The 55,927-nt window shown below is 64.1% G+C and carries 53 protein-coding genes (1 of these 53 cut by a window edge); 21 read left to right on the top strand and 32 right to left on the bottom strand.

From position 1 onward, the window contains the following. Window positions 1-34: 34 nt before the first annotated feature. Window positions 35-1,927: an AsmA family protein gene (locus tag IVA96_RS06765; RefSeq protein WP_247416341.1), complete on the top strand. Its 1,893-nt coding sequence runs from the start codon at window positions 35-37 to the stop codon at window positions 1,925-1,927. 96 nt (window positions 1,928-2,023) lie between these two features. On the opposite strand, the gene IVA96_RS06760 is transcribed toward IVA96_RS06765, so the two are convergent. After that, window positions 2,024-2,344 carry a cation:dicarboxylase symporter family transporter gene (locus IVA96_RS06760; RefSeq protein WP_346347887.1) on the bottom strand — a complete coding sequence of 107 codons (321 nt, stop codon included), beginning with the start codon at window positions 2,342-2,344 and terminating at the stop codon, window positions 2,024-2,026. A 433-nt stretch (window positions 2,345-2,777) separates the two neighbouring features. Between IVA96_RS06760 and IVA96_RS06755 the strand changes: the two genes are divergently transcribed. From IVA96_RS06755 to IVA96_RS06745, 3 genes are all read left to right on the top strand, one after another. Further along, window positions 2,778-4,163: an ABC transporter substrate-binding protein gene (locus IVA96_RS06755; protein ID WP_247416270.1), complete on the top strand. Its 1,386-nt coding sequence runs from the start codon at window positions 2,778-2,780 to the stop codon at window positions 4,161-4,163. Window positions 4,164-4,257: 94 nt separating this feature from the next. Continuing rightward, entirely contained in the window at window positions 4,258-5,130 is an 873-nt protein-coding gene (locus IVA96_RS06750; protein ID WP_247280158.1) for a sugar ABC transporter permease, read from the top strand. Next, entirely contained in the window at window positions 5,127-5,993 is an 867-nt protein-coding gene (locus IVA96_RS06745) for a carbohydrate ABC transporter permease (RefSeq protein ID WP_247416267.1), read from the top strand. Before IVA96_RS06750 ends, IVA96_RS06745 begins: the two co-directional genes overlap by 4 nt. A gap of 51 nt (window positions 5,994-6,044) precedes the next feature. On the opposite strand, the gene IVA96_RS06740 is transcribed toward IVA96_RS06745, so the two are convergent. The 5 genes from IVA96_RS06740 to IVA96_RS06720 are packed head-to-tail and all read right to left on the bottom strand — an operon-like array spanning window position 6,045 to window position 13,199. Then, window positions 6,045-6,857 (bottom strand): ABC transporter permease subunit, encoded by an 813-nt coding sequence (locus IVA96_RS06740; protein WP_247416264.1) that lies wholly within the window; start codon window positions 6,855-6,857, stop codon window positions 6,045-6,047. Between the two features lie 4 nt (window positions 6,858-6,861). Further along, window positions 6,862-7,776, bottom strand: a complete 915-nt coding sequence (locus tag IVA96_RS06735) for an ABC transporter permease (RefSeq protein WP_247280161.1) — start codon at window positions 7,774-7,776, stop codon at window positions 6,862-6,864. Beyond that, on the bottom strand, window positions 7,773-8,945 hold the full coding sequence (locus tag IVA96_RS06730; protein WP_247416262.1) for an ABC transporter ATP-binding protein: 1,173 nt from the start codon (window positions 8,943-8,945) through the stop codon (window positions 7,773-7,775). The genes IVA96_RS06735 and IVA96_RS06730 overlap by 4 nt, the downstream gene beginning before the upstream one ends. Window positions 8,946-8,997: 52 nt before the next feature. Further along, window positions 8,998-10,476 (bottom strand): glycerol-3-phosphate dehydrogenase, encoded by a 1,479-nt coding sequence (locus tag IVA96_RS06725; protein ID WP_247416260.1) that lies wholly within the window; start codon window positions 10,474-10,476, stop codon window positions 8,998-9,000. Window positions 10,477-10,511: 35 nt separating this feature from the next. Further along, the gene (locus IVA96_RS06720; protein WP_247416258.1) at window positions 10,512-13,199 is read right to left on the bottom strand and encodes an EAL domain-containing protein; all 2,688 of its coding nucleotides are present in this window, start codon (window positions 13,197-13,199) and stop codon (window positions 10,512-10,514) included. Between the two features lie 202 nt (window positions 13,200-13,401). Here IVA96_RS06720 and IVA96_RS06715 point away from each other — a divergent pair, with 202 nt between their 5' ends. After that, window positions 13,402-14,505 (top strand): NAD(P)/FAD-dependent oxidoreductase, encoded by a 1,104-nt coding sequence (locus IVA96_RS06715; protein WP_247416256.1) that lies wholly within the window; start codon window positions 13,402-13,404, stop codon window positions 14,503-14,505. Between the two features lie 168 nt (window positions 14,506-14,673). On the opposite strand, the gene IVA96_RS06710 is transcribed toward IVA96_RS06715, so the two are convergent. After that, window positions 14,674-14,853 (bottom strand): DUF465 domain-containing protein, encoded by a 180-nt coding sequence (locus IVA96_RS06710; RefSeq protein WP_025034152.1) that lies wholly within the window; start codon window positions 14,851-14,853, stop codon window positions 14,674-14,676. Window positions 14,854-15,183: 330 nt separating this feature from the next. Between IVA96_RS06710 and IVA96_RS06705 the strand changes: the two genes are divergently transcribed. From IVA96_RS06705 to IVA96_RS06695, 3 genes are all read left to right on the top strand, one after another. Then, window positions 15,184-15,390: a DUF465 domain-containing protein gene (locus IVA96_RS06705; RefSeq protein WP_008546179.1), complete on the top strand. Its 207-nt coding sequence runs from the start codon at window positions 15,184-15,186 to the stop codon at window positions 15,388-15,390. Window positions 15,391-15,504: 114 nt separating this feature from the next. Beyond that, window positions 15,505-15,723 carry a hypothetical protein gene (locus tag IVA96_RS06700; RefSeq protein ID WP_247280165.1) on the top strand — a complete coding sequence of 73 codons (219 nt, stop codon included), beginning with the start codon at window positions 15,505-15,507 and terminating at the stop codon, window positions 15,721-15,723. A 21-nt stretch (window positions 15,724-15,744) separates the two neighbouring features. Continuing rightward, complete coding sequence (locus tag IVA96_RS06695; protein ID WP_247416255.1) at window positions 15,745-15,996, top strand: hypothetical protein; 252 nt, start codon at window positions 15,745-15,747, stop codon at window positions 15,994-15,996. Between the two features lie 2 nt (window positions 15,997-15,998). Here IVA96_RS06695 and IVA96_RS06690 read toward each other — a convergent pair whose 3' ends face one another. Next, window positions 15,999-16,709, bottom strand: a complete 711-nt coding sequence (locus tag IVA96_RS06690; protein ID WP_247280167.1) for a GGDEF domain-containing protein — start codon at window positions 16,707-16,709, stop codon at window positions 15,999-16,001. 141 nt (window positions 16,710-16,850) lie between these two features. Here IVA96_RS06690 and purE point away from each other — a divergent pair, with 141 nt between their 5' ends. Beyond that, a complete protein-coding gene (gene purE / locus IVA96_RS06685; RefSeq protein WP_247280168.1) occupies window positions 16,851-17,339 on the top strand; it encodes a 5-(carboxyamino)imidazole ribonucleotide mutase in 489 nt (162 codons plus the stop codon). Continuing rightward, on the top strand, window positions 17,336-18,442 hold the full coding sequence (locus IVA96_RS06680; protein ID WP_247280169.1) for a 5-(carboxyamino)imidazole ribonucleotide synthase: 1,107 nt from the start codon (window positions 17,336-17,338) through the stop codon (window positions 18,440-18,442). The genes purE and IVA96_RS06680 overlap by 4 nt, the downstream gene beginning before the upstream one ends. Window positions 18,443-18,476: 34 nt before the next feature. On the opposite strand, the gene aqpZ is transcribed toward IVA96_RS06680, so the two are convergent. Further along, window positions 18,477-19,199: an aquaporin Z gene (gene aqpZ, locus IVA96_RS06675; protein WP_247280170.1), complete on the bottom strand. Its 723-nt coding sequence runs from the start codon at window positions 19,197-19,199 to the stop codon at window positions 18,477-18,479. Window positions 19,200-19,461: 262 nt separating this feature from the next. Between aqpZ and rpsU the strand changes: the two genes are divergently transcribed. Next, entirely contained in the window at window positions 19,462-19,755 is a 294-nt protein-coding gene (gene rpsU / locus IVA96_RS06670) for a 30S ribosomal protein S21 (RefSeq protein WP_247280171.1), read from the top strand. 256 nt (window positions 19,756-20,011) lie between these two features. Continuing rightward, window positions 20,012-20,662, top strand: a complete 651-nt coding sequence (locus IVA96_RS06665; RefSeq protein ID WP_247301578.1) for a tetratricopeptide repeat protein — start codon at window positions 20,012-20,014, stop codon at window positions 20,660-20,662. 21 nt (window positions 20,663-20,683) lie between these two features. Here IVA96_RS06665 and IVA96_RS06660 read toward each other — a convergent pair whose 3' ends face one another. The 12 genes from IVA96_RS06660 to IVA96_RS06605 form a co-directional block, all read right to left on the bottom strand. Continuing rightward, on the bottom strand, window positions 20,684-21,631 hold the full coding sequence (locus IVA96_RS06660) for a hypothetical protein (protein ID WP_247416252.1): 948 nt from the start codon (window positions 21,629-21,631) through the stop codon (window positions 20,684-20,686). Window positions 21,632-21,724: 93 nt separating this feature from the next. Beyond that, entirely contained in the window at window positions 21,725-22,009 is a 285-nt protein-coding gene (locus tag IVA96_RS06655; RefSeq protein ID WP_247280174.1) for a cupin domain-containing protein, read from the bottom strand. Window positions 22,010-22,031: 22 nt separating this feature from the next. Beyond that, window positions 22,032-23,129 carry an ionic transporter y4hA gene (locus IVA96_RS06650; RefSeq protein WP_247416249.1) on the bottom strand — a complete coding sequence of 366 codons (1,098 nt, stop codon included), beginning with the start codon at window positions 23,127-23,129 and terminating at the stop codon, window positions 22,032-22,034. Between the two features lie 49 nt (window positions 23,130-23,178). Continuing rightward, on the bottom strand, window positions 23,179-24,657 hold the full coding sequence (locus IVA96_RS06645; RefSeq protein WP_247416247.1) for a sodium:proton antiporter: 1,479 nt from the start codon (window positions 24,655-24,657) through the stop codon (window positions 23,179-23,181). Beyond that, window positions 24,611-25,408, bottom strand: coding sequence for an alpha/beta hydrolase (locus IVA96_RS06640; RefSeq protein WP_247280177.1), 798 nt, complete (start codon window positions 25,406-25,408; stop codon window positions 24,611-24,613). The genes IVA96_RS06645 and IVA96_RS06640 overlap by 47 nt, the downstream gene beginning before the upstream one ends. 210 nt (window positions 25,409-25,618) lie before the next feature. Then, window positions 25,619-27,016 (bottom strand): NAD(P)(+) transhydrogenase (Re/Si-specific) subunit beta, encoded by a 1,398-nt coding sequence (locus IVA96_RS06635; protein WP_247416244.1) that lies wholly within the window; start codon window positions 27,014-27,016, stop codon window positions 25,619-25,621. A 39-nt stretch (window positions 27,017-27,055) separates the two neighbouring features. Beyond that, window positions 27,056-27,373 carry a proton-translocating transhydrogenase family protein gene (locus IVA96_RS06630; protein ID WP_235543528.1) on the bottom strand — a complete coding sequence of 106 codons (318 nt, stop codon included), beginning with the start codon at window positions 27,371-27,373 and terminating at the stop codon, window positions 27,056-27,058. An 11-nt stretch (window positions 27,374-27,384) separates the two neighbouring features. Then, complete coding sequence (locus tag IVA96_RS06625) at window positions 27,385-28,512, bottom strand: Re/Si-specific NAD(P)(+) transhydrogenase subunit alpha (RefSeq protein ID WP_247416241.1); 1,128 nt, start codon at window positions 28,510-28,512, stop codon at window positions 27,385-27,387. 138 nt (window positions 28,513-28,650) lie between these two features. Beyond that, the gene (locus IVA96_RS06620) at window positions 28,651-28,803 is read right to left on the bottom strand and encodes an aa3-type cytochrome c oxidase subunit IV (RefSeq protein WP_008136857.1); all 153 of its coding nucleotides are present in this window, start codon (window positions 28,801-28,803) and stop codon (window positions 28,651-28,653) included. Between the two features lie 95 nt (window positions 28,804-28,898). After that, a complete protein-coding gene (locus IVA96_RS06615) occupies window positions 28,899-29,294 on the bottom strand; it encodes a type II toxin-antitoxin system death-on-curing family toxin (protein WP_247416238.1) in 396 nt (131 codons plus the stop codon). 10 nt (window positions 29,295-29,304) lie between these two features. After that, on the bottom strand, window positions 29,305-29,529 hold the full coding sequence (locus tag IVA96_RS06610; RefSeq protein ID WP_124162834.1) for an AbrB family transcriptional regulator: 225 nt from the start codon (window positions 29,527-29,529) through the stop codon (window positions 29,305-29,307). Between the two features lie 87 nt (window positions 29,530-29,616). Continuing rightward, window positions 29,617-31,551: a M3 family oligoendopeptidase gene (locus IVA96_RS06605; protein WP_247416236.1), complete on the bottom strand. Its 1,935-nt coding sequence runs from the start codon at window positions 31,549-31,551 to the stop codon at window positions 29,617-29,619. Window positions 31,552-31,678: 127 nt separating this feature from the next. Between IVA96_RS06605 and IVA96_RS06600 the strand changes: the two genes are divergently transcribed. From IVA96_RS06600 to IVA96_RS06590, 3 genes are all read left to right on the top strand, one after another. Further along, window positions 31,679-33,175 carry a sigma-54 dependent transcriptional regulator gene (locus IVA96_RS06600; RefSeq protein WP_247416234.1) on the top strand — a complete coding sequence of 499 codons (1,497 nt, stop codon included), beginning with the start codon at window positions 31,679-31,681 and terminating at the stop codon, window positions 33,173-33,175. Window positions 33,176-33,521: 346 nt separating this feature from the next. Continuing rightward, a complete protein-coding gene (locus IVA96_RS06595; RefSeq protein ID WP_247416232.1) occupies window positions 33,522-35,717 on the top strand; it encodes a L,D-transpeptidase family protein in 2,196 nt (731 codons plus the stop codon). A 276-nt stretch (window positions 35,718-35,993) separates the two neighbouring features. Beyond that, window positions 35,994-37,610, top strand: coding sequence for a DUF882 domain-containing protein (locus IVA96_RS06590; protein ID WP_247416230.1), 1,617 nt, complete (start codon window positions 35,994-35,996; stop codon window positions 37,608-37,610). 53 nt (window positions 37,611-37,663) lie between these two features. On the opposite strand, the gene IVA96_RS06585 is transcribed toward IVA96_RS06590, so the two are convergent. From IVA96_RS06585 to IVA96_RS06575, 3 genes are all read right to left on the bottom strand, one after another. Beyond that, window positions 37,664-39,427 (bottom strand): adenylate/guanylate cyclase domain-containing protein, encoded by a 1,764-nt coding sequence (locus tag IVA96_RS06585; RefSeq protein WP_247280185.1) that lies wholly within the window; start codon window positions 39,425-39,427, stop codon window positions 37,664-37,666. Between the two features lie 80 nt (window positions 39,428-39,507). After that, complete coding sequence (locus IVA96_RS06580) at window positions 39,508-39,780, bottom strand: DUF2312 domain-containing protein (RefSeq protein WP_247280186.1); 273 nt, start codon at window positions 39,778-39,780, stop codon at window positions 39,508-39,510. Between the two features lie 188 nt (window positions 39,781-39,968). Then, complete coding sequence (locus IVA96_RS06575) at window positions 39,969-40,274, bottom strand: DUF1244 domain-containing protein (RefSeq protein ID WP_247280187.1); 306 nt, start codon at window positions 40,272-40,274, stop codon at window positions 39,969-39,971. Between the two features lie 190 nt (window positions 40,275-40,464). Here IVA96_RS06575 and IVA96_RS06570 point away from each other — a divergent pair, with 190 nt between their 5' ends. Continuing rightward, window positions 40,465-41,055 (top strand): DUF1036 domain-containing protein, encoded by a 591-nt coding sequence (locus IVA96_RS06570; RefSeq protein WP_247280188.1) that lies wholly within the window; start codon window positions 40,465-40,467, stop codon window positions 41,053-41,055. Further along, a complete protein-coding gene (pyk, locus tag IVA96_RS06565; RefSeq protein WP_247280189.1) occupies window positions 41,052-42,488 on the top strand; it encodes a pyruvate kinase in 1,437 nt (478 codons plus the stop codon). The genes IVA96_RS06570 and pyk overlap by 4 nt, the downstream gene beginning before the upstream one ends. A gap of 145 nt (window positions 42,489-42,633) precedes the next feature. Here pyk and IVA96_RS06560 read toward each other — a convergent pair whose 3' ends face one another. Then, window positions 42,634-43,314 carry a TetR/AcrR family transcriptional regulator gene (locus IVA96_RS06560; RefSeq protein WP_247416228.1) on the bottom strand — a complete coding sequence of 227 codons (681 nt, stop codon included), beginning with the start codon at window positions 43,312-43,314 and terminating at the stop codon, window positions 42,634-42,636. Between the two features lie 120 nt (window positions 43,315-43,434). Between IVA96_RS06560 and IVA96_RS06555 the strand changes: the two genes are divergently transcribed. After that, window positions 43,435-45,087 carry a hypothetical protein gene (locus tag IVA96_RS06555; RefSeq protein ID WP_346347885.1) on the top strand — a complete coding sequence of 551 codons (1,653 nt, stop codon included), beginning with the start codon at window positions 43,435-43,437 and terminating at the stop codon, window positions 45,085-45,087. A gap of 266 nt (window positions 45,088-45,353) precedes the next feature. Here IVA96_RS06555 and IVA96_RS06550 read toward each other — a convergent pair whose 3' ends face one another. Next, entirely contained in the window at window positions 45,354-45,518 is a 165-nt protein-coding gene (locus IVA96_RS06550; RefSeq protein WP_247280192.1) for a Flp family type IVb pilin, read from the bottom strand. A 393-nt stretch (window positions 45,519-45,911) separates the two neighbouring features. On the opposite strand from IVA96_RS06550, the gene IVA96_RS06545 reads away from it, so the two are divergent. Further along, window positions 45,912-47,402 (top strand): hypothetical protein, encoded by a 1,491-nt coding sequence (locus tag IVA96_RS06545; RefSeq protein WP_247416227.1) that lies wholly within the window; start codon window positions 45,912-45,914, stop codon window positions 47,400-47,402. 43 nt (window positions 47,403-47,445) lie between these two features. Here the strand turns inward: IVA96_RS06545 and IVA96_RS06540 are convergent, their stop codons facing one another. Continuing rightward, window positions 47,446-48,357 (bottom strand): arginase family protein, encoded by a 912-nt coding sequence (locus tag IVA96_RS06540; protein WP_247416226.1) that lies wholly within the window; start codon window positions 48,355-48,357, stop codon window positions 47,446-47,448. Window positions 48,358-48,513: 156 nt separating this feature from the next. Here IVA96_RS06540 and IVA96_RS06535 point away from each other — a divergent pair, with 156 nt between their 5' ends. Continuing rightward, on the top strand, window positions 48,514-49,128 hold the full coding sequence (locus IVA96_RS06535) for a TetR/AcrR family transcriptional regulator (RefSeq protein WP_247416225.1): 615 nt from the start codon (window positions 48,514-48,516) through the stop codon (window positions 49,126-49,128). A gap of 72 nt (window positions 49,129-49,200) precedes the next feature. Beyond that, on the top strand, window positions 49,201-50,061 hold the full coding sequence (locus tag IVA96_RS06530) for an EamA family transporter (protein ID WP_247416223.1): 861 nt from the start codon (window positions 49,201-49,203) through the stop codon (window positions 50,059-50,061). Between the two features lie 172 nt (window positions 50,062-50,233). Here the strand turns inward: IVA96_RS06530 and ftsH are convergent, their stop codons facing one another. The 5 genes from ftsH to IVA96_RS06505 all read right to left on the bottom strand — a co-directional run. Beyond that, complete coding sequence (gene ftsH, locus IVA96_RS06525) at window positions 50,234-52,156, bottom strand: ATP-dependent zinc metalloprotease FtsH (RefSeq protein WP_035998585.1); 1,923 nt, start codon at window positions 52,154-52,156, stop codon at window positions 50,234-50,236. Window positions 52,157-52,445: 289 nt separating this feature from the next. Then, window positions 52,446-53,504, bottom strand: coding sequence for a tRNA lysidine(34) synthetase TilS (tilS, locus tag IVA96_RS06520; RefSeq protein WP_247416221.1), 1,059 nt, complete (start codon window positions 53,502-53,504; stop codon window positions 52,446-52,448). An 82-nt stretch (window positions 53,505-53,586) separates the two neighbouring features. Then, on the bottom strand, window positions 53,587-54,654 hold the full coding sequence (ybgF, locus tag IVA96_RS06515) for a tol-pal system protein YbgF (RefSeq protein ID WP_247280197.1): 1,068 nt from the start codon (window positions 54,652-54,654) through the stop codon (window positions 53,587-53,589). A 188-nt stretch (window positions 54,655-54,842) separates the two neighbouring features. After that, on the bottom strand, window positions 54,843-55,331 hold the full coding sequence (pal, locus tag IVA96_RS06510) for a peptidoglycan-associated lipoprotein Pal (RefSeq protein WP_247416220.1): 489 nt from the start codon (window positions 55,329-55,331) through the stop codon (window positions 54,843-54,845). Between the two features lie 268 nt (window positions 55,332-55,599). Further along, window positions 55,600-55,927, bottom strand: the 3' portion of a protein-coding gene (locus IVA96_RS06505; protein ID WP_247280278.1) for a hypothetical protein. The gene runs 407 nt beyond the window's last position; only the last 328 of its 735 coding nucleotides appear in the window; its start codon lies beyond the right edge, outside the window — the gene reads right to left on this strand; its stop codon occupies window positions 55,600-55,602.

Below are 55,927 nucleotides of genomic sequence, written 5' to 3'. Positions count from 1 at the left end.
CAATGACCAACCCGATCAGGACATGCCATTGACCATGGCCCAAGGAATGAAGCGCCTCGGGACGCCGATCGCGGCGCTGCTCAGCCTGGCGCTGATCGCCCTGATCGCGACCTCCTGGCTCATCAACCGTGACGCGCTGCGCCAGGCGGTGGAAGCGCAGATCCGCGACGTGACCGGGCTCGAGCTCAGTGTCGCAGGCAACATCGACATTTCGGTCCTGCCGGCGAGCTATATCTCCTTCCGCGACGTCGGTCTCAAGGGCGGCGGCGCCACCGATCCCGCGCTCCATGTCGACGTCCTTACTGCCAATTTGCGGCTGCTGCCGCTGCTGCTGCAACGGTTCGAAATCGCCGACCTGACGCTGCTGCGGCCGCGCATTCATGTCAGCCTGAAGCCGGACGGCGAGAGCAACTGGACGCCCTTCATCCAGACCATTGCGCGCACCATGAAGCCCGGCGCCGACAATCAAGTGTCGTTCTCCGAGATCAGGATCCAGGACGGCGTGCTCAATTACGAGGACGTTGCCACGCGCGCCACCGAGAAGCTAGAGGACATCGACCTGTCGCTGGCCTGGCCCTCGATCTCGCGCTCCTTCGCCGCGACCGGACAGTTCGACTGGCGCGGCGAGCGCGTCGATGGCTCGATCAGCTTTTCCGATTTCGTCGCCGCCCTCTCCGGCGAGCGCTCAGGATTGAAGGCGCGGATCGCGAGCGCGCCGCTCAAGCTCGCCTTCGACGGCAGCGTCGCCAACCGCACCAGCCCGATGATGGAAGGCACGCTCACCATCGACAGCCCGTCCTTGCGCAATGCGCTGCGCTGGACCGGCCAGCCGCAGCCCGCCAGCGGCGGCTTCGGCCGTTTCGCGCTGAAGGCGCGCGCCAATGTCGTGGGTGCCTCGATCGCGCTCACCAACGTCAATGTCGAACTCGACGGCAATGCCGCTGAGGGCGTGATGACCTACGCCAATAACGGCCGGCAGACGCTGCAGGCGACGCTCGCCGCCGACGCGCTCGACTTCACACCCTATATCTCGACCTTCCGCCTGCTCGCGAGCGGCGCGCGCGACTGGAACAGGCAGCTGTTCGATCTTAACGGGCTCTCGACCACTGACCTCGACATGCGCCTGTCGGCGGCAAAGCTGACGGTCGGCCCGTCGAAGCTCGGCCGCACTGCGATCGGCGCCAATTTGCGGAACGGCACGCTGGCGCTCTCGGTTGGCGAGGCCCAGGTCTATGGCGGCATCGCCAAGGGCTCTTTCGGCATCGCGCGCGCCGACAGCGTCGCCGACATCAAGGCGCAATTCCAGTTCACCGACGTCGATCTCCAGGCTTGCGCCTCCGAACTGTTCGGCCTCAACAAGCTGTCCGGCCGCGGCAACATCAACGTGTCGCTCTTCGCCTCCGGCTCGAGCCCGTTCGGCCTCGTGCAGTCGCTCGACGGCAGCGCCACCGTCACCGGGCATGACGGCGCGATCTCCGGCTTCAATGCCGAGCAGCTGCTCAAGCGGCTGGAGCGGCGGCCGCTGTCGGGCGGCGGCAATTTCCGCAACGGCTCGACCCCCTACGACAAGCTCACCATCGCAGTGAAATTCTCCGACGGGATCGCCACCGCCGAGGACATCCGCATCGAAGGACCCGCGGCGAAGATCACGCTGACCGGCACCGCCTCCGTGCCGACACGCGAATACGACATGAAGGGCGTCGCGAGCCTCAACACGACGTCAGGCTTCCAATTGCCCTTCATGGTGCAGGGGCCCTGGGACGATCCCCTGATTTTCCCCGACCCCGAAAGCCTGATCCGGCAGTCGCCCGCAGCGTCTCCCTTCCTCGATCTCCTGAAGCAGCGCATTACCGGGGGCGGAAAGCGCCCGGCGCAGGACGGATCGCCGACGGCGGAGAACGCGAAGGAGGGCGCCAAGTCCAACTAGAGTGATCAACCTCGCTCTCTTAGGGTTGGCAGTCTGCGCGCGACAGGCTCGATTTGCCAAATCCAATAGTGCGACGGATTTCATGCAAACGCGGCGTCAAGCGGCCGATTGCGTCGTCGAGATCCAGCTCTTGTCCTCGTGCACCCTTGTTGCCCCGTCGATCTTCGTCCCGGCCGCAACCTTGATAGTGCCGCTCTGTCCCAGTTCACGGGCCAGCACCTCGCGGTCACAGGCGTCCTCCCACAGCGAAATGGTGATGGATGCGACACAGTTGCTGATCATGCTGGTCAGCGCCCGCGCCTCCGACATGAAGCGGTCGATGCCAACAAGCAGCGCCACGCCGGGCACCGGCAAATCCGGCATGACCGAAAGGGTCGCGACAAGCGCGACGAAGCCGCTGCCGGTGACGCCTGCTATTTCAACAGGGCTGAAGGGGAAATGCCGACAGTTTGCCCGCTAAAGCGGTGCAAGTCCGTTCCCCGCCGAACCTGAGCTCCTGGATCAATGGCCCGTTTCCTTCAGAGACATTTTGGCTCCCGCAGCCGGAGCGCCGCGTCGCTGCGAGCCGGCTGCGTTGCGTTCAGTCCTCATACCGCTTACAACAGCTGAGTCTTTCGCTGGCGGCGAGCAGGTGTGTGGAGCTGCGCATGGGCAGGCCAAGCCAGAACGCACAAGGCGAATTGATCGCTGCGAATTGATGCGGCGATTGGATCGATACGCGGGTCAAGCATCTCCGCGAGGCTCCATCCCACGACATTGGTCTGACAACATGGCGCTAGATCAGACTTCCGCCATGCGCTAGTGTTTTATACGACCGGCTAAAAACGCCGGCCGTTTGAGGGAGAAGAACGTGAGATCCAAGGTTATTGGCGCAGTATCATTGGCGGTCGCTGCGGTTGGGCTTTTCGCCGCCACTGCACCCGCCTTTGCGCAGCAGAAGACGATTACAGTCTGGTGGGGCAAGGGCTTTTATCGCTCCGAAGACGACGCGCTGATCGAGACGATCAAGAAGTTCGAAGCCAAGACCGGTATCAAGGTCGAATTGTCGCAGTACGCGATCCAGGACATGATTCCGAAAACGGTCGCGGCGCTCGATGCCGGCACCGTGCCCGACGTCGCCTACTCCGACTCCTATGACGTGCAGGCGCAGGGCAAGTGGGCATACGAGGGCAAGCTCGAGGACCTCACGGATGTCATGGAGCCGATCAAGGGCCGGTTCGTGCAGAACACGCTGGACGCGTCGATCCTCTACAACGATGTGACTAAGAAGAAGGCCTATTACGGCTTCCCGCTGAAGCAGCAGAGCATGCACGTCCAGATCTGGAACGACATGCTGGAGAAGGCCGGCTTCAAGCAGAGCGACATTCCGACCGATTGGACGGGCTACTGGTCGTTCTGGTGCGACAAGGTGCAGCCGGCGATCCGCAAGGCGACCGGCCAGCGCATCTATGCTGTGGGCCAGCCGATGGGCGTGGAATCCACCGATGCCTTCCAGTCGTTCTACACCTTCATGGACGCCTACCACGTTAAGCTGGTCGACGAAGACGGAAAGCTGCTGGTCGATGATCCCAAGGTCCGCGAGAACCTGATCAAGGCGATGAAGGACTACACCGACACGTACATCAAGGGCTGCACGCCGCCGTCCTCGACGACGTGGAAGGATCCTGACAACAACGTTGCCTTCCACAACAAGACGATCGTGATGACCCACAACTTCACGATCTCGATCGCGGCGAAGTGGTTCGAGGACTCGCAGAACCAGGCCCTCACGCAGGAACAGCGCGACGCCGGCAAGAAGGCTTATGAACAGGACATCATCACAGCGTCCTTCCCCAAGGCGCCGGATGGCTCGACCATCCGCTACCGCTCCGACGTCAAGACCGGGCTGATTTTCACCGCGGCCAAGAACAAGGCCGAGGCCAAGCAGTTCATCAGCTTCCTGCTCCAGGAAGAGAACGTCCGTCCCTATATCGAGGGCGCGCTCGGCCGCTGGTTCCCGGTGACGAAGGAAAGCCAGGAAAGCCCGTTCTGGCAGGCTGACAAGCACCGCAAGGCAGTCTACACGCAGTTCAAAGGCGGCACCGCCGCGTTCGACTTCACCAAGAACTGGAAATTCACGATTCTTAACAACGAGAACGTGTGGGCGAAGGCGATGAACCGGGTGGTGAGCGAGAAGGTTCCGGTCGACAAGGCCGTCGACGAACTGATTGCCCGCATCAAGCAGGTCGCGAGTTAAGTCGTCCGCCCCTCTCCCCGCGTTGCGGGGAAAGGTATAAGAACAACACCGGCCGCGTTTCGCGGCCGGCTTCTCTTTGAAGAGTTCGAAAAGAATGGCGATCACGCTCTCTGGCGATCAGGCAATTCCCGGCCCGCCTCTGTCGTCGCGGCTGACCCCGGCGCAGGTCTGGGGCATCGTGCTGCTCGCGCCCTACCTGCTCGTTTTCCTGGCCTTCGTCGTTTATCCCGTCTGCTATGGGCTGTGGCTGGCGCGCGCTCCGGCGAACTACGTCGCGCTGTACAACGACCCGATCTTCGCCCGCGCCGCGGTCAACACGCTGATTTTCCTGGTCATCGGCATCAATATCAAGATGCTGATCGCGCTGTTCTTGTCCGGCTTCTTCGCCCAGCAGCGCACCTGGATCAAATGGCTCTCGGTGATCTTCATCCTGCCCTGGGCGGTGCCGTCGATCCCGACCATCCTGTCGGTACGCTTCATGCTCAATCCCGAATGGGGCATGATCAACCACCTCATCTTTTCCTTCACCGGCGATGACGGCCCGAACTGGCTGAACGATCCGACCGTGGCGCTGAGCATGGCGATCGCCGTGCACATCTGGAAGTCGCTGCCGTTCTGGACGCTGATCCTGATCACCGGCCGACTTGCGATCTCGCACGATCTGTTCGAGGCCGCCGAGGTCGACGGCGCGAGCTGGTGGCAGAAATTCCGCTACATCACCTGGCCGTCAATGCAGACGCTGTACGTCACCTGCACGCTGCTCTCGATGATTTGGACGCTCGGCGATTTCAACAGCGTCTATCTGCTCACCGGCGGCGGCCCGGCCGACCTCACGCACGTGCTGTCGACGCTCGGCATCCGCTATCTCCGGCTCGACCAGCTCTCGCTGGCGATGGCGTCGATCGTCTGCGCGATGCCGTTCGTCCTGCCGCTCGTGTACTTCATGATGAAACGGTTGTCGCGATGAAGCTCCCCGGCGTAAGCGAATTTTCTTGGCGTGACGTCGCGACCGAAGCGCGGCTGCTGCTGATCGGCATCCCCGTCTTCCTGTGGACGTTGATCCCAATCTATCACATGTTCCTGTTCGCGATCTCCCCGAAGGAGGACGCGTTCTCGGGCAAGCTGTGGCCGGATCATCCGACGCTGCATAACTTCGAGATCGTGTTCAAGCAGCAGCATTACTTTCTGCGCGACTTCTACGTTCAGTTCTGGAATTCGACGGTGATCGCCGTCTCCGTCGGTGTGCTGACGCTGTTCATCGCAACCGCGGCGGCGTTCTCCATCTCACGGCTGAAGGTGCCGGGCGGACGCACCGTGCTGAACCTGGCGCTCTTCACCTATTTCATCCCCGCCGCGTTCCTCGCCGTGCCGATGTACCGCACCATGGGCAATTACGGCCTGCTCAACAATCACTGGTCGCTGATCCTGGCGATGGTGACGATCGCCAGCCCCTACGCGATCTGGGTGCTCAAGCAGGCTTCCGACAAGCTGCCGGTCGAGCTGGATGAGGCCGCGGTGATGGACGGTGCGACGACGCTGCAGATCTTCCGTCTGGTCTACCTGCCGCTGATGATGCCCTCGTTGGTCGCGATCGGCACCTATGCGGTGCTGCTCGCCTGGAACGAATATCTCTACGCGTTCCTGCTGCTCTCCAACGACCGCGAGATCACCCTCCCCGTCGCGCTCGGCAACTTCCTCGCCGCCGACGATTCCCCGTGGGAACTGCTGATGACCACCGGCTTCATCTACGCGCTGCCGCCGGCCGCGGTCTATTACGCCTTCCGCCGCTACATGGTGGGCGGACTGACGGCGGGTGCGGTGAAGTCGTAGGCAAACTGGTCATTCCGGTGCACGCGCAGTGCACCCGGAATGATGCCTTCGCTACAGCGGCGCCGCGCTCTCGCCCTGTGAGCTCGACAGTTTCGAGACGAGCGAGGCAATGATGATGACCATTGCGATCAGGGCGATCACCAGCGTGCAGATCGCGTTGATCTCCGGCTTCACCCCCAACCGCACTTCGGAGTAGATCCGGATCGGCAGCGTCGCCGAGCCGGGACCCGTGGTGAAGCTCGCGATCACGAGATCGTCCAGCGACAGCGTGAATGCCAGCATCCAGCCGGCGACGATCGCCGGCGCGATCAGCGGCAGCGTGACGGCCACGAACGCGCGGACGGGATCGCAGCCGAGATCCATCGCGGCCTCCTCCAGCGAGCGATCGAGCGAGCCGAGGCGGGACTGCACGACCACGGCGACGAAGCACATCGTCAGCGTGGTGTGGGCGATCGTCACCGTCCAGAAACCGCGCTCGGCGTTGAGCGCGACGAACAACAGCAGCAGCGACAATCCGGTGATCACCTCCGGCATCACCAGCGGCGCATAGAGCATGCCGGAGAACAGCGTACGTCCGCGGAAGCGTTCACCACGCGACAGTGCGACCGCTGCGAGGGTGCCGAGTAGCGTGGCAATGGTTGCAGACGAGACCGCAACCCGCAAGCTCATCCAGGCCGCCTCGATCATGGCGCGGTCATTGAAGAACTCGTGATACCAGCGCAGCGACCAGCCACCCCACACCGTCACCAGACGCGAGGCGTTGAAGGAATAGATGACGAGGATGAGGATCGGCAAATAGAGAAACGCCAGCCCGAGCGCGAGCGAAGCGATGTTGAAGCGGGAGAGACGGGAGAGCTTGCGCATCGTATCAGCGCCCCTGTTCCAGTTGCCGCTTCTGGAGCCGCTCATATAGCAGAAGCGGTAGCAGCAGCATCACCAGCAGCACGATGGCCGCCGCGGACGCGACCGGCCAGTCCTTGTTGGTGAAGAATTCGAGCCAGAGGGTCTGGCCGATCATCAGCGAATTGGAGCCGGCGAGAAGATCCGGGATGACGAACTCGCCGACGATCGGAATGAAGCACAAGAGCACGCCGGCGCCGACGCCGGGCAGCGACAGCGGGAATGTGACGAGCCAGAACACCTGCCACGGCGGCGCGCCGAGATCGCCGGCCGCCTCCTCCAGCGCCCGCTCCATCTTGGCGAGCGTGGCATAGAGCGGCAGGATCATGAACGGCAAATAGGAATAGACGATGCCGATATACATCGCGCTGTCCGTGGAGAGCCACACCACGGGCTGGCTGACCAGATGCAGCGCCAGCAGGATCTGATTGAGCAGGCCATCGTGCTGGAGGATGTTGATCCAGGCATAGATGCGTATCAGGAACGAGGTCCAGAAGGGCACGATCACCAGCACCATCGCCACCGCCTGCCAGCGCTTCGGCAGCCGCGCCATGCCATAGGCGATGGGGTAACCGATCAGGAGCAGGAGCGCGGTCGCCGTGACCGCGACGATGAGACTGCGCGCATAAGCGAATACGTAGATGTCGTCGGAGATCAGCAGCCTGAAATTGTCAATCGACAACGCAGCAAGGGCCGTCTTCAGCGCTTCCCATCCCGCCGTCAGGTCGAACACGGGCTCGTAAGGTGGCTGAGCAATCGCCGTCTGCGACAGGCTGATCTTCAGCACGAAGCCGAACGGCACCAGGAAGAACAGCGCCATCCAGAGGTAAGGCGCGATGGCAGCAAAACGCGCCGGCCGCGCGAAGATACGGCGGGAGCTCATGACGGCAGCACCACGCAGTCGTCGGGCGTAAACCAGGCGATGACTCTCTGGTTCACACTGTAGGCATCGACGTCGAGGCGCGCGCTGTTGACGACTGAAGCTTGCACCATTCCGCCGTCGTCGAGCTTCACCTTATAGGTGGTGGTGCCCCCGAGATAGCAGATGTCGGCGATCACGCCGTCCAGACTGTTGATCGCCGTTTCACGGCCGGCCTCAAACACCGGCCCGCGGCGTGAGAGCTTGACCTTCTCGGGCCGGATTGCGACCGACAGTTTCGTCTCGCTCACCGGCTCGCGCGGCTCCGCCGCTACCAGCGTGCCCGCTTCACGGGTGGCGATCACCAGGCGATGCCCGTCGCGCAGCCTGAACTCGCCGTCGAACAAATTGACGTCGCCGACGAACTCGGCGATCCAGCGCGAGCGCGGCGCCTCGTAAAGCTCGCGCGGGGTCGCGACCTGCGCCAGCTTGCCGGCGTTCATCACACCGATCCGGCTCGCCATCGTCATCGCCTCTTCCTGGTCGTGGGTGACGACGATGAAGGTCATGCCGAGCCGGCGCTGCAGCTCCATCAGCTCGGCTTGCGTGCTCTCGCGCAGCTTCTTGTCGAGCGCGGCGAGGGGCTCGTCGAGCAGCAGGAGCTGCGGTCGGCGGGCCAGCGCACGGGCGAGCGCGACGCGCTGGCGCTGGCCGCCGGAGAGCTGGTCGGGCTTGCGTTTCTCCAGCCCCTCGAGCTTCACCAGCGCGACCATCTCCGCAACGCGCGCGGCAATGTCGGCGCGCGCCATACCGGCGCGCTTCAGGCCGAAGGCGATGTTGTCTTGTACCGACAGATGCGGGAACAGCGCGTAGCTCTGGAACATCATGTTGATCGGACGCTCGTGCGGCAAGGCCTGCGCGATATCCTTGCCCCCGAGCAGGATGCGCCCCTCGTCCGGCGCCTCGAAACCGGCGAGCATGCGCAAGAGCGTGGTCTTGCCGCAGCCGCTCGGACCAAGCAGCGCGAAAAACTCGCCGGCCCTGATGTCGAGCGACACGCCGTCCACGGCACGGAACGTCCCGAAGTTCTTGGAGACGCCCTCAATGCGCAGCAACGGCTGCCCGGCCACCGGATGTTGATCTCCGCTGGCCGCATTCGCCGCGGCGTCTGTTCTGGGCAACTCGTCCGTCATGTTCCCTGCCAACCCCGATTCCGCCGCACGCTAGCGGCCGATCGTGCCTAGCTCAACCGGTTCGGGATGAATCGTTCACACCCGCCATGAACGCGGCCAGCGCGTCGCGATCCGCTGAGGACATGGTCAGACCAAGCTTGGAACGGCGCCACAGGATGTCCTCTGGGAAGCGCGCCCATTCGTGGGTCATGAGATAGCGCACCTCGGCTCCGGTCAGCTCGGGACCGAAGGCGGGACCGAGCTCTTCACGGATCTTGGCCTCGCCGAGCACCGCCGCTAACCGCGAGCCGTAGGCGGCAACCAGCCGCTGGGCCTGCGGCTCCGAGAGAAAGCGCCAGCGGTCGCGCGCGAGATCGACCTCGGTGTCAAAACGATTCCAGGCAAAATCCCCGCCGGGCAGCGCTGCGCCGGCGGTCCAGCGCGGCGACATCGGATAGAACCGCGCCAACTTCGTCACCGCCCTCTCCGCGCGCAGGCGCGACGTCGTAATGTCGCCGCCGAACATCGTGATCAACGGCGCCTTGCGCCGGCGCGCGTGGAACAGGGTCGTGCCATCACGTCTGCGTGCGGACGCCAGCGCCAGGTTGACGCCGGAGACCGTCCGGACCACGTCGGACGGGGTAACGCGCTCGCGGAAATAGCGGCTGGCCGCCTCGCAGAGATAGCTGATATCGGTCCCAGGCATCGCCACGATCGCGGGATCGCCGGTGAACTCACGCGTGACCGTGCCGATCAGGGTGAAGTCGCGCTCGAAGGGCCGGGCAAAGATCAGCCGTCCATCGTTGTTCTGCAAGACGTAGACGTTATCGGATTCGAACAGCCGCGGCACGATGATCTGGCTCATCTGCACGGCGGCCATGGCGAGCAACGGCTGCCGCAGCACAGTCTCCGCCACCATCGACGTCCAGGCCCCGGTCGCGTTGGCTAGCGCCCGGGCCGTGATCGTGCGGCGCTGGCCCCGATCGACCACCGCAAGCCGCCAGGTGTCGGTTCGATCGGCACGGACGCAGCGGGCGCCGGTCCGGATCACCGCGCCACGCTCGGCGGCATCGAGCGCCGTGACCACCACCAGGCGGGAATCATCGACGACGCAATCCGAATATTCGAACGCCGTGCCGAACGGACGCTTCAGCGCGTTGCCAACCGGATGATGCGTGATGTCGAGGGTTGTCGCGACGGGCAGCCCGCTCCGGCTTGAGAGGCTGTCATAAAGGAATAGGCCGGCGCGCAGCAGCCATGGCGGACGTTCGTCGGAATGGGCGGGAATGACGAACTGCATCGGCCGGACCAGATGCGGCGCGATCCTGAGCCAGGTCCGCCGCTCCATCAGCGCCCGGCGCACCCGCCAGAACCCGCGCCGTTCCAGAACCGACAGATCGCCGTGGATCAGCCGCGGCGTCGCCGACGACGCCCCGGCGCCGAGATCGCCCTGCTCGAACAGGACGACCCGCAGACCGCGGCCAGCCGCATCGCGCGCGAGGCTGACACCGTTCAGGCCGCCGCCGATGATCGCAAGGTCGTAATCCGCCATGAGCCGACGAGAAGGAGCGAAGCGCCCCATCATCATTAGCCGGTCTTGAGCGCAAGCTCCATGACCTCAGCGCGGCCGACGAGGCCGGCATATTTCCCGATCGGCAGGGGCTTGCCGAGCAGATAGCCCTGCACGCCGTCGCAGCCCTCCTTGGCAAGGAAGGCGAGCTGGTCGGTGGTCTCGACGCCCTCGGCGATGATTGACATTTCGAGGCCGTGGCCGAGATCGATCACGGCTCGCACGATTGCCGCCGATTGCGGGTTGCGGCCGAGATTGATGATGAAGGCTCGGTCGATCTTGATCTTGTCGAACGGGAACGCCTGGAGATAGCTCAGCGAGGAATAGCCGCTGCCGAAATCGTCCATGGAGATACGCACGCCGAGCGCCTTCAGCCGGCGCAGCAGCGCAAGGCCTCGATCAAAGTCCTCGATCAGCACGCCCTCGGTGATCTCCAGCTCGAGCCGGCCGGGTGCAAGGCCGGTCTCGATCAGGATCGAATGGACGAGGCCAACCACGTCACCGTGCATGAACTGCGCCGGCGACAGATTGACGGCGACCTGGAGCGGTTTTGGCCAGGACGCCGCCTCACGGCAGGCCTCGCGCAGGATCCACTGGCCCATCTCGACGATCAGGCCGCTCTCTTCCGCGATCGGGATGAATTCGGCCGGCGAGACCTGGCCACGCACCGGATGCTGCCAGCGCGCCAATGCCTCGAAGCCGATGATCTCGCTCTCGGCGACGCTGTGGCCGGCGGCGCCCTGCGGCTGGAAGGCGAGCGAGAGCTCGCCCTTCTTGATCGCCATCGATAGGTCCTGGTGCAGCACGCGGCGATCGCGGATCTGCTGGTCCATCTCCGGCTGGTAGAGGCTGATCGTGCCGCGCGACTTCTGCTTGGCGCGGAACAGCGCCGCGCCGGCATTGGCAAGCAGCGAAGCGCCGTCGGCGCCATTGTGCGGGAAGACCGACATGCCAGTGGTGATGCCGGCGCGAACCGGCCGGCCATCAATCTGGAATTCCCGGGCGACGGCTTCGCCGATCTGCTGCGCCAGCGCCATTCCGGCGTCCGGCTGCTTGCCGTCGATGATGAGACCGAATTCGTCGCCCGACAGGCGCGCCACCACGCCGCCGCGCGCGGAGTCCTGGAGCCGCTGGGCCACCTCGATCAGGAGCTTGTCTCCGAGCGCATGGCCGAAGACGTCGTTGACCTCCTTGAGGCCGTCGAGGTCCACGCACAGGACGGCAAACTCCTCGACCGTGCCTTCGCAGGCCTCGATCATCTGGGTCAGCGCCTGGAGGAAGGCGGCGCGGTTCGGCAGATCGGTGAGGCCGTCGTGATAGGCCATGTGCGCCATGCGCGACTCGGTCTGGCGGCGATCGGTGACGTCCTCATGGGTCTTGATCAGATATTGCGGCTCGCCGGCATCGCTCAACACGGTGGCGCGGCGTGTCAGGAACAGACGCAAGCCGTCCTTAGTGGAGATCGGATGCTCCTCGGTGATCATCCCGCGCTTCTTGATTGCAGCCTCGTCGCGCGCGATGATCAGCTTGGCTTCCTTAGGATTGAAGATATCCGCGGCAGTCAGGCCCGTGGCTTCCTCCCGCCTGCGGTTGAGAATCGTCTCGGCGCTGCGGTTGGCGAGCAAATAGCGGCCGTCCTTGACTTGCTCGACGATCAGCGCGACCGGAATGTTGTCGACCACGAGCTCGAGGAACTTCTTGGTGCTCTCCAGTTCCTGCGACAGCGAGCGGCGGTCGGTGATGTCCTCGAATACCAGCAGCAGGAATCCGGGCCTGTTGCTTTCATTGCGGACCGCGATCCGGATCGAGGCGACCATGCGCTGCTCCCCGCCACGCTCGACCTCGAAGTCGTTGCGGAATTGACCGTCCGGCGAGTTGAGCGCGGCCTGGTCGGTCGCCTCGATAGTGGCCGCCGAGGCGGGCGAAAACAACTCGCGCGCATTCTTGCCGACCACGTGATCCCGCGAGAAGCCCCAGAAGCGCTCATAGGCGGTGTTCGCGAAGATGTAGCGGCCGTCCTCGATGCTCTTCGCGGCAACACAGGCCGGCACATTGTCCAGCACGGTTTCCAGGAACTGCTTGGTGGAGGCGAGCTGTTGCGAAAGCCGCCGCTGTTCGCTGACGTCGAGATGCGTCGCCACCGAACCGCCGTTCGGCAGCACGTAAAATTTCACCAGGATGGCCCGTCCATCCGGCAGCTCGGTGATCAAACCGTTGCTGCTTGCCGCCTTCTCGTAGAACTCGTCAACCGAGGCGCCGCCGAGCACCCCGCGCTTGCGTCGCAGCTCGAGGAGTTCGGAGCCGTTCATGTTGGCCCGGATATCCGACCGCGTCAGGCCATAGATCTCGAGATAGCGGTCGTTGCAGAAGATGACGCGCCGCTGCGCATCCGTCATCACCACGCCCTGGTTGAGATTGTTCATTGCCGAGGAGACGAAGGCATTGCGCCGCATCTGCGAACGCCTGGTCCGCCGCAGCGAGGAATGGATCCATAGCGCGATCGCGGCGAGGAACGAGCAGACGACGATGCTCGCGATCAGGACTTCCCAGATCACGTTGGGATCGAGCTTGGCGAGATCACTCGGAGCGGTGAAGCTGTCCGACAGCGCAAAGGCGTGCGCAGGGCCGACCGCGCCGGCCAGGCACACGACGGCCTGCACAGCAATCGGAAGCGCACTGCCCGCGTGCCAGTTTTTCTCAGCCATCCGCCACCCGCGATTTCAACGCCGGATTGTCTGGCTTCGCGGGTTTGGATCGGGTAAACGCCTGTACGCGCAACGGAAAAATGTGACGCGAAACACGGCAATTGCCCTGACATGATAAATGCTTCCTTAACGGAAAACGGCCGCGCGCCGTCGCCTCAAGGCCCACTGCCACCGGCCCTCCCAACTGACGTCCTGCACGACCATGGATAGGGTCGATTGCGTCGTCATCGGAGCCGGCGTGATCGGGCTCGCGGTGGCTCGAAGGCTCGCTCAGACCGGGCGCGAGGTCGTCGTGCTCGAGGAAGCCGAGGCCATCGGCACCGTCACCTCCTCGCGCAACAGCGAGGTGATCCATGCCGGCATCTACTACCGCGCCGGGAGCTGGATGGCGCGCATGTGCGTCGGCGGCAAGCAGGCGCTGTACCGCTACTGCGCCGAGCGCGGCATCCCGCACAAGAATTGTGGCAAGCTGATCGTCGCGACCAGCGCGGAAGAGACCGAGAAGCTGCAATCGATCAAGGCGCATGCCGAAGCCAACGGCGTGCTCGACATGCAACTGCTTTCGGGCGAGGCCGCACGCGCGCTCGAGCCGGCGCTCGCCTGCGACGCCGCGCTGCTGTCGCCGTCGACCGGCATCATCGACAGCCACGCCTACATGCTCTCGCTACGCGGCGAAGCCGAGGAGGCCGGCGCGGCCTTCGCGTTCCACACGCCGCTGGTCCGTGCCAAGGCCGCCGCCGACGGCATCGAGATCGAGGCCGGCGGTGAGGCGCCGATGACGCTGCAATGCAGCCTTCTCGTCAACGCCGCGGGACTCTCGGCGACGAATGTGGCGCGTAACATCGACGGCATGCCGCTGGACCGGATTCCGCCGGCCTATCTCGCCAAGGGAAATTATTTCAGCTGCAGTGCCAGGGCGCCGTTCTCGCGCCTGATCTACCCGGTGCCCGAGCCCGGCGGGTTGGGGGTGCACCTGACGCTGGACATGGCAGGTCAGGCCCGCTTCGGCCCCGACGTCGAGTGGATCGAGACCATCAATTACGAGGTCGATCCGGCACGCGCCGAGCGCTTCTATCCCGCGATCCGCAAATACTGGCCGACGCTGCCCGACGGGGCGTTGATGCCGAGCTATTCTGGCATTCGCCCGAAGATCGTGCCGCCAGCGGTGGCGACGCAGGATTTTCTGATGCAGGGCCCGCGCGATCACGGCGTGGCAGGCTTGATCAACCTGTTCGGCATCGAATCGCCGGGACTGACGTCGTCGCTCGCAATCGCGGATCACGTCGCTGAGCTCGCGGACATCTAGAGCGTTTCGAGCAAAGCGGATACCGGTTTGCGTCAAGAAAATGCGTCGAAGCAAAAGGCTGACGCCGCACAAATTTGCACGACGCGCGCTCCTTGCAGCAGGGATGAGCGCAAAGGCGCTCATCCCTGCCTAAGGAGTACGATCAACTCTACGCTGTTGCGGGGATCACTAGTGGAGCGTGTCGCCTTGCTTCAGACGCTCGATCTGGTCCTTGACCATCAACTTCCGGCGCTTCAACTCAACAATTTGCAGGTCGTCTGTTGAAAGGTGCACGAGAGCTTCGTGCAATTCGTTTTCGAGAAGTTTGTGCTTCCGTTCCAATTCAACAAGATGTGCCTGAATTGTCATTCGAAACCTCCTCGGTAGGGTTGAACCTCAGGATTCGATCCGGACGAGGGAAGTCTACATCACCGATTCGTTCTGTCGATGGGTATCCGTGGTTGCGCCGTCATTTTTGAAAATTCATATGTAACGAAGCGTGAGTAAGGGAACCACGCAGAAAAAATCCATGATATCAATGCGCTTGCGCAGCGCCGCGGCGACCCGCAGAAATATGTTGCGGAAGATCGGCGGCCGGCGGCCGCAGATCGCTTGCGGTCACGCCGCGCAAGGACGATAATTTCCACAGGGCATCCACAGCCCAGATCTCACGGCTATCGGTTTTCGGCCACCGCAGACATGACCAATGAAGACGAGCGTGAGCTCGAAGCCGAGCTCACCCGGTTGCAGCAGGAACACCGAGACCTCGATGCGGCGATCGATGCACTGCATCAGTCGCCCGCCCCCGACCTGTTGCGGTTACAACGGTTGAAGAAGCGCAAGCTGTTGTTGCGCGACCGCATCGCCTTCATTGAAGACCAGATCACGCCCGACATCATCGCCTGATCCGCAAGGCGGCCTTGCCGCGGCTTGCGGGTGCGTGAATCTGCTTGACTCAATGAGAACAAAATAGGAACATTCTGCCTTCCAACGCCCCAGGAAACGCCAAGGACAACGCAGATGTCGGCAACCGCCCTTCTCGACAACAGCCATTATGAACAGGCCTGCGATCAGGCGATCGCGATGTGCGACGGCAATCTGCGCAGCACCATCAAGGCGCTGATCATGGCCAATGAATATCTGGAAGCCGAGCTGGAGGAATTGCAGGCGGCGATTTCCGCCGGCTGCGTTCCGGAGATCTCGCCCGGCAAGATGCGAAGCAAAAGCAGCGCCGCCTGAGTTCAACATCGGAGCAACGCCATGTCGGATGTAACCTACTACGTTGCAATGCCCTTCCTGATCGATGCTGACGGATCGCCCGTCGCGGGCGCCGCAGAGGAGTGCCAGAGCTCGACGGCCGCGTTGCGGCGCGCCGAAATCCTATCGCGCGGCGCTGGTCACATCGGCGCGATCGCGTTAAGCCGCAGCGGCGATCCCATGACCGGCGAATTCGGCGACGCCACATTGCTGCGCAAGTTCGGCAATGTGCCACAAGATCTCACCGCGCTGTAGGATTAGCTCCCGGCCAACCTGGTCCGCGGCTCGTGCCGCCGGCACGCCTTGCGCACATACATGGCGGCATCGGCTTCCTCGAGGGCGCGGCCAGCGTCGGACTGCGCCCCCAGCAACGCGACGCCGGCGGAGGCGCCCGCAGCCACGTGCTGGCCCCGAAAGGTGAAGGACAATTCGTCGATCGCCTGCTCGAACGAGGCGGCCTTCGCTTTGGCGTCGGTCTCGCTGAGATTCCACAGCAGCAGCGCGAACTCGTCGCCGCCAAGACGGCCGACCACGTCCGAGGCGCGGACCTGCCGCGTCAGGGTCGCGGCAATCGCCTTGAGCACTTCGTCGCCGGCGGCGTGTCCGAAGGAATCGTTGATCGGCTTCAGCCGATCGACGTCGAGCACGATCAGCGCGCCGCTGGCGCGGTAGCGCTTCATGTAGGCGATGGCGCGGTTGAGCTCGCGCTCGAAGCCGCGCCGGTTCGGAATCTCGAGCAGGAAATCGGTGTCAGCGGCCGCTTCGAGCTCCGCGACCCGCCGCTCCGCCGCCTTCAGCTTGCTCCGCAAGCCGCGGATGGTCGCCTTGATGCTTTCCGTGGCGCCATTGGCCTGCGTTCGGCGCCGCGACGGTCTGGCCGGAGGCTTGGCAGCGGCTTTGGAACGGCTGGCGCTGGTCTTCCGGCCCTTTTCGGCCTTCGCAGCACTCGCCCTTTTTGGTTTCTTCATGGGCATCCTGCTCAATGAAGGCTTGCGGGGATTCACCAAGACAGGATAGTGCATTCCCTTCTCCTTGCCACCGCCTTGCGAGCCGCCGGCCGGAACCTTTAATCTGGCCTATCTTTCTGTTTTCCGGGCACAATTGACGTCATGACCGCGCCGATCGCCATCATCATGGGAAGCCAGTCGGACTGGGACACGATGCGGCATGCCGCCGACACGCTTGCCGCGCTCGGCGTCGCCGCCGACACCCGCATCGTTTCGGCCCATCGCACGCCCGATCGCCTGTTTGCCTTCGCCAAAGGCGCCAAGGCGGCGGGATACAAGGTCATCATCGCCGGCGCTGGCGGCGCCGCGCATCTGCCCGGCATGGCGGCGGCGCTGACGGAGCTGCCGGTGTTCGGCGTGCCCGTCGAATCGAAGACGCTCAAAGGCCTCGATTCGCTGTATTCGATCGTTCAGATGCCCGCGGGTATCCCGGTGGGCACCCTCGCCATCGGCAAGGCCGGCGCGATCAACGCCGCGCTGCTGGCAGCTTCCGTGCTGGCGCTGTCCGATCCCGCCCTGTCCGGTCGCCTTGCCGCCTGGCGCAAGGCGCAGACCGAGGCAGTTGCCGAGCGCCCGGAGGACAAGGCGTGACTGACGCAAAGCAGGTGACGCTGAAGCCGGGCGACACCATCGGAATCCTCGGCGGCGGACAATTGGGCCGGATGCTGGCGATGGCTGCGGCGCGGCTCGGGCTGCGCTGCCAGGTCTTCTCGCCCGATCCGGACTCGCCGGCCTTCGACGTTGTCCTCAATGCAACCTGCGCCGAATATGCCGATGTCGAGGCGCTCGAGCTGTTCGCCAACGACGTCGACGTCATCACCTACGAATTCGAGAACGTGCCGGCGGCCGCCGCGATGGTGCTGGACGCGCGCCGCCCGGTGCTGCCCAACCGCAAGATCCTCGAGACCACCCAGGATCGATTGGCCGAGAAGGATTTTGTCACCCGGCTCGGCATCGGCACCGCCGCTTACGCCGACGTCACCTCGGTGGCTTCGTTGCGCGAGGCGATCGTCGGGATCGGCCTTCCAGCCGTGCTTAAAACCCGCCGCTTCGGTTATGACGGCAAGGGCCAAGCCATCATCCGCGAGGGCGACGATATCGCCAAGGTGTGGACCAGTCTCGCCACCAAATCGGCGATCCTGGAGGCATTCGTGCCCTACGAGCGCGAGATTTCCGTGATCGCCGCCCGCGCGGCGACGGGTCAGGTCGAGTGCTTCGACGTCACCGAGAATGAGCACCGCGACCACATTCTCAAGATATCGCGCGCGCCCGCACCGATCGCGGACTCGCTCGCCGAAGAAGCGCGCAGCATCGCCAGCAAGATCGCCAGCGCGCTCGACTATGTCGGCGTGCTCGCCGTCGAGATGTTCGTGCTCACCAATGGCACCGGACCGAAGGTGCTGGTCAACGAGATCGCTCCGCGCGTGCACAATTCCGGACACTGGACGCTGGACGGCGCGTCCGTGTCGCAATTCGAGCAGCACATCCGCGCCATCGCCGGCTGGCCCCTCGGCAAGCCCGTGCGCCACGGCGAATGCGTCACCATGACCAATCTGATTGGCGACGAGATCAATGACTACGACAAGTGGCTGACGGTTCCTGGCGCCACGGTGCACATCTACGGCAAGGGCGCGCCGCGCCCCGGCCGCAAGATGGGACACGTCACCGAAGTCAGGCCGACAAAAGCCAAATGAGGGGACCGCAGCAATCGCTGCGATCCCCTTGCGATCACGCCGTCTTTGCGCCCGCGACGACACCTGTAGGCTCCTCGCTGAGCCAGCGGTAGATCACCCCGCCTAGCGCGCCGCCGATCAATGGCGCGACCCAGAACAGCCAGAGCTGCGACAGCGCCCAGCCGCCGACGAACAGCGCGGGGCCGGTGCTGCGCGCCGGGTTCACCGAGGTGTTGGTGACGGGGATACTGACGAGATGGATCATCACCAGCGCGAGCCCGATCGCGAGCGGCGCGAAGCCCGCGGGCGCACGGCCATGGGTGGCGCCCATGATGATGAACAGGAACATCATGGTCATCACCACTTCGGTGAGGAAGCACACGATCATGCTGTACTGGCCGGGCGAATGCGCGTCATAGCCGTTCGACGCGAAGCCCTTGGTGACGTCAAATCCGGGCGCCCCGCTCGCGATGACATAGAGCAGCGACGCGGCAACGATGGCGCCCGCCACCTGTGCGATCACATAGGGCAGGATCTGGCCAGCCGGAAAACGGCCACCGGCAGCGAGGCCGACCGTGACGGCCGGATTGAGGTGGCAACCCGAGATGTGGCCGATCGCATAGGCCATGGTGACGACGCTCAGCCCGAACGCCAGCGACACACCGACCAGTCCGATGCCGACCTGGGGAAAGCCGGCGGCAATGACGGCGCTGCCGCAGCCTGCGAATGTGAGCCAGAAAGTGCCGATGGCTTCGGCGGCGTATTTTTTCATGTCCATGTGTCGTCCCCTGATTTCAAGTTTCCGGAACAAAGCTCCGGAAACGACCCCGCCATGGACGTCAAATCGCCCAAATCGGGGCCGCACAGAGGTATTTTCGCCGCATTTAGTGGCCGAAATTGGCCCGAAACCCCGCTTGGCCGGTGGACATCTGCAGTTTTGTCTGATACATCCGCGCGCTCAAGGTTAAGGGCTTGCGCGTTTTGCCATCCCCTTAATTCTTACCAGAATTCAAATCCGATCCACCTGAAGAGGATGCCGCGTGCAGGTTCTCGTCCGCGATAACAATGTCGATCAAGCCCTCAAGGCGCTGAAGAAGAAGATGCAGCGCGAGGGAATTTTCCGCGAGATGAAGCTCCGCGGTCATTACGAGAAGCCGTCCGAGAAGAAGGCCCGCGAAAAGGCCGAAGCCGTGCGCCGCGCACGCAAGCTGGCCCGCAAGAAGCTGCAGCGCGAAGGCCTGCTGCCGATGAAGCCGAAGCCGGTGTTCGGCGCAGGTCCGGGCGGTGATCGTGGCGGTCGCGGCCCGGGTGCAGGTCCGCGCGGACCGCGCTGATCTAGCGGATCTTGCAAGACTTTAGTCTTCGATAACGCGGGCCCCTGGCCCGCGTTATTGTTTTGAGCGGTGCCTATTCTGGGACAGGGGCGCCACCGATGCGGCACTAAAGCACGATGAGATTGGGATTGAACGTCAATCGCGCTTTGGTTTGTTGTTTGAGCATGATCTCCGCGCAAACGCATTTCCGCGTTTGTCGCGAGGGAGAACCGCTTTACATTTTTTCGGACCATGCTCTAGCGCGAGCGAACCGTAGATGGCCTCCCCTTTCCCCGAGCGCAGCTTGGCGCGGCTACGCCAGATCTGGCAGCAACCGTTCGTGTTGGCTTTGATGGGGATTGCGCTGTGCAGCTGCTCCTTCGATCTGGGATCGCTGATGCCGGAGAAGGAGAAGCCTCAGGAGGCGCCGAAGGCGATCGCGACCGCCGAAAGCGCGGTCAGCGCCGGCAACGTCAGCGAAGCTCAGGCGCACACGGCAAAGGCCCAATCCTTGGCGAAGTCAGGCGAGGCCGCAGCTGCGCTCGACGAATTCAATCGCGCGGTCGGGCTCGATCCCTACAACGCGCAGGCGCTCTATGGCCGTGCCTTGATCTATCAGGGCAATAACCAGCACGATTTCGCAATCGCCGATTTCAGCGCTGCGAGCGGGCTCAACCCGCAGAAGGTCGAGCCGCTGCTCGGCCGCGCCACCAGCTATCTCGCGCTCGGCAAGATCAAGGAAGCCGCAGCCGATCTGGACGAGGCCTCCGAGTCCGATCCGCACAACGCCCAGGTCTGGACCACCCGCGGACAGGCCTATGAGCGGCTGGGCGACAGGGCCAAGGCAGCGGCGTCCTACACCAAGGCGGTCTCGCTTCGCCCACGCGACGATGCCGCCCGCAGCGGCCTCGCCCGGGTCGGCGGCTGACAGCGCGGCTCAGATGCCGTCCTAATCGGGAGTGGCGGGTTTTGGCAAAACGGCGTGGAACATCGACTTCACGCCGGACAGCATCTCATCGGCGACATTGGTCTTCGGCCGCCGCATGGTCGTGGTCGCGGCGGCGTCGGCGCGCAGATCGAGCGGCGGTGCGATCACCGGCACGGGAATGTCAGCCGGCGGCGTGATCCGATTCGGGTCGTCATTTCCGACCGAGGCCGTGTAAGGCGGGTTGAGCGGCGACGAGCCGCTATTGCCATAGGCCTCGGGTGACGGCGTCGACACAGTGATCGGCGGCGGCAGCGGACGCACCGTGGACGGCTCCGCGGTGATCACACGCGGCGCCTCCGGGGTACGGGTTGCTTCCCGTACCGCAGGCTCTGCCGGCCTTTCAGCCGGCTTGGTCTCGGAAGACTTGGTCTCGATTGATTTGGCCTCAGCGGCTTTGCCCTCAGGCGACTTGCGCAGACGCTCGATCGCGGCACGCACGAGATCGTTGGCGTCGGGGGCCGCGGCCGGGGAAGCCGCAGCCGGCGCCGAATTGGCCTCCACCATCGGGGCGGTGGCGGGAACCGCAGCAGCCGGAGCGGACTTGGCGGCCGCCTTTTCGCGCGCGGCGGTGCGGCCGCGCGGGCTGGTCTCGGCGGGAGCAACGTCTGCGGCCTTGGTCTCGGCAGAAGGCTGATGATCGGCAGGTTTCTCGGCCGCCGGCTTGTCCGCAGCGTTCTTCTCGGAGACGCTCTTCTCGGAGACACCCTTGGCCTTGACGCCGGGCGCGGGAAGGCTGGCGGTATCCGCCGGCTTGCCCTCACTGCCAGCCTGGGCAGGCACCGCCACGGCCGCAGGAGTATCGGGTGCGGGCTTGGCATTGATGTAGTGATTAACGATGTAAGCCCCGATGATCGTCGCGAGCACCGAGGGGAAAATATCCATCGAGATTTTAGCGAGGTATTTCAGCATTTCTCGGCCACTCCCCGCGCGATCTGATGCGGGAACTTTGGGGCATTGTGAGGGATCAACTGCGACGGATCGATGGCAAACAGCAACGCCAACCTACGGTTTTAGCTCGACTTCAAGGAACACGATCTCGGTTGAGGTTTCGTTAAGTACGTCATGCTGGACGCCAGCCTTGCGGAAATAGGATTTCCCGGCCGCAAGCTGCGCCTTGGATCTCTCACCGCCGGGTGCCACGATGGTCATCTCCCCCGCCACCACGGGTACAATCACATAGTCCATGCCGTGCGTGTGATGCCCGGTGGCGCTCCCCGGCGCAAGTCGCCACTCGGTCACGCGAACCTGCGCGTTGTCGACCTGAACCTCGGACTGGGCGGCAAGCATCGGGAACTCTCCTTGTCGCGCTTCAGGGCACGAAGACCATGAACACGTAGACGGCAAATACCACCATGTGGACCAGACCGAACAGGACATTGGTCCTCCCGGTGCCGAAGGTCAGCATGCTCAAGAAGAAGGTCAGGAGCAAGAGCACGCTGCCCTGGGCGTTGAGGCCGAGTTCGAGCTCCTTGTCGAGCGCGTAGGTGGCGACGCCGACGGCCGGGATGGTCAGCCCGATGGTCGCGAGTGACGATCCGAGCGCGAGGTTAATGCTCTTCTGGAGGTCGTTCTTGCGGGCAGCCGCGATGGCCGCGACGCCCTCGGGCAGCAGGATCAGGAGCGCGACCAGAAGGCCGGCGAAGGCCGGCGGCGCGCCGATCCTGGCGCCCACGGCATCGACCACCAGCGAGAATTTCTTGGCGAGCAGCACGACCGCCAGAAGTGAGACCAAGAGCAGCGCCACGGTGAGCGCGAGCGCCCCACTTGACAGGTGCACCTCCCCGCCCTCGCCCTGCGCCCGTTCATGAACGAAGTAATCCTTGTGCAGGACGGTCTGGGTGTAGAGAAACACCGCATAAAGCGCGAGCGTGACCACGTCGACGAAACCGAGCTGAACCGCCGAATAGACCGGCCCGGGCGTGGTGGTGGTGTAGTTCGGCATGATCAGCGTGATGGTGGCAAGCGCAAACAGGACGCTGAGATAGACGTTGGCCCCGGAGAGCTGGAAACCCTGCTCGCGATAACGCAGACCGCCGATGAAGATGCAGAGCCCGACGAGGCCATTGCAGACGATCATGACCACGGCGAACACGGTGTCGCGCGCGAGCGCCGGGGCGGGCTTGTCGCCCAGCATGATCGTGGTGATCAGCGCCACTTCGATGATGGTCACCGAGAGCGTCAGCACCAGCGTGCCATAGGGTTCGCCGACCCGCTCAGCGATCACTTCGGCATGATGAACCGCGGCAAATACGGTGCCGAACAGGATGATCAGAAGGACAATGGCGAAGACGAGCCCGCCGAGCGACAGCGTGAACACGTAGTCCGTCGCGCTAACAGCCGCGAACAACAGCACGGCCAGCGCCGGGAAGATCCAGGCCGACCGGGGCATCGGGTTATGTGCGCTCATCCACCGCTTCCATTTGCTGGCATGAGCAGTAGCAAATCAGGCGTGAGATTCAATGCCAGTGCAGGATCGGCGCGACCGGCAGCAGCGTCAGCAGCAGGAACAGCGGAATCAGCACGGCGCCGGCGCGCAGCATATAGCCGAAGAAGCTCGGCATCTCGATGCCGTTCTCGCTGGCAATGCTGCTCACCATGAAGTTCGGCGCATTGCCGATATAGGTGAGCGCACCCATGTAGACCGCACCCATGGAGATCGAGGCGAGCGTACCCGAGAGTTCATGCATTAGCACTTGCGGGTCGCCGCCGGCGAGTTCGAAGAACAACAGATAGGTCGGCGCATTGTCGAGGAACGCCGACATCAGGCCGGTGAACCAGAAATAGGCGACTTCGCGCGGCGCACCGTCCGGCGCCGTCACCGCCGACAACAGCCAGGCGAAGGCACCGTGATGGCCGGCATTGAGCATGGCAATGACGGGAATGATCGCGACGAAAATGCCGGCGAACAGTTTCGCGACCTCGCGGATCGGCTCCCAGGTGAAGCCGTTGGCCAGTCTGTGCTCGTCCGGCGTCAGCCAAACCGACAAGGCCGCAATGGCCAGCAGCACCAAATTGCGGACGACGTCCTCCAATTGCAGCTTGGTGCCGAGAATGTCGAAGGCAATGCCGGGCTTCCACATCGCCGACGCCAGCAGGCTCGCGACGATGGCCGCGATCAGCACCAAATTGACAAGGCCGCGGATGCGCAGCGGCTCCCCGCAACCTGTGTCGCCGGGCGGCGACTCGCTGCGGAAGCGCCAGACGTCGATGGCGACGAAGATGGCGAGCAGCAGTCCGGCCACGATTGCGGTCTGCAACCAGATGGTACGCGTGGTCCAGAAGAAATCGACGCCATGCAGGAAGCCGACGAACAGCGGGGGATCGCCGAGCGGGCTCAGCGCGCCGCCGACATTGGCAACCAGGATGACGAAGAAGATGACGACATGGGTATTGTGGCGCCGCAGCCGGTTGGCGCGGATCAAGGGACGGATCAGGATCATCGCGGCCCCCGTGGTGCCGACAATGCTCGCCCCCAATGTGCCGAGCGCGAGGATGCCGAAATTGGTCGCCGGCGTGGCCTTGATGTCGCCCGTGATGAGGATGCCGCCGGCCACGAAATAGAGCGAGAACAGCAGCACGATGAAGCCGAGATATTCGGCGAGCATGGCGTGAACGAGCGCCGCCAGCGTTGCCATGCTCCCGGCAAAGATGACGAGCGCGGCGAGTGCCAGCAGCGACCAGGCCGCGGCGATCTTGCCGTAGTGATGATGCCAGATTTTTGGAAGCAGCAGCGGACCCAATGCGATCGACAGCAACAGGCCGGCAAAGGGCAGCGCATAGGGCCAGCCCATGGCGGCACCATCGAGCCCGGTCGCTGCCCATACGTGTTGCGGCGATAACGCGAGGATCGCGGCGAAGGCCAGGCGCCAGGGCCACGTGACGAACTGCTTAGGATTCAATGAAGCGCCTTGCCGTTTCGATCGCACCGAAAGCATCGAGATTGTCGTGTCCGCCGCCCGCGAAGCGAACGAACTGCTTGGGTCCGCGGGCGAGCGCAAACAGACGCTCTCCGAACACGATCGAAATGACAAGGTCATTGGTGCCATGCATGATCAGCAGCGGCACCGTGACGCGCGCGATCCGCTCGTCGGAGCGAAACGGGTCGCGCATCAGGAGGCGCACCGGCACGAACCGGAACGCCGATGCGGCGATATCGACCGCCGAGGTATAGGGCGCCTCCAGGATCAGCTTGCCGATCGGATGCTCGGATGCGAGCGCGACGGCCACGCCGGTGCCGAGCGAAAAGCCCCAGGCGACGATCCGTTCCGCGGCATAGCGCCCCGACGTGAAATCGTAGGCAGCTGCGGCATCGCGCAGCAAACCCTCCTCACTCGGCGCACCGCTCGAGCCGGCATAGCCGCGATAGGACAGCGCGACGAGGCCGGTGCCGTCGGCCGTCATCGCCCTGAAGCGGCTGACGCGACCGGCGAGAAAATCGCCATTGCCCGGAAAATACAGGATCACGGGACGGCCACGCTTCGCCGGCACGTGCCAGACGATGACCTTCTCGCCGTCCGACGTGGTCAGGACATGCTCTTCCGCCTCGGGAAGGCCCGCGGCATCGGGTGCGGTGCGACCGGCGGGCGGGATCGGAAACATCATCTGGCGCTGCCGGACATACAGCACGAGGAGACCGGCGCAATAGACGGCCGCGAGCAGGATGGCGATCCACTTGACGATGGTCATGATACGCGGCCGGCCTTTCGGCTCACGGCTTGCGACGGCTCCGCAGCAATTTCATGACATGGGGCCGGAGGCTGGCCGGAACATCGCGGCAGCGGCACGCCGCCTTGCGGGCGGCCCGCCGGCTGCGCGCTGCGCGCGCGTCGCTTTGGGAGGCATGCGATGGGACCGGTGCCATTCCTTTGTGATGGGCACGGTCCGTTTGCTTCCGCGCTACATCGCCTTGACGATGTTCTCGGTGACCTTCTTGGCGTCGCCGAGCAGCATCATGGTGTTGTCGCGATAGAACAGCGGATTGTCGATGCCGGCATAGCCGGAGGCGAGCGAGCGCTTGATGAACATCACGGTGCCGGCCTTCCAGACCTGGAGCACGGGCATGCCATAGATCGGTGAGGTCTTGTCCTCTTCGGCGGCCGGGTTGGTAACGTCGTTGGCGCCGATCACGAAGGCGATGTCGGCCTGCGCGAATTCGGAGTTGATGTCCTCGAGCTCGAACACCTCGTCATAGGGCACGTTGGCTTCGGCGAGCAGCACGTTCATGTGGCCGGGCATGCGGCCGGCGACCGGGTGAATGGCATATTTCACCTCGACACCTTCCTTCTTTAGGATGTCGGCCATCTCGCGCAGCGCGTGCTGGGCCTGCGCCACCGCCATGCCGTAGCCGGGCACGATGATGACCTTGGAGGCGTTCTTCATGATGAAGGCAGCATCGTCGGCCGAGCCGAGCTTGGCGGGCTTCTGCTCGCCCGTAGCGCCGCCGGCCGCAGCGGTCTCGCCGCCGAAGCCGCCGAGGATGACCGAGATGAAGGACCGATTCATCGCGTGGCACATGATGTAGGACAGGATCGCGCCCGAGGAGCCGACCAGTGCGCCGGTGATGATCAGCGCGGAATTGCCGAGCGTGAAACCGATGCCGGCAGCGGCCCAGCCGGAGTAGGAGTTCAGCATCGAGATCACGACCGGCATGTCGGCGCCGCCGATCGGGATGATCATGAGCACGCCAAGCACCAGGGCGAGGATGACGATCAGCCAGAAGTCGAGCGCGCTGCCGGTCAGCACGAGGCCGACGATAAAGAACACCAGCGCCACGGCGAGCGCGATGTTGATGACGTGGCGGAACGGCAGGATGATCGGCGCGCCGCTCATGCGTGCGGAAAGCTTCAGGAAGGCGATCACCGAACCGGTGAAGGTCAGCGCGCCGATGGCGACGCCGAGCGACATCTCGACCAGGCTCTGCGGATGGATGTTGCCGGGGGTGCCGATGTCGAAGGCCTCGGGCGCGTAGAACGCGCCGGCGGCGACCAGCACCGCGGCCATGCCGACCAGCGAGTGGAAGGCGGCGACCAGTTCCGGCATCGAGGTCATCGGCACGCGGCGGGCGATCACGGCGCCGATCGCGCCACCGATGGCGATACCGAGGATCACGAGGATCCAGGCGACGCCGTCCGCAGGCGGATGGCTGGCGAGGGTGGTCGCAACCGCGATGCCCATGCCGATCATGCCGAACAAATTACCCTGGCGCGACGTCGCCGGGCTCGACAGCCCGCGCAGCGACAGGATGAACAGCACCCCCGCCACGAGATACAAGAATGCAGAGAGATTGGCGTTCATCTCAGGTCCCCATCTGTCCCTTCAGCCCGAGGTGGCCGCTTACTTCGACTTCTTCTTGTACATCGCAAGCATGCGCTGCGTGACAAGGAAGCCGCCAAAGATGTTCACGCAGGCAAAGATGAGCGCGACGAAGCCGAAGCCGCGCGCCCAGCCCGAGCCGCTCGAGATCATGCCGACGCCGACGGCGAGCAGCGCACCGACCACGATCACCGAGGAGATCGCGTTGGTCACGCTCATCAGCGGGGTGTGCAGCGCCGGCGTCACCGACCACACCACGAAATAGCCGACGAAGACGGCGAGAACGAAGATCGACAGCCGGAAGATGAAGGGGTCGACGACCTGTGCAGCATGCTCCATGGCGACTCTCCTTAAACCTTCGGCTGGAAGTTCGGGTGGATGACGGCGCCGTCTTTCGTGAGCGCAGTGGCCTTGACGAGTTCATCGTCCCAATTGACGGCGAGCTTCTTCTCTGTCTTGTCGACCATGGTCTCGATGAAGGAGAACAGATTGCGTGCGTAGAGGCTGGAGGCAGAGGCCGCGACGCGGCCAGCGACGTTGGTGTAGCCGACGATCTTGATGCCATCGAGGTCAACGACCTCGCCGGCCCTGGCGCCCTCGACGTTGCCGCCGCGCTCGACGGCGAGATCGACCAGCACCGAGCCCGGCTTCATCGACTTGACCATCTCGGCACTGACGAGCTTCGGCGCCGGCCGGCCCGGAATCAGCGCGGTCGTGATCACGATGTCCTGCTTCTTGATGTGCTCGGCCGTGAGCGCGGCCTGCTTGGCCTGGTATTCTTTCGACATTTCCTTGGCGTAGCCGCCGGCGGTCTGCGCGTTCTTGAACTCCTCGTCCTCGACGGCAAGGAATTTCGCACCGAGCGATTCCACTTGCTCCTTGGTGGCGGGACGCACGTCGGTGGCGGTCACGACGGCGCCGAGACGGCGCGCGGTCGCGATCGCCTGCAGACCGGCAACGCCGACGCCCATCACGAACACCTTGGCCGCGGGCACGGTGCCGGCCGCCGTCATCATCATCGGGAAGGCGCGGCCGAAGGCCTCGGCGCCCTCGATCACGGCACGATAACCGGCAAGATTGGCTTGCGAGGACAGCACGTCCATCACCTGCGCACGGGTGATGCGCGGCATCAATTCCATCGCGAAGGCGGAGACGCCGGCATCGGCCATCGCCTTCAGCGCCGCCTCGTTGCCATAGGGATCCATGATGGCGATGACGAGCGCGCCGCGCTTGTACTGCGAGAGCTCCGACGCCTCGGGGCGCTTCACCTTGATGATGATGTCGGCGTCCTTCAGCGCATCAGTGCTGACAGCGGCGCCCACGGCGGTGAATTCGGAATCCGGCAGGCCCGACTTGAGGCCGGCGCCCGGCTCGACGGCGATCTCGGCGCCCAGCGCCTTGAATTTCTTCACCGTATCAGGCGAAGCGGCGACCCGCGGCTCGGACGGATCGATTTCCTTGGCAACGGCAATCTTCATGAGGCCTCCGGCGGCGCAGGACAGCGCGCGCGCAAACTAAAGCGTTACTCCCGCGGCGTTCGATACCGGTTCTGGGACCAGTTTGTATGCAAATTTTCTGGGCAGCTGCTGCCGCTGGCGTGTGCAGCTGCCGATCGATCAGGTGAGGAAGATCGCCATCAGGATCACGATGAGCGCGACCGAGGCCGTGCCGTACTTCACCAGCTTGATGAAGCCCTCGTAGGTCTGCTCGTGCGCAACGTAGTCGTTGCCGTCGGCGGTGGTGTACGCCACTTCGCTATGGTCAGCCATGATTGTCCCCAGTCGAAAGTCGAATTCTTGGCTGGGATACCGCAAACTTTCGGGCAGGGCAACGGCACGCGGGCGCGGTTTTCCCGCAAATGAGGTCATTTGGAATTCCAATTGTCGCGGATCCAGCGCGCCAGGCTCTGCTCGCTGACTTCGCCCGCGGCAAGCGAGAGGATCATCGTTGTCGCTTCCGCGGGAGCGGGACTGAAGGCGACGCCGTTCTTGTGAAGGAAGACCATCATCGCCATGAAGGCGATGCGCTTGTTTCCGTCGACAAATGCATGGTTCTTCGCGAGGCCGAACGCGTATGCTGCAGCGAGTTCTTCCATTGGCGCCTGTTCATAGCGCCATTTGTTGATCAGACGCTCCAGCGCCGAACGCAGCATGCCCTCGTCGCGCAATCCGGGCGCGCCACCGAAGCGCCGGAGCTGTCGGCTATGAATTGCGACAGCCTGCTCGTAGGTGACCCAGAGTGGCTCCTGAGGATCACTCATGCGCCGGCCGCTATTTTGCCAGCGCAGCGAGCGTATCGCGATACTTATCCATCACCTCATCGGCAATTTCCATCGTCCGCTCGAAGTCGGGGTCGTAAGGCAGCAATTGAAAACCCCCACCGGGCAATTCCACGACATGCAATTGCTGCCCGCGCTTGAGATCGAGTCGCTGCATAAGCTCGCGGGGCAGCAACAACCCGTCCGAATTGCCGATCTTCTTGATCTCGATCTTCATGGCTAACCTCCAGCGGTTATACGGGTGTATAACATTGCTGGACTCTTGGTTCAACAGACGTTTTACGCCCCGCAAGAAGCCAGCCACTCAGGCCATCTTCTCCAGCTCGTCGATCATGCCGGCGATGACGCTGAGCCCGCCATCCCAGAATTTTGGGTCCTTGGCGTCGAGCCCGAATGGCCGCAGCAGCTCGGAATAGTGCTTGGTGCCGCCGGCGGCAAGCATGTCGAGATAGCGCTCGGCAAAGCCCTCGGCCGCATTCTCGTAGACCGCATAAAGCGAGTTCACGAGACAATCGCCGAACGCATAGGCGTAGACGTAGAACGGCGAGTGGATGAAGTGCGGGATGTACATCCAGTAGTTCTCGTAGCCCGCCTTGATCTCGATCGCGGGCCCCAGGCTCTCGCCCTGCACCGACAGCCAGATCTCGCCGAGCCGGGTCGCGGTGAGCTCGCCGTTCTTGCGCTCGGTATGAACTGCGCGTTCGAACGAATAGAACGCGATCTGCCGCACCACGGTGTTGATCATGTCCTCGACCTTGCCGGCGAGCAGCGCCTGGCGCTGTTTTGCGCTCTTGGTCTGCGCCAGCAGCCGCCGGAAGGTCAGCATCTCGCCGAACACGCTCGCGGTCTCCGCCAGCGTCAGCGGCGTCGGTGCCATCAGCGCGCCGTTCTTCGCGGCGAGCACCTGATGCACGCCATGGCCGAGCTCGTGCGCGAGCGTCATCACGTCGCGCGGCTTGCCCTGGTAGTTCATCAGCACGTAAGGGTGCGCCGACGGTGTGGTCGGATGCGAGAACGCGCCGGGCGCCTTGCCCGGACGCACCGGCGCGTCGATCCAGCGATCGGTGAAGAAGCGCTCCGCAATGTCGGCCATCTTGGGCGAGAAGCCGCGATAGGCCGTCAGCACCATGTTCCGCGCATCGGGCCAGCCGATGACGTCGGTCGCGGCAAAGGGCAGCGGCGCGTTACGGTCCCAATAAGCGAGCCGCTTCTTGCCGAACCACTTCGCCTTCAGCCCGTAGTAGCGATGCGATAATTTTGGATAGGCCGCGCGCACCGAGGCGACAAGCGCATCCACCACCTCGCGCTCGACGCGGTTGTTGAGGTGCCGGGAATCCGCAACATCCTGAAAGCCGCGCCAGCGGTCGGAAATGTCCTTGTCCTTCGCGAGCGTGTTGGTGATCAGCGCAAAGGTGCGCTCATTTGCCTTGAAGGTCTTCGCCAGGGCTTCGGCGGCGGCCTTGCGCTTTGCGCCGTCTCGGTCCTGCAACAGATTGAGCGTCGGCTCGATCGCGAGCTCTTTTGCGCCCACCTTGAAGCGCAGGCCCGAGATGGTCTGGTCGAACAGCCTGTTGAAGGCGGAATAGCTGGTCTGCGCCTTCTCCAGGAAGAGCTGCTCGAGCTTGTCGTCGAGCTGATACGGCTTTTCCTTGCGCAAATCCTCAATCCAGGGGCGATAGTGTGCCAGCTCCGGTGTCTGCATCGCGCGGTTCAAAATATCGTCATCGATCCGATTGAGCTCGAGCGCGAAGAACAGAAGATGTGTCGACGCCGCCGTCAGGCGCTCGGACACGTCGCCGTAAAATTTTGAAATCGCAGGGTCCACGCTGTCGCCGGCGTGGACCAGGCCGGCATAGGAGCCGAGACGGCCGGCGAGGTCGTCGATCGCCTCATAGCGTCGCACGGCTTCAGCGAGCCATTTTCCGCCATCTTCGTTTGCTGTCCCTGTCGCGAGCTTGCCCTTGTAGTCCGTCTCGAACGCGACGCAATCGGCATCCATCTTGTCGAGGTCGCGCGCCACTTCCGGCGCCTCGATCCCCGAATAGAGATCGGCCAGGTTCCACTCCGGAAGCTTGCCGGTCTTGCTTGCAGGCTTTGCAGGCGGAGACTTTGCGGAAGGCCTGGAGGACTTTGCTTTGGCGGCGGATTTCCTGGTGCTCGGCTTGCGGGGAGCGGACTTGCTGGAAACGGGCTTCTTGAGAGCAGACTTTTTGAGAGCGAGCTTGGAGCGCGAATTCATTGTGCGGGAAACCTGTGTTCAACCGTCGCGACGGCGGGCGTGGGCATCAAGGTTTAAGAGTGCGTTAATCGGCTTCGGCCAGAGTGCCCCGATTCGAGACAGATAGTTGTAGCGTGCAGGGAAAACCATGGCTGCCAGTATTTTGATCGCCGACGACGACGCTGTAGCCCGCCGGCTGGTCGAAAACATGGTGCAGAAATGCGGCTACGAGACGGTCGTCGTGGATTCCGGCGACGCCGCGATCGCTGCCCTCACCGCTCCCGACGCCCCGGCCATCGACGGCGTCATCCTCGATCTCGTGATGCCCGGCCTCGACGGCATGGGTGTGTTGGCGAAAATCCGCGAAGCGGGCCTCAGCATCCCGGTCATCGTGCAGACCGCGCATGGCGGCATCGACAACGTGATCTCGGCGATGCGCGCCGGCGCGGCGGATTTCGTCGTCAAGCCGGTCGGCTTGGAGCGGCTTCAGGTTTCACTGCGCAACGCGCTTAACGCCTCCGCACTGAAGGGCGAATTGCAGCGCATCCGTCACAGCCGCGAGGGCCGTCTGAGCTTCTCCGACATCATCACCCGCTCCGAGGCGATGGCAGGCGTGATGCGCACCGCGCAGAAGGCGGCGAACTCCTCGATTCCCGTGCTGATCGAGGGCGAGTCCGGCGTCGGTAAGGAGATGTTCGCGCGCGCCATTCATGGCAGCGGCGAGCGTAAGGCAAAACCCTTTGTCGCCGTGAATTGCGGCGCGATCCCCGACAACCTCGTCGAGTCCATCCTGTTCGGCCACGAGAAGGGCGCCTTCACCGGCGCCACCGAGCGGCACATGGGCAAGTTCGTCGAGGCCCATGGCGGCACGCTGTTCCTGGACGAGATCAGCGAGTTGCCGCTGACGGCGCAGGTCAAGCTCTTGCGCGCGCTCCAGGAAGGCGCGGTCGAGGCGGTCGGCGGCCGCAAGCCCGTCAAGGTCGACGTGCGCATCATCTCCGCGACCAATCGCAAGCTCCTGGAGCGGGTCAAACAGGGGCACTTCCGGGAAGACCTGTTTTATCGCCTGCACGTGCTGCCGTTGACGATCCCGTCGCTGCGGGCCCGGCGCGAGGACATTCCGCATCTGCTGCGGCATTTCCTGGCGCGCTTTGCCGCCGAGGAGAACCGCACCATCACCGGCATCAGCGGCGAAGCGGTGGCTCACCTCGCCCAGCTCGACTGGCCTGGCAACATCCGCCAGCTCGAAAACGCGGTCTACCGCGCGGTGGTGATGAGCGACGGCGACCAGCTTGGCCTCGGCGATTTTCCCCTGCTCGCTTCGCAGCCGCATCCCGCAACCGACATTCCGACTGCGCCACTGATGCTCGAGCCGATCGCGGCGCCTCCCTTGGTGTCGGGTAACGAAATACCGATTGCTCCCCTCGCGTCGGCGGGAACTCTCTGCATGCTGACCGCGAGCGGCGATGTCCGCCCGCTGGAGGACATGGAGAGCGAAATCATCCGCTTCGCGATCTCGCATTACCGCGGGCAGATGTCCGAAGTCGCCCGCCGCCTCAAAATCGGCCGGTCCACGCTCTACCGCAAACTCGACGAAGCAGGCGTGCCTGGCCATGGCGGGAAAAGCGACGAGGAGACGCACTGAGCCGTATCTGCACAGCGGATTGCCTGTTGCCGCGAAGAGGCCGCAAGCCCTTCGCAACACGGTGAAATTTCGTCGCGACGTGAACCGTGACCTGGAAGTGACAGACACAGGGAAAAGCGCGTGGGGCATGCGCATAATTCGTTGCCAAAAAGGCTGCCTTGACGTCAGTTTGTCGTGAGTTGTCCCGGGTAGCGCTGGCCGCAAAAACGGGGCCCGTATATCGTCTGCGTATGAATCGTTGCGTGCAGGCGTGCGACTCTCGAGAGGCCGGCGCGTTCAGCCGAAGATTTAGCGACGATAACGAAGCTGTTCCACGAGGGACAGTTCACCCGAGGGGTGTGACACAATGCGTGACTGTTTGAACCACCGTGCAGGCTTTGACCGTGTCTTGATGACAATCGCGGCAACCTTCCTCACGGTGTCCGCCAGCTCAGCCCTGGCGCAGGATCAGGCGCGCAGCAGCGCCGCCGAGCTCGCGATCGAGGCCGCGATCCCGCGCCCCGAGCCGGCCAACGTCCCGCCCCCAACCGCCTCCGACATCAAGCTCGATACCACCGCCACCGTTCAGGCCACTGCGAAGGAGCCCGTGAAGACCGAAGTCGCACCGGCGCCCGACAAAGTCGAGACCAAGCCTTCCGACGTCGCCACCTCGCCCGCCACTGAGGCGCCGACGAGCGAGACGGCCAAGACCGAACCTGCGAAGACCGAGCCTGCCGCATCTGAGCCCGCCAAGGCAGACACGGCGACGGCAACGCCGGTCGCGCCTGCGGCCCCCGCTGCGGCTCCGGCCGCCGAGCCGGTGAAGGCCGCGAGCAACGTTCCCGCTGCCGACCAGCCGGTCGCCGACAGGCTCAAGGACATCATCGGCGCCAAGACGTCGCGCCATTTCGACCGCAAGAACGAGCGCGCGGCGATCGAGAAGTTTTACGGTGCGCGCGACTTCGCGCCGGTCTGGACTCAAGGCGGCAGCCTGACCGCTGCAGCCAAGGGTGTGATCGCACGGCTGAAGGACGCGGCCTCCGACGGCCTCAATCCGGCCGACTATCCGGTGCCGGATTTCGCCGCCGCGACCACGCCCGATACGCTCGCCGATGCCGAGCTGAAACTCACCGCCAGCATGTTCGACTATGCGCGGCACGCCCAGAGTGGCCGCATGCACTGGTCGCAAGTCAGCGGCGACATCCTCTATCCCGAGCACCCGGTCGACCCGAACGAAGTGCTTGCCAAGGTCACGACCGCGACGGATGCGTCCGCCGCGCTCGACAGCTACAACCCGCCGCACAAGCTCTATAAGGAGCTGAAGGCCAAGCTCGCGGAGCTCCGCGGCCACGGCAGCGGCCCGTTGATCGAGATCGCCGATGGTCCGGCGCTGAAATACACCCCGGCCGGCAAGAAGCAGGCCGAGATCGTCGTGGAAGATGCGCGCGTGCCGCAGCTGCGCGCCAAGCTCGGCATCACCGAGAACGCGAACGACACCCGCTATGACGCGGCGGTCGCCGACGCCGTGCGCAGATTCCAGAGCGGCGCCGAGATGAAGGCGACTGGCATCCTCGACGACAAGACCGTCAAGGCACTCAACACCCCCAAGCGCGACAAGCAGATCGACGTGGTGCTGGTGAACATGGAGCGCTGGCGCTGGCTGCCGCGCGACCTCGGGGCGCCCTCACTCGGCGATGCCTATGTCATCCTCAACATTCCCGACTATACGCTGAAGGTGATGCAGCGGGGCCAGCAGGTCTGGACCACCCGCGTCGTCACCGGCAAACCGGGCACGCATGCGACGCCGCTCCTCACCGAGACGATGAAGTACATCACGGTCAATCCGACCTGGAACGTGCCCCCGTCGATCGTCTACAACGAATATCTGCCGGCGCTTCAGCAGGACCCGACCGTGCTTCAGCGCATGGGCCTCAAGCTCGAGCAGAACCGCGACGGCTCGGTGCACATCTCGCAGCCGCCGGGTGAAGCCAACGCGCTCGGCCGCATCCGCTTCAATTTCCCGAACAAGTTCCTGGTCTATCAGCACGACACGCCGGACAAGCATTTGTTCGCCCGGGACGAGCGCGCCTTCAGCCACGGCTGCATGCGTGTGCAGAATCCGGATCAGTACGCGTCCGTGCTGCTCAATATCACCATGCCGAACGACAAGTACACGCCCGAGCGCGTCCGCAGCATGTACGGCAAGAGCGAGATCGACCTGAAATTCCCGACCCCGATCCCGGTCAACATCACCTATCAGACCGCGTTCGTGGATGACGCCGGCAAGCTCCAGTTTCGCAAGGATATCTATGGCCGCGACGCGACCATGATCAACATCCTGAAGAACAACCGCGGCAAGGACCTCGAGGCCGTCGTGGCGCATTCGCAGCCGAGCTATTCGCGCCCGGCGACGACGCTGCCCTCTGGCGTGGCGGTGGCCAACAATGGCGGTGGCTTCGGCTCGTCCGGACCGAACTTCTTCGAGCGGCTGTTTGGGGCACCAGCCCCGACCGCGCCGCCCGCACCGGTGGGCCGCCGCCCGCAGCGGGTGTTTACCCGCTGAGGCTCAGCTCCCTCTGTAAAATTCTGCAATAAAATCAGCGACCCCGTCCCTGGACGGGGTCGCTTAACGTTAACCACACTCAACCTCGGCCCGGACAGCGGGCGTTTTTTTGCCACAGTCAACCGTTTAGGATTGTATTCTGACTTGGTTTGGGGGCGGGAAGGTCAACCTCGAATTAACCTTCTCGCTTTAAGAAAGCGTTCATCCTCTTTCGCGCTGCTACGGGGTTGGCGGGAGAGTCCATTTTGAACGCTCGTCGACTGGGTGGGCTCATACGTGCTGACTGGTCTCGCACGCCAATTCGCTGTGCTGTCGTTGTCCCATGCGGGAGTGAAGGCCGGATCCAGGATCGGCCTCGCTGCTGCACTGCTGCTTGCTGCCGCAGGTTCGGTTCATGACGCCGCCGCGCTGAACGAAACCAAGACGCTCTCCTTTCATCACACCCATTCCGGCGAAGACCTCACCGTCACCTTCAAACGAGACGGCCGGTATGACGAAGCCGCGCTGAAGCAGCTCAATCACTTTCTGCGCGACTGGCGCACCCAGGACGAGACGGTCATGGACCGTCGCCTGTTCGACATCCTCTGGGAAGTCTATCGCGACGTCGACGGCAAGCAGCCGATTCAGATCATCTCCTCCTACCGCTCCCCCGCTACCAACGCCATGCTCCGCCGCCGCTCCTCCGGTGTGGCGCGCTTCAGCCAGCATATGCTGGGCCACGCGATGGACTTCTATATCCCCGGCGTGCCGCTGGAGCAGATCCGCTTCGCCGGCCTGCGCCTCCAGCGCGGCGGCGTCGGCTTCTATCCGACCTCCGGCTCGCCCTTCGTGCACCTCGATACCGGCAGCATCCGGCACTGGCCGCGCATGACGCATGACCAGCTCGCCCGCGTTTTCCCGGACGGAAAAACAGTGCATCTGCCGACCGACGGCGTTCCGCTGAAGGGTTATGAGCTCGCCAAGGCCGAGATCGAGCGACGCGGCAGCGGCGACGATTCCGGCAGCAAGACCAATTTCTTCGCCGCCTTGTTCAAGGGCAGGTCGGCGGCTCCGGCCGCCAGCAGCGACGAGGATGACGAGGGCGCACCGGCGCCGGCCGCGAAACCGGCGACGCCGACCGTGGTCGCCGCCGCGGCCAAGTCCGCCGAGCCGGTGCCGACGCCGCGCGCCAAGCCGCAGATCGCTGCAACGCTCCAGCTCGCCTCGGCCGACGCGCAGATCGTTGCGCCACCCAAGCCGAAGCCGGGGGCTGACAAGCCGGCGACCGCCAAATCTGCCGATGCCAAGCCCGAGACCCCGGCCGACATCATCAATGCCCGCGGTTTCTGGGATGATATACCGGCCGCGCCGCAGCAGGCGACGCCGGCACAGGTCGCAGCGTTGAAGGCGCGCCAGGCACTTGCCGCCGCCACCGATCCGCAAGCCACCGCGAGCGTTTCCAGCGCGGCCTATCAGGCGCTGGCCTTTGCCCCCGCTTCCGCCTCGCCGGTCGACCGCGCCAATGTCGTCGCCGCCTCTGCCCCGATCCCGCGCTCCGCTCGTCCCGCTTCCACGACGCGCAGCCTCGCTCAGGCCGAGATCAACACCGTGGTCGGCAAGAGCATCGATGGCAGGATCGCAACCGCGACCCGGCTCTCCGCGGCCAAGGGCGACAGCATCTGGCTCAAGATCGTGATGCTGTCACCGAGCGCCAGCCGTGCGATGTCGGTGACGCTGATGGGCGAGCTCGATACGGCGGCGCTGCGCCGCTATTTCGTCAAGCCGCAGGCCGTGATCGCGATGGGCTTTGTCGAGGACCCGATGCAGGGCCTGTCCTGCGACAGTTTCTCGGGTAGCGCCACCGCCAAGCTCGAGACGACGTCCTTCGTCATGCGCGCTGCCGCGCTGCGCTGAGAGCCGCGGCCCAGCCAAGCTCTCGCCTGCCCTGTTCTTCCTGCGCGTATCGATCAAGCCGGCAGGCCAGCCCTGAGGAGGCCGGATTCGTGACGCTCGCGATCGATCTCGCGCTTGTAGTGCAGGGTTGCAAGATAGGCTGCCACCGAGAACCCGGGTTCGCGCTTCAGAACCTCCGCGGCGTGAGCGCCAGCCGCGACGGCATTGTTCATCTGCGCGAATATCGCTGCAAGGAACGCGTGATGGGTATAGTCGGGCCGCGTGATCCTTGAAAACGCCTCGGCGGCCTCGGCGTATTTCTCCGCGCAATAATACGCGCGACCGAGATGGCTCCAGAATCGCTCGGGATGATGAGGGTTGAGCCGCATCGCTTTCCTGATCCAGTCGATGCCCTCCTCAGGCAAGCCCAGCCAGGTCAGGAGCTCTCCTTGCTGCACGACAACCAGATCGTAGTTCGGGTTGAGGGCCAACGCACGCTCCTGATGATAAGTGGCTTTTTCATAGTCGTGGCGCGTCAGATTGAGCGCGGCGAGGATGCGGTGCACATCTGCATCATTGTCGTCGAGTGCCAACGCGATCTCGAGTTCTGCAGCCACCTGCTCGAAAGTCGCGTCGCGGTCAGCGCACCAGCCATAAATCCAGCACTGGCCGAGCACACACGCCTTCCAGGCGTGAGCGTGGGCGTAATTCGGATCCATCGCCAGCGCCCGGTTGAGCAGTATCTGCGCCTGCGCGTTGTCCTCGCGTGTTGAACGGTGATGCAGGAGCTTTGCAGCCAGCACGCATTCGTAGGCGCGCATGTTCTCGGTCGGCTTGCGCTTGGTGCGGTCATGCGCTGCCGCTTCGACGCGACCAGGCAACGTCGCGACGATCGCGCGGGTCATCTCGTCCTGGATGGCGAAAATATCCTGGAGCTCGCGATCGTAACGTTCAGCCCAGATGTGGCGATCGGTTTCCGCGTCGATCAGCTGCACGGTGACGCGGACACGCCCGCCGGCTTTCCGCACGCTGCCCTCGATGACATAGTCGACCCCGAACTCACGGCCGATGTCCTGGACCTTTACGGCCTTGCCCTTGTAGACGAAGGTCGAGTTTCGCGAGATGACGAGCAGGTCGTGGAAGCGCGAGAGCTCGGTGATGATGTCTTCCGTGAGACCGTCGGCGAAGAACTCCTGTTCCGGATCGCCGCTCATGTTGGCGAACGGCAGCACGGCGATGGACGGCTTCTTTGAGACAGTTGGTGACGTAACAGCCTTCGTCGCCTCTGGCAGGCTTGCAGGCCCTTCCGCCAGCCGCATGCGGAAGATGCGGATCGGGCGAGCGATGTTCTTGACGTTCTGCTCGCCGAGATCTTCGAATTGAACTCCGTCGAGCCGGTCGCCCACCTGATCGCGCACCGCGCCTGAAACGCAGATCCCTCCAGGCTCGGCCAGCGCCTCCAGTCGTGCTGCGACGTTGACGCCGTCACCGAAAATGTCGTTTTGATCAACGATGACATCGCCAAGATTGATGCCGATGCGGAATTGTATCCATCGCGGCGGCGGGACATCGGCATTGCGCCGCGCCATGCGGCGCTGAACCTCGGCGGCACAGAGCACGGCATCGACGACGCTGTGGAATTCGGCGAGCATGCCGTCACCCGTCGTCTTGATGATGGTGCCGCGATTCTTGGCAATGGCCGGATCGATGAGCTCGACCCGATGGGTCTTGAGGCGCGCAAGGGTACCCGCCTCGTCGACTTCCATGAGCCGGCTAAAGCCGACCATGTCGGCGGCGAGGACCGCGGCAAGCCTGCGCTCTGGTCCCGGCACATCCATCGCTCGGTCCCTTCACCGGGCACTCTAGCAGATGAAGGGATTTCGCCCAAGCTTGGTGCGCTGCAACGCCCCCGGGCGCCTCAGATCATCCCCAGCGCCTGCATGTAGGTCTCGAGAATGGTCTCGGCGTCAGCGCGCTCGTTAGGGTCCTGCTTGCGCAGGCGCACGATGGTGCGCAGCGCCTTGACGTCGTAGCCGTTGCCCTTGCTCTCGGCATAGACGTCGCGGATGTCGTCCGAGATCGCCTTCTTCTCCTCCTCCAGCCGCTCGATGCGCTCGATGATGGATTTGAGCTGGTCCTTGGCAAATTTCGTCGCGGGCTCGTCGTCGCGGACGGCGGCGGAGGTGGCCATCTTGGTACTCCCAATGGAACTGGCAAAAACAAGGTGACGCCGGCATCCTTACCGCGCGTGCTGGGTAGACCCTTAGGGTTGGCGCTCCCGGCGTTCAAGGCAGCATCGCGCTCGTCCACAGCGCGCCCACACCTTCCTGCGGCTGCTTGAAGAAAGCTGTTGTGTGGCGCGACTCAGCAGGCCGTCGTTCAGTGCCCGTGGCGATGGACTTTCTTCATCGCTTCGATCTGCTCCGGCGTGGCTGTGCCCTGGTATTTCGACTTCCAGGTCTCGTAGGGCATGCCGTAGACGGCCTCCCGGCTCTCGTCCTTACTCAAGGCGACGCCTTGGGCGTCGGCGGCGTCCTTGAGCCAGTTGGACAGGCAGTTGCGGCAAAAGCCGGCGAGGTTCATCAGGTCGATGTTCTGGACGTCCGTGCGTGTCCTCAAATGATCGACCAGGCGGCGGAAAGCGGCCGCCTCGAGCTCCGTTCTGGTTTTGTCGTCGATTGCCATAGCTGGATTCCTTGGCCCTGAATTGTGCTCTGCCGCCCGATGGCGGTCACCCTTACGGGATCAGGTGGGTCCTGTCACAGATTTTGCCATATCACGGCGCAAACGAGCCGGCAGCCGGCCTTACCGCTCCTTGGGGCGGTTCTGCGGCGCCACGCCAAATCGTCAATGATCTGATATAGCTTCCGCGCCAATGATCGCCGAATCTCCCCGCTCCCCCCTTTGCGTGCTCGCCCGGTTGGTCCCGGTGCTGGCGGTCGCGCTGCTGTGCCTCTGGACCAGCCCGGCGTCCGCCGATTTCCGCCTCTGCAACAACACATCGAGCCGGGTCGGAATCGCGCTGGGCTACAAGGACGCCGAGGGCTGGACCACCGAGGGCTGGTGGAACATCTCGTCGCGCACCTGCGAGACGCTGCTGCGGGGAACGCTGGTCGCCCGCTATTATTACATCTATGCCATCGACTACGACCGTGGCGGTGAATGGTCGGGCCAAGCCTTCATGTGCTCGCGCGACAAGGAGTTCACCATCCGCGGCACCGAGGATTGCCTGGCGCGCGGCTACGACCGCACCGGCTATTTCGAGGTCGATACCGGCGAGCAGCGGGCTTGGACGGTCCAGCTCACCGACGCCAACGAACAACCGGCGCAGCAACGCGTACCTGGCCTGCCCGGCACGGTTGGCCCGGGCGGGGTTCCCGGTTTGCCCAACAGCCCGCCCGGTGGTACGCCGCCCGCGACTGGCCTCCCGCCAGCGCCCTCGCCCCCGTCTGGAAGTAAGCAATGAGGCGCCTTCGCCGTATCAAGATTCTCGCGACCCTGGGACCTGCCTCGTCGGACCTCGCGATGATCCGCCGCCTGTTCGAGGCCGGCGCCGACCTGTTTCGCATCAACATGAGCCACACACCGCATGATAAGATGCGGGAGCTGGTGGCGACGATCCGCAACGTCGAATCGAGCTACGGCCGGCCAATCGGCATTCTGGTCGACCTCCAGGGCCCGAAGCTCAGGCTCGGCGCCTTCAGTGACGGCGCGGTCCAGCTCCAGAACGGCCAGACCTTCACCCTCGATTCCGACAAGGCGCCAGGCGATACCACGCGCGTCCACCTGCCGCATCCGGAGATCCTGGCCGCGCTCCGGCCCGGCCATGCGCTGCTGCTCGACGACGGCAAGGTGCGGCTGATCGCGGAGGAGACCACGAAGGAGCACGCGGTGACGCGTGTCGTGGTCGGCGGCAAGATGAGCGACCGCAAGGGCGTCAGCCTGCCCGACACCGACCTGCCGGTCTCGGCGATGACCCCGAAGGACCGCGCCGACCTCGAGGCGGCGCTCGTCACCGGCGTCGACTGGATCGCGCTGTCCTTCGTGCAGCGGGCTGACGACGTGCTCGAAGCCAAGAAGATGATCCGTGGCCGCGCCGCGGTGATGGCCAAGATCGAGAAGCCGCAGGCGATCGATCGCCTCGCCGACATCATCGAGGCTTCCGATGCGCTGATGGTGGCGCGCGGCGATCTCGGCGTCGAGCTACCGCTGGAGCGGGTGCCGAGCCTGCAGAAGCAGATGACGCGGATGGCGCGCCGCGCCGGCAAGCCGGTGGTGATCGCGACCCAGATGCTGGAATCGATGATCCAGTCGCCGGTGCCGACCCGGGCCGAAGTCTCCGACGTCGCCACCGCCGTTTACGAGGGTGCCGACGCCATCATGCTGTCGGCGGAATCGGCGGCCGGCAAGTTCCCGGTCGAGGCGGTCTCGACCATGAACCGCATCGGCGAGGAGGTCGAGCGCGACCCGACCTATCGGTCCGTGATCATGGCGCAGCGCCCCGCGCCGGAATCGACCGCCGGCGATGCCATCGCCGACGCCGCGCGCCAGATCGCCGAGACGCTCGACCTGCCCGCCTTGATCTGCTGGACCAGCTCGGGCTCAACCGCCGTGCGCGTCGCGCGCGAGCGGCCGAAGCCGCCGATCGTGGCGATTACACCGAACATCACGGCCGGCCGCCGCCTCGCCGTCGTCTGGGGCGTGCACTGCGTCGTGGCCGAGGATGCCCGCGACCAGGACGACATGGTCGGCCGCGCCGGCCAGATCGCGTTCCGGGACGGCTTCGTCCGGGCCGGCCAGCGCGTCATCATTGTCGCCGGCGTGCCGCTCGGCATCCCCGGCACCACCAACATGGTGCGCATCGCCTCGGTCGGCCCCGAGGGCGATGCCCATATCTGAGTCCGGCTGCTCAAACAAAAACTGCGAAAACAACCCCATGCACAGTAGAAGGCCCATTCGGCGCCCGTGCTGCGGTCTTTCGAAAAGCCCTGTTCGAGCAACGGCCTGAGCGCAATCAGGCCTCCGCCCCGATCGCGCGGCGGATTTACGCCCCAACCAGCGCCTTCGCGGTCGGCAGCAACGTCTGCTGCACCACCAGCCCCCTGGCCCGGGCGTCCATGACGCCGACCGCACGCAGCGCCAGCAGCGTCACCGTCTGCACCGCGTCGCGCATCTTGACGGGATCCTCGAGATTGTCGGGCGCGAGCGGCCCGACCAGGGCTTCATGCAGCGCGCCGAGCAGCGCGGTGGCAGCGAGCGCGGTATCCTGCGCCGGCAGATGGCCGGCGCGCACGGCGGCGTCGATCCGTGACGCAATCTCGCCGGCGATCTCGCGGCGGCTGGCAAGGCGCGAGGCACTGACATCGACATCAACGGGCTCGGCCAAGATGCCCCAGGCCAGCCTGCGCTGCGACAGCGTATGGACCGCCACGGTGGTGACCGCGGCCGCCAGCGCCGAGGACGGCCCCGGCGCGCCGTCGGCCGCCCGCCGGATGGCGGCGAGTTCGTCGCGCGAAACCTCCGCAATCAATTCGGAGATCAGCTCGGCCTTGGAGGGGAAGTAGCGGTAGACCGTCCCCGCCGCAACATTGGCCCGGAGCGCGACCGGCGCGATCTGCACAGCCGCCATCCCGCCTTCGGCCGCAGCCTCCCGCGCCGCCGCCAATATCGCACTGCGCCGGGCTGCAAGGCGCTTCACCACTTGATGCGTCCGCCGATAAACCATGGCGCGCTTCCTGTCCCCACGCGCCAGCCACGCCCCGCGGCCGAACGCTTCGTCACGTCGAAAGATGCAAATTGCCCCGCAAGGACTGAACAACTATTCAGGGTGGATGACAAGATACAAATGAGCATACGAGCGCCACGCAACTGGGCTGCAAGCAAGCAAGTAGTAGTAAAAGCATCCTTGCACCGCTGGGCCGCGGCAAGCCGGTCCAGTTTACCTCAACTTAAAGGCGATCATGTTCAGGTGCTGACGCGCTGTTGTGCGTGGTCATTCAACTCCGAGAGTGCAATGTCGATCTCCATCACGAGCAGCGTTCCCGTCCGCGGCGTTGCGCGCTGGCTCATGCCGTTCTGCATTGGCGCCATTGTCTACGTGTTCTTTCTAGGCATCGGCGACGTCATGCTGCGCGACTCCGATACGCTGTGGCAGATCAAGATCGGGCAGTGGATCCTCGAACACCGCGCACTTCCCTACAACGACATTTATTCCTTCACGCGGGCCGGCGAGGCCTGGATCTCGAGTTCCTGGCTGTCACAAGTGCTGTTCGCGCTTGTTTACGAACCATCGAACTGGTCGGGCGCAGTGATCCTGACATCGCTCGCGATCGGTGTGACTGCGGCGATTTTCGTCTACCTGCTTGAGCCCTATCTGGAACCTGCGCGCGCCTTTCTGCTCCTCACTCCGCTGCTCGCGATGTCGGTCGGCCACTTTCTCGCCCGCCCGCACATGCTGGCCTTGCCTGTCATGCTTGCCTTTGTCGGCGGGTTGCTGGCGGCCGCCGATCGGCGCACTGCGCCCTCCTGGCTGTTGCTGCTCTTGATGGCGTTGTGGGCCAATCTTCACGGCGGTTTGGTCATGGGGCTGGTCCTGATTGGCCCCATTGGCCTCGATGCAATCGTGGCCGCAGATCGCAACGACCGGTTTGCAGTGGCGGCGCGCTGGGCCTTGTTCGGACTTGCTGCGCTTGCCGCGAGCTGCTGCACGCCCTACGGCTGGGACACGCTTCTCGGCGCCACGAAAATCCTCAGCCTCGGTAAGCTGCTCTCGTTGATCTGGGAGTGGATGCCGGCCGACTTCAGCTCGTTCAGCCCGTTTGAAGCCGCCCTGCTCGGTTTGATCGCTATCGGCTATTGCAGCGGACTGACGCTGCCGTGGACCCGCATTCTTCTGCTGCTAGGCCTGACCTGGGCGGCACTCACCCACGTCAGAAACATCGAGGTCTTTGCCCTGTTGACCCCGCTCGTGGTCGCAAAGCCGTTCGCCGAACAATTGGGACTGACGAGAGCTGTGGCGCAAGAACCGCGGTTCTCCTTTACAATGACCGCAATTGCGGCGCTCGTGATCGTCGTCGCCGGCTGGAGCATCACCCGCTCCTATGCGACGCCGCACCGGTATGCTTTTATTGCCAATCAGAGTCCCGCGGCTGCGGTCGACCTGCTCGAACGGCGGCACGCGCAGCGGATCTTCAGCACCGCTCCGATCGGAGGCTATCTGATCACCCGCAACATCAAGAGCTTCATCGATGGCCGCGCCGAGCTGTATGGAGAGCAGTTTGTGCTCGACTACTTCGATGCCGTTGAGGGCAAGAACGTGGAGACTCTGCTGCGTCTGCTCGAGACCTACCGGATCGATGCGACGTTGCTGAACACCAGCATTCCCGCCGCTAGAATTATGGACCATTTGCCGGGGTGGAAGCAGCTCTATGCGGATGATATCGCCGTGGTTCACGTCCGCGATGACGCACCGGTGCAGCTACCTCCCGCGTCACGGTGAGCCAAACAAGGCCGCTGGCTCTCGCGACCTTGCGCGTAAGAAGAAAACCCTGGCGGAAGCTTGCCTTCAGCTCTCCTTCGAAGCGTCCGTCTGGGGCGGACTCTCAAGTGGTTTGCGGCGGGATATTTGAGCCGCATGGTGAGGCGCCTGCCAAGCGGGCGACTTGAACGATACACCTTAGGCGGTCGTCCGACTGCAGCTGCATCGCCCAAAAGAAAAGAGCCCCATCGGGGACGGGGCTCTCGAAATTCTTAAGTCGTCCAGTCTTACTTCAGGCTGGTCGAGATCGAGCCGAACTTGCCGTTCAGCGTGCTGCCGAGGTTGGTGACGACGGTGATGATCGCGAGCGCGATACCGGCGGCGATCAGGCCGTATTCGATGGCGGTGGCGCCGGATTCGTCTTTCACGAAACGCGAAACGAGGTTCTTCATAGACTGCTCCAAAGAGTATACGGGCTATAACTGAATCTGGTCTTCTCGGCTTCCCAGCGCCGCCCGACCATGAAACCCAACTTAGGGGCAAAGAATTTCGCCGCAGTTAATTCGACTGCGCAAACACGGAGCGGTTTGCGTGTATTGGCCGATGGTAAACCGAAATTGAAAACAACCGGTTAAATCGTCGGGAGATGAGACTGACCGGCGCCAGTTTACCCGAAGTTATCACCGCCGTGGTCCAATGCCGCCCGCTCGGACTGAAGCGCGACCAGATGAATCGTTCAGCGCGCTTCAAGTTATTGTTTCGAGCATGATCTTTCCGGAAAACTGCTACACACTTTTTGCGGATCATGCTCGGACCGACAAGAAACAACAGGACGACGAGGCGGCATGTCCCTTTCCTTTGCCAACGGCATCGCGGTGCAGGGCCGCGCACGAGCCCTGACGCCGCTCTGCGTCGGTGCCGGCGCCTATCTCTTCTTCCTCTTCGTCGGCGACACGCTGCTTCAGGACTCCGACTCGTTCTGGCAGATCAAGATCGGGCAATGGATCCTCGATCACGGCGCCGTGCCCACCACCGACTTCTATTCCTTCACGCGGACGGGCGCGCCCTGGATTTCGACGTCGTGGCTGTCGCAGGTGATGTTCGCGTTCTCCTATGCGCAATGGGGCTGGGCCGGGCCCGTGATCCTCACCGCGGTCGGGGTCGCGCTCTCGGCCGCGATCTTCGTCTATCTGCTCGACGCCCAGATCGAGGCACCGCGCGCGGTGCTGTTCGCGATGCTGGCGCTGCTGTTGTCGCTGCATCACGTGCTGGCGCGTCCGCACATCCTGGCGTTGCCCGTCATGGTGGCGTGGGTCGGCCTCTTGATGGCCGCTGCCGACCGCAGAAGCGCGCCGTCCTGGGCCTGGCTGCCGCTGATGGCGCTCTGGGCGAATTTGCACGGCGGCTTCGTGCTGGGCCTGGCGCTGATCGGCCCGATCTCGCTCGAGGCGGTCGAGCATGCCGAGAAGGGACGACGACTCCAACTGTTCCTGCGCTGGGTGCTATTCGGCATCGGCGCCCTGGTCGCGAGCTGCTGCACGCCTTACGGCTGGAAGACGTTGATGGGTGCTACCAACATCCTCAGCCTCGGCGAACTGCTGTCACTGATCTTCGAATGGATGCCGGCGAATTTCGCCACGTTCACCTCGTTCGAAGGCGCGCTGCTCGGTCTGATCGCGCTCGGTTACTATCGCGGCCTCGTGCTCTCGGCGCCAAGGATCTTCCTGATTCTGTTCCTGACCTGGAGTGCGCTGACGCATGTCCGGAGCATCGAGGCCTTTGCCTTTCTGGTGCCGCTGGTGTTGGCAAAGCCGCTCGGCGAGATGTTTTCGCGCCCGCAGATCGACGCCACTGATGGCGACCGCTGGCCGGCCCGCTACGTCACCGCGCTCGGCGCGCTGATGATCGTGGCCGCAAGCTGGAGCTCAACCTCGATCTACATGGGGCACCACCGCTTCAGCTTCACGATGACGCAGACGCCGGTGGCAGCGGTCGACCTGCTCGAACAGCGCAAGGTGCAGCGCATCTTCAACGCTTATCAGTTCGGCGGCTATCTGATCTCGCGCGACATCCCCGTCTTCGTCGACGGCCGCGCCGAGCTCTATGGCGAGAAATTCGTCATGGACTTCTTCAAGGCGACGGAGGGCAAGAAGCCGGATCTGCTGCCGCGTCTGCTCGACGAGCACAAGATCGACGCAACGCTATTGGTCGCCGATGCGCCGGGCCCGCAGATTCTCGACCAGCTCAAGGGCTGGAAGCGGATCTACACCGATGACATCGCGGTGATCCATGTGCGGGAGAATGCCGAAGGCTCGGCGGCGGTGCTGACGAAGTGAGGACGTAAGCCGATGGCGTCCGGCGCAGGTGGCTGGCTAGCCGTTACACCGCCCGTTTCCGCATGCAACCTATCGCATTGCAGAGAATTCGCGCGACAGTAGTTGCTCCAATATCTCGCAAATCGCGATGCGGGACGAACTCGACCACGTCTAATCCGACGATCGTAGACTTTGACGCAATACCTTGCAGCAGTTCAATAACGTCGAAATAGTGCAGACCGCCCGGCTGAGGGATGAGCACACCCGGGACGACTGACGGATCAAGACCGTCACAATCGATGGTGATGAGGCACTTACCGTCGTCTTCTATTTCTTCGAGAACGCTAGCGATTCCGTGACGTCGGAGCTCTCTGGCAGTGAAAATCTTCGCGCCCCATGCTTTCGCATCGTCAAGTTCACCGCGACCAGAGCCGCCAATGCCCCGCAAACCGACTTGGACGATGCGCTTCACCCAAGATAATTCGCTGGCTCGCCGCATTGTGCTGGAGAATGTATAGCCTGATCCGTCTCGCTGATCGCGCCAATCGAGATGGGCGTCAATCTGCAGGATCGTCAGATCTTTGGTCTTATGGAATGCCTCGAAGAAGGGTATCGGAACCGAATCATCACCGCCCAGCAGGATCGGGACAGCTCCGACGGAAAGTATTGCTTGTGTAGTTGCTCTGATCGCGTCTCGATTGCTCTCCGGTGTTGTTGGGTCCGTCAGCAGGTTCCCACCGTCGAGGACCTTCATGCTTGCTGATTCGAGCAACTCGGCGTCTTGATCAAAATCCCAACGGGTGAGATCGCTCTCATAATGGCGCAGGGCACGACGAATGACATCCGGCGCCTTAGCGGCATGGCTCGTCTGACCTGCAAGATGAGGCGTGGCATCTGAAGCGCCAAACAAGATCACGTCGGCAGCCGGAAGCGCGGCGGCCAAGTCGCAGGCCTCAACGCCCAAAAAAGTCGCCATGTCGGGACGCACTCCGAGTATCCCGCGATACGCTATGATCTCCAACGTAAGTTGCCCGGCTGTGTTCCCATAAGACCAGACGTCCTCGGATTTCCTGAGCTGGAGCCTGGCCGCCGCCACTTGTAATTTGAGGACCGATCGGTCTATATATCACGCATGAGCCGCCAGCCCCTAGCGCAATTGCCTCGCGGCCGCCCGCGAAGCTTCGACGTGGACGCCGCCGTCGAACGCGCGATGAACGCGTTCTGGTCGCGCGGCTATCACGCCACCGCGCTGCCGGACCTGCTTCGTGCCACAAAATTGTCGCGTGGCAGCCTTTACGCCGCGTTCGGTGACAAGCACTCGCTGTTCCTTCGCGCGCTCGATCGCTACATTGCCGATGCGGTGGCACGCATGGATGTCGAGCTCAGCCCTCGCAAGGGGCCGATCGATGGCCTGCGAACCTTTCTGGCCGGCTACGTCGAGCGCACCAGCGGTGCCAATGGCCGGCGCGGGTGCCTGCTGGTAGCCACAGCCATGGAGCTAGCCGGGCAGGATTCCGAAGTAGACCGCCGCGTCGCGGGCTTCTTTAGGGCGATGGAGGGCAGGGTGGCGAGCACACTATCCCGCGCAAAGACAGCAGGCCAGTTGGCGGAGGATGTCGATCCCTCGAGTGCCGCCAAGATTCTCGTCTGTTTCGTCGAGGGGCTGCGCGTCGTTGGCAAAACCGCGCCGGCAAGGACCACGTCGCAAGCCATCGCTGACGCTCTTCTCGATCGCTTCATCAGGTAGACGACTCTTCAGGCACGCACCGCAACTGGTGCGCCTATATTTGAACCAATCGGTCTTGAAAGAAAACGCGCCATGTCTGCCATCCAGATCGTCTGCGCGGTAGCCGTCCCCCTGCTCTGGGGCTATCAGTTCGTGGCGATCAAGGTCGGCGTCGCGGAGTTTCCGCCGCTCTTCTTCCTCGCGCTGCGCTTTCTGGCGATCGCGCTGGTGCTCGTTCCGTTCGTCAAAAGACCCATGCGCGAGCAGCTCCGTCCTATCGCGGGCATTTCGATTTTCCTTGGCGGTTTGAACTTCGGCCTCTTCTATGTCGGCCTTGGGCTCGGCTCGGGAAGTATGTCGGCCGTCGCCTATCAGCTCGCCACGCCCTTCACCGTGCTGTTGGCCTGGCCGCTGCTCAGCGAGCGGCCGTCTCTCACCACCTCCGCCGGAGTGCTGCTGGCCTTCGTCGGCGTGGTCGTGCTGGCGGCGGAGCCGGGCCTGTCCACCAATTGGCTTCCTCTGCTGCTCGTGGTCGGGGCAGCCTTGGCATTCGCGGTGTCTAACGTTCTGACGAAACGCTACGGCCCTTTTGATCCCCTGATGCTGATGGGATGGTCGTCACTGTTCACGGTGCCGCAAGTGATGTTGATGTCGCTGCTGCTCGAATATGGACAGATGGCGAGCCTCGCCACGGCGGATGGACGTGGTTGGCTGGCCCTCGCCTACACGATCTTCATCGGAGGAATCGTCGGGTTCGGCCTTTGGTTCTGGCTGATCGGGCGTTGCTCCATGGGCCGCATCGCGCCCTTCGGCCTGCTGCTTCCGGTGTTCGCCTTGATGTCGAGCGTGTTGATCCTTGGCGAGCGCATGACGCCAAAATTGATCGTCGGTGGGCTGCTCGCGATCTCCGGCGTGGCGATGACGCAGCTCAGGCGGAGCGTACGCCGCGCTTGAGCCCGGACGCCGCGTGCGGCATCGACACCTGAGTACCAGCGGGCGTCGGCTCCTCTATGCCGGTCCCAACTCGCAATGACGGGCAAGAATGTCCGCTCCCGAACGCGCGCTCGACCAAGAAAAAAACGCGGCGTTGCCGCCGCGTTTTTCGAGTCGATCTGCCGTTCGCAGCTTACGCCTGCGGCTGCGGCTCCAGGCCGGGATCCGGATCGGGGCGCGGGCGCGGCTTGCCGGCCGGAGGCACCGCGGAGGCGCGTGGCGTGGTCGGCTCGAGCACGGATTCGCGGTTCGGCTTCTTGCCCTTGAGCAGGTCGACGATCTCATCGCCAGTCAGCGTCTCGAACTCGAGCAGGCCCTTGGCAAGCGTCTCGAGGTCGGCGCGCTTCTCTGTGAGGATCCGGGTTGCTTCCTTGTAGCCTTCCTCGACCAGGCGCTTGATCTCGGAATCGATCTTCTGAACCGTCGCCTCGGAGGCGTTCTGCGTGCGCGACACCGACATGCCGAGGAACACCTCGTCCTGGTTCTCGCCGTAGGAGACGGTGCCGAGCTCTTCCGACAGGCCCCAGCGCGTCACCATCATGCGGGCAAGGCGCGTCGCCTGCTCGATGTCGGAGGCCGCACCCGAGGTCACCTTCTCGCGGCCGAAGATCAGCTCTTCGGCGACGCGGCCGCCCATCATGATGGCGAGGCGCGAGGTCATCTGCTCCAGCGACATCGACAGCTTGTCGCGCTCCGGCAGCTGCATGACCATGCCGAGCGCACGGCCACGCGGGATGATGGTCGCCTTGTGGATCGGATCGGTCGCGGGCACGTTGAGGCCGACAATGGCGTGGCCGCCCTCGTGATAGGCCGTGAGCAGCTTCTCTTCCTCGGTCATGACGAGCGACTTGCGCTCGGCGCCCATCATCACCTTGTCCTTGGCCTCCTCGAACTCGGCCTGCGTCACCATCCGCTTGTTGCGGCGGGCGGCGGTCAAGGCGGCTTCGTTGACGAGATTCATGAGGTCGGCGCCGGAGAAGCCGGGCGTGCCGCGCGCGATGGTCTTGAGATTGATGTCCGGCGCCAGCGGAACTTTACGAACATGCACCTTGAGGATCTGCTCGCGGCCGACGACGTCAGGATTGGGCACCACGACCTGGCGGTCGAAGCGGCCGGGACGCAGCAGCGCGGGATCGAGCACGTCGGGACGGTTGGTCGCGGCAATGAGGATCACGCCCTCGTTGGCCTCGAAGCCGTCCATCTCGACCAGCAGCTGGTTCAGCGTCTGCTCGCGCTCGTCATTGCCGCCGCCGAGACCGGCGCCACGGTGACGACCGACGGCGTCGATTTCGTCGATGAAGATGATGCAGGGCGCGTTCTTCTTGGCCTGCTCGAACATGTCGCGCACGCGGGAAGCACCGACGCCGACGAACATCTCGACGAAGTCGGAACCGGAAATGGTGAAGAACGGCACGTTGGCTTCACCCGCGACCGCACGCGCGATCAGGGTCTTGCCGGTGCCGGGCGGGCCGACCAGCAGCACGCCGCGGGGGATGCGGCCGCCGAGGCGCTGGAACTTGCCGGGGTCGCGCAGGAACTCGACGATCTCCTGGAGGTCCTGCTTGGCCTCGTCGACGCCGGCGACGTCCTCGAAGGTGACGCGGCCATGCGCTTCGGTCAGCATCTTCGCACGCGACTTGCCAAAACCCATCGCCTTGCCGGCACCACCCTGCATCTGCCGCGATAGGAAGATCCAGACGCCGATCAGCGCGATGAAGGGCAGCCAGGAGACCAGCAGCGAGACGAACCACGGCACGTTGTCGCCGGGCGGCTTCGCCGTGATCTGCACCTTGCTGTCATAGAGGCGCTTCACCAGCGTCGGGTCGTTCGGCGCATAGGTCTGGAAGCTGGAGCCGTTGGTGAAGGTGCCGTGGATGTCGGGACCCTGGATCACGACGTCGCGCACATTGCCGCGGTCAACCTCGCTCAGCAGCTGGGAGAAGGCGATGTCCTGCGAGGAAGCGCGCTGACCCGGATTCTGGAAGAGCGTGAACAACGCCAACAGCAGCAAGACAATGATGACCCAGAGGGCGAAATTGCGCAGATTGGCGTTCATCGATCTTCCTTCGTGGTCGCGCGGATCGCGGCCGTGATCCTTGGGCAGTTACTTTGGTCAATGCGAGGAAATCCCAAGGAATCCTCTCGGTTAGACGCATACAATTTAGGTGCCGCCCCGGTCGCTGCCAAGGGAACGAGATGGGACTATTTATCCCATCTTAGCGCGATTCCCGCTGAAATAATGGCGCCCGAGCCGGGGTTTTTCCCGCCTGGTTAAGGTCGCCTGAGGCGCAGAGCCAGACCGGCCGGTGTCATGATCCCGACCTCATGCAGCGTTCATACACAGTTCAAGCGCCCTTGCGCCGCCGCGGCGGCGCCGGCGCGATGCGGATACGCCCGCCGGCGAGGCTGATCAAGGCTCCCGCGAGCGTTTGCTTCAGAACCGGCCGGCCATTTGCGGCGGGACGGGGACCTGCGGCGATGACCCGATCGAGCACGGCCATCAGGCTTTCGACCTTGCCGAGTTCCGCCGGCCCCTCGTGCCCGAGCGCGTCGATGGCCCGCAGCAGGAGCCGCAGCCGGACCTCCTCCGGCAGGGCGGCAAATGCCGAGGCCTCGAAGCTCCGAACGCCCGCCTGCGGCGCAACGTCGCGATCCCGCAAGCGGAGGAAGCGCTCGGCGCCGTCGGCGAGCACCTCGACCGCCGCATTGGCGCGCGCCAGCCTTGACGCGAGCCGCACCAGCGTGCGGGCATCGCCGCCCTCGGCCGCGAGCTGTGGCAGCAGCGCGCGCAGCCGCGGCCGAGTGAAGGCGGTGTCGCGGTTGGAGGGGTCATCGGCAAAGCCGACCTTCGCCCGCTTCAAGGTCGCGATCAGCTGCGCCTTCGGGACGTCGAGCAGCGGACGCGCCAGCACGATGCCATCGCGCTCGCTGACACCAGCCATCGCCGAGAGCCCGGCAAGTCCGCTGCCGCGGATCATTCGCATCAACAGGGTCTCGGCCTGATCGTCGCGGGTGTGGGCGGTCAGCACATAACTTGCGCCGACGGCCCGCGCCGCCTGTGCGAGCAGACGGTAGCGGGCCTCGCGCGCCGCGGCAGGCAGTCCCGTCTTCGGCTTTGCACCGCGCCAGCGCAAAGTCCGGTGCGGCAATCCGAGCTCGGCGGCGAGACGCTTGACCTCGCGCGCCTCGCGGGCCGCTTCCGGGCGCAGGCCGTGATCGACGGTGACGACGGTGAGTTGCGGGCCGCGCGCAAGACTGCGGCGCCAGCGGGCCGCGAGCCACATCAGCGCGACCGAGTCTGGCCCGCCCGAGACCGCGAGCACCAGCGCCGGCGAAGTTTTGAGGCCGGCGAACAGTCGCCTCGCCTCACGTGCCGAGATCGGAGAATTGTCGTCGTCTGACATGACGCGGCCCAGCAATCGTCAGCGGATGATTGCGATGTTTAGCGCAGCACCATCCGCATTGTCAGGACTCAAACGCCAGGCGTCAGCACTTCACCCGCTTCTGCTCGCGATCGACCGCGGCTTTGACACCGGCCGAGGCGCGCGGATATTTGCGGCCGACCTCGCCGAGGGCGGCGCAGGCGGCCTCCTTCTCCTTCAGCGCGGCGAGCGACTGGCCGAGTCGCAGCAGGGCATCCGGCGCCTTGGCCGATTTTTCGTATTTGGTGGTGACGGCGAGGAAGGCTTCCGCGGAATCGCGATATTGCTGGCGCTGGAAGTAGCTCTCGCCGAGCCAGTATTGCGCATCGCCGAGCAGCGGGTCGCTCGGATATTTCTGCGCAAAATTCTTCATGGTCTGCTCGGCGAGCGCATAGTCCTTGCGCTGCATGTAGCCGATGCCGAGGTCGAACTCGTCGCGCGGCGTTGCCGAGGGCGGCAGCGTCGTCAGGCCAGCGCCGCCTGATGGCGCGGGATAGCCGGATTGGGCCGGCGGATAGCCGGGCTGGGCGGCCGGGGGAGCGGCCTGCTGCTGATAACGGGGGCTGGTGTTGGCAAGATCGAGCGGCTCGCCGGCACCGCGTCCGCCCGGTGCTCCTGCCGGCATAGGCTGCTGCCCACCGCCGAGCGCACGTGGCGCACCGGGCGCGGTCGGGTTCTGGTTCGGATCGAAGGCATCGCCGCGGCGGCGCGTGCCCGGTGCGCCAGGCGCCGGCTGCTCCTGAACGATCGGCGCGGGAGCCGCGATCTGCGGCTGCTCGTAATTCGGCTGCACGGCCGGTTGTTGCGGCTGCTGCTGGCGATAGCCCGGCGCGACTTGGCTGGGTGCGATCTGGGCAGGCGGCATCGCCGCGACGCTGGGCGCCTGTCCGGGCGGGGCTTGCGCGCCGCTTTCGAGCGCCCGCAGCCGCTCCTCGAGCTGGCGGTTGCGATATTGCAGCTGCTCGTTCTGGCCGGTGAGCTGGCGCAGCTGGTTCTCCAGCCGCTCGATCCGCATCTCGGGGTCGGCATCATCCGACTGCGCGAAGACCGACTGCGCAAGTGCGGGCGAGCACAAAGAGAGCAGCGCGGCAATCGCCGCGGTGCCGGTAAAGACCTTAAATCTGGATGACATCTTGCCCTGACGACAAAAGCGAAATGGCCTGCAACGGAACATTCGACGCGCCACACATTGAAGTGGAGTACGCCAAAAATGTGACTGGTACCAAGGGGTTTCCGTCACAGAATGCTGAAACGAAACCGGCGCCCGAGAGGGCGCCGGCATAATCGAGTTCTGAAGCTGAACGGCACCTGACTGAAGCGTCAGGAGCTCGCGTTCAAGACGGTGACGGCGCGCCGGTTCTGCGACCAGCAGGAGATGTCGTTACAGACGGCCACCGGCCGCTCCTTGCCGTAGGAGATCGTGCGCATGCGGTTCGGATCGATGCCGCGTGAGGTGAGGAACGAACGCACCGACTGGGCTCTCCGGGCGCCGAGCGCGATGTTGTATTCGCGGGTGCCGCGCTCGTCGGCATGACCTTCGATGGTGAAGCTGTAGCGCGGATAGGTCTGCAGCCACTGCGCCTGCTTCTCCAGGGTCACGATCGCCTGCGGGGTCAGATCGGTCTGGTCGCTCTCGAAGAACACGCGGTCACCCACGTTGACGACGAAGTCCTGCTGGCTGCCCGGCGTCGCCGCGTTGGCCATCGCATCCGTCGCAGCATTCTTGTTGGCGCAGGCGCCCATCGACAGCGCGACAGCAAGCACCGCGACCAGCTTCAATCCCTGGAGGATACGCATAGGATGTTTCATTCCGGAGCCTCCACGCTCGCGTTAGTCCACTGCTGTCCGGTCTACAGGGGGTTGGTTAAGCGAACGTTCCGTCAACCTTGACGGAACCTTGCCTCAGCCAGTCAAATGCCCCCAACCAGCGAAAAGCACCCGTCATGGTTAATGGGTTGTAAATGTGGCGCAAGGGTGAAGGCAAGCGGTGCTTATGACCAGAACGCGCGCTTGCACCAGGATAGAACCCCCGCTGCCAGCGCCTGAAAACACATGAACCACAAACGAGGCGGAGGGATCAGGCCTGGGCGGCCACAGCGCCGGCAACAAGAACCGGCCTGGGTGCGGCGATCCGGTGGGTGCCCCGTTCAAATAGCATCCGCCGCTCAAACGCGCTCGAGCGCATGATCGGGAAACGCGTCAGGATCTTTTCCCGGACCTTGGGATAATTCGAGGCCATCAGGACGGCTTTCTTCGTCGGCCAGCCCGGAAATGAACGCGGCTCAGTGAGAGTCTCGGACAGGAACACGCGGCGGTAGAACGCCTGATGATCGGTCCGCACCATCGAAAGTCCGACATCGGCATTGAAATGCTCGCAAGCTACGAAAGGCAGCCGCACCGTCAGA

Origin of the sequence: Bradyrhizobium sp. 159 (genome assembly GCF_023073795.1) — a bacterium.
Lineage (GTDB): Bacteria > Pseudomonadota > Alphaproteobacteria > Rhizobiales > Xanthobacteraceae > Bradyrhizobium.
This window is presented reverse-complemented; position numbering and strand designations above follow the sequence as displayed.

Excerpts from the sequence above, each read along its gene's own strand:
- IVA96_RS06765 (WP_247416341.1), top strand. The coding sequence starts at position 35 with ATGGCCCAAGGAATGAAGCGCCTCGGGACGCCGATCGCGGCGCTGCTC.
- IVA96_RS06750 (WP_247280158.1), top strand. The coding sequence starts at position 4,258 with ATGGCGATCACGCTCTCTGGCGATCAGGCAATTCCCGGCCCGCCTCTG.
- IVA96_RS06745 (WP_247416267.1), top strand. The coding sequence starts at position 5,127 with ATGAAGCTCCCCGGCGTAAGCGAATTTTCTTGGCGTGACGTCGCGACC.
- IVA96_RS06740 (WP_247416264.1), bottom strand. The coding sequence starts at position 6,857 with ATGCGCAAGCTCTCCCGTCTCTCCCGCTTCAACATCGCTTCGCTCGCG.
- IVA96_RS06735 (WP_247280161.1), bottom strand. The coding sequence starts at position 7,776 with ATGAGCTCCCGCCGTATCTTCGCGCGGCCGGCGCGTTTTGCTGCCATC.
- IVA96_RS06730 (WP_247416262.1), bottom strand. The coding sequence starts at position 8,945 with ATGACGGACGAGTTGCCCAGAACAGACGCCGCGGCGAATGCGGCCAGC.
- IVA96_RS06725 (WP_247416260.1), bottom strand. The coding sequence starts at position 10,476 with ATGGCGGATTACGACCTTGCGATCATCGGCGGCGGCCTGAACGGTGTC.
- IVA96_RS06720 (WP_247416258.1), bottom strand. The coding sequence starts at position 13,199 with ATGGCTGAGAAAAACTGGCACGCGGGCAGTGCGCTTCCGATTGCTGTG.
- IVA96_RS06715 (WP_247416256.1), top strand. The coding sequence starts at position 13,402 with ATGGATAGGGTCGATTGCGTCGTCATCGGAGCCGGCGTGATCGGGCTC.
- IVA96_RS06710 (WP_025034152.1), bottom strand. The coding sequence starts at position 14,853 with ATGACAATTCAGGCACATCTTGTTGAATTGGAACGGAAGCACAAACTT.
- IVA96_RS06705 (WP_008546179.1), top strand. The coding sequence starts at position 15,184 with ATGACCAATGAAGACGAGCGTGAGCTCGAAGCCGAGCTCACCCGGTTG.
- IVA96_RS06700 (WP_247280165.1), top strand. The coding sequence starts at position 15,505 with ATGTCGGCAACCGCCCTTCTCGACAACAGCCATTATGAACAGGCCTGC.
- IVA96_RS06695 (WP_247416255.1), top strand. The coding sequence starts at position 15,745 with ATGTCGGATGTAACCTACTACGTTGCAATGCCCTTCCTGATCGATGCT.
- IVA96_RS06690 (WP_247280167.1), bottom strand. The coding sequence starts at position 16,709 with ATGAAGAAACCAAAAAGGGCGAGTGCTGCGAAGGCCGAAAAGGGCCGG.
- purE (WP_247280168.1), top strand. The coding sequence starts at position 16,851 with ATGACCGCGCCGATCGCCATCATCATGGGAAGCCAGTCGGACTGGGAC.
- aqpZ (WP_247280170.1), bottom strand. The coding sequence starts at position 19,199 with ATGGACATGAAAAAATACGCCGCCGAAGCCATCGGCACTTTCTGGCTC.
- IVA96_RS06665 (WP_247301578.1), top strand. The coding sequence starts at position 20,012 with ATGGCCTCCCCTTTCCCCGAGCGCAGCTTGGCGCGGCTACGCCAGATC.
- IVA96_RS06660 (WP_247416252.1), bottom strand. The coding sequence starts at position 21,631 with ATGCTGAAATACCTCGCTAAAATCTCGATGGATATTTTCCCCTCGGTG.
- IVA96_RS06655 (WP_247280174.1), bottom strand. The coding sequence starts at position 22,009 with ATGCTTGCCGCCCAGTCCGAGGTTCAGGTCGACAACGCGCAGGTTCGC.
- IVA96_RS06650 (WP_247416249.1), bottom strand. The coding sequence starts at position 23,129 with ATGAGCGCACATAACCCGATGCCCCGGTCGGCCTGGATCTTCCCGGCG.
- IVA96_RS06645 (WP_247416247.1), bottom strand. The coding sequence starts at position 24,657 with ATGCTTTCGGTGCGATCGAAACGGCAAGGCGCTTCATTGAATCCTAAG.
- IVA96_RS06640 (WP_247280177.1), bottom strand. The coding sequence starts at position 25,408 with ATGACCATCGTCAAGTGGATCGCCATCCTGCTCGCGGCCGTCTATTGC.
- IVA96_RS06635 (WP_247416244.1), bottom strand. The coding sequence starts at position 27,016 with ATGAACGCCAATCTCTCTGCATTCTTGTATCTCGTGGCGGGGGTGCTG.
- IVA96_RS06630 (WP_235543528.1), bottom strand. The coding sequence starts at position 27,373 with ATGGAGCATGCTGCACAGGTCGTCGACCCCTTCATCTTCCGGCTGTCG.
- IVA96_RS06625 (WP_247416241.1), bottom strand. The coding sequence starts at position 28,512 with ATGAAGATTGCCGTTGCCAAGGAAATCGATCCGTCCGAGCCGCGGGTC.
- IVA96_RS06620 (WP_008136857.1), bottom strand. The coding sequence starts at position 28,803 with ATGGCTGACCATAGCGAAGTGGCGTACACCACCGCCGACGGCAACGAC.
- IVA96_RS06615 (WP_247416238.1), bottom strand. The coding sequence starts at position 29,294 with ATGAGTGATCCTCAGGAGCCACTCTGGGTCACCTACGAGCAGGCTGTC.
- IVA96_RS06610 (WP_124162834.1), bottom strand. The coding sequence starts at position 29,529 with ATGAAGATCGAGATCAAGAAGATCGGCAATTCGGACGGGTTGTTGCTG.
- IVA96_RS06605 (WP_247416236.1), bottom strand. The coding sequence starts at position 31,551 with ATGAATTCGCGCTCCAAGCTCGCTCTCAAAAAGTCTGCTCTCAAGAAG.
- IVA96_RS06600 (WP_247416234.1), top strand. The coding sequence starts at position 31,679 with ATGGCTGCCAGTATTTTGATCGCCGACGACGACGCTGTAGCCCGCCGG.
- IVA96_RS06595 (WP_247416232.1), top strand. The coding sequence starts at position 33,522 with ATGCGTGACTGTTTGAACCACCGTGCAGGCTTTGACCGTGTCTTGATG.
- IVA96_RS06585 (WP_247280185.1), bottom strand. The coding sequence starts at position 39,427 with ATGGATGTGCCGGGACCAGAGCGCAGGCTTGCCGCGGTCCTCGCCGCC.
- IVA96_RS06580 (WP_247280186.1), bottom strand. The coding sequence starts at position 39,780 with ATGGCCACCTCCGCCGCCGTCCGCGACGACGAGCCCGCGACGAAATTT.
- IVA96_RS06575 (WP_247280187.1), bottom strand. The coding sequence starts at position 40,274 with ATGGCAATCGACGACAAAACCAGAACGGAGCTCGAGGCGGCCGCTTTC.
- IVA96_RS06570 (WP_247280188.1), top strand. The coding sequence starts at position 40,465 with ATGATCGCCGAATCTCCCCGCTCCCCCCTTTGCGTGCTCGCCCGGTTG.
- pyk (WP_247280189.1), top strand. The coding sequence starts at position 41,052 with ATGAGGCGCCTTCGCCGTATCAAGATTCTCGCGACCCTGGGACCTGCC.
- IVA96_RS06560 (WP_247416228.1), bottom strand. The coding sequence starts at position 43,314 with ATGGTTTATCGGCGGACGCATCAAGTGGTGAAGCGCCTTGCAGCCCGG.
- IVA96_RS06555 (WP_346347885.1), top strand. The coding sequence starts at position 43,435 with ATGAGCATACGAGCGCCACGCAACTGGGCTGCAAGCAAGCAAGTAGTA.
- IVA96_RS06550 (WP_247280192.1), bottom strand. The coding sequence starts at position 45,518 with ATGAAGAACCTCGTTTCGCGTTTCGTGAAAGACGAATCCGGCGCCACC.
- IVA96_RS06545 (WP_247416227.1), top strand. The coding sequence starts at position 45,912 with ATGTCCCTTTCCTTTGCCAACGGCATCGCGGTGCAGGGCCGCGCACGA.
- IVA96_RS06540 (WP_247416226.1), bottom strand. The coding sequence starts at position 48,357 with ATGGCGACTTTTTTGGGCGTTGAGGCCTGCGACTTGGCCGCCGCGCTT.
- IVA96_RS06535 (WP_247416225.1), top strand. The coding sequence starts at position 48,514 with ATGAGCCGCCAGCCCCTAGCGCAATTGCCTCGCGGCCGCCCGCGAAGC.
- IVA96_RS06530 (WP_247416223.1), top strand. The coding sequence starts at position 49,201 with ATGTCTGCCATCCAGATCGTCTGCGCGGTAGCCGTCCCCCTGCTCTGG.
- ftsH (WP_035998585.1), bottom strand. The coding sequence starts at position 52,156 with ATGAACGCCAATCTGCGCAATTTCGCCCTCTGGGTCATCATTGTCTTG.
- tilS (WP_247416221.1), bottom strand. The coding sequence starts at position 53,504 with ATGTCAGACGACGACAATTCTCCGATCTCGGCACGTGAGGCGAGGCGA.
- ybgF (WP_247280197.1), bottom strand. The coding sequence starts at position 54,654 with ATGTCATCCAGATTTAAGGTCTTTACCGGCACCGCGGCGATTGCCGCG.
- pal (WP_247416220.1), bottom strand. The coding sequence starts at position 55,331 with ATGAAACATCCTATGCGTATCCTCCAGGGATTGAAGCTGGTCGCGGTG.